Genomic DNA, 55,312 nt, shown 5'->3' with positions numbered 1-55,312 from the left:
ACGACGCGGGCGTCACGCACGGCGACGTCAAGCCCGGCAACATCGTGATGGTCGACGGCCGGCCGGTATTGATCGACTTCGCGACCGCGTGGCTCTCCGACGAGGAGCCCGCCCGCCAAGAGGCCATGGTCGGCACTCCCGGATACCTGGCGCCCGAAGCGTTGACCGAGGCATCGAAGGGTCCGGCCGCGGACGTGTTCGCCTGGGCCGCCACGGTCGCCGAAGCGGCGACCGGCCTCCCGCCGTTCGGCTCCGGGAACCCGATCGAGGTCCTTCACCGCGTACGCGACGCGGAACCCGATCTTGACGGCGTGCCCGAGCCCCTGCGCGCACTGCTGGCCCGCGCACTGGCCAAGGATCCTTCGGAACGTCCCCTTGCCCCTCAACTGGTCGAGGCCGTCGCCAGCCTGTCCGGCCAGTACGCCGAATATCGGGTGAGGGTTCCGGCCACCCCGGGCTCGGTGACCGCGGCGTTGGACGTGTCCGGCCGGTCGTCGTTCGTGGCACCGCTGTTCGTGATCGCGACCATGCTGACCCTGGCCTTCCTGCTCACCGTCGGCGGCCCGGCGCCGCCGTGGCTCATCGTGGCCGGCGTGGTGGCGTTTCTGGCGGCGTTGGCGCTCTGGCGGCCGGCTTACGTGGTCGGATGGGCACAGACGGCCCGGCTCGCCCATGCGCGGCGCGCTCTCGCCCGTGGCCGCTACGAGCGGGCAGAGGCCACGCTGCGGCGCCTCGCCGCCGCAGCGGACAGGCCGAGTCGCCGCAGCGTGATCATCCACGCCAGTCTCGCCGCCGCGCTCCGCCGCCAAGGCAGCCTCACCAAGGCGTCCGCCGCCTACCAGCGGGCCCTGGAGCTCGCCCGCGGGACTCCGGACGCCGATGCCGCGCTGGTCTCCAGACTCGAGGCCAACGACGCGAGCGTCCGGCACGGGATCGGCGCGCCCGGCACGATGTCCGTGGCGCTGCTCGATCAGGCATACGAGAAGGTCGGCACCGACCCGGAGGCGGCCACCGTCCGTTCCAATCTCGCCGTCGCGCTGCGCGATGAGGGACGGCTGCGGGAAGCCGAGAGAGAGGCGCGGGCGGCGCTCGGCCAAGGGGTGGAGGCGGGATCGCCGGACCTGCCGGTGCTCCAGGCGAACCTGGCCGCGATCCTGCGAGAAGGCGGCGATGCCTTGGCGGCCGAGCCCCTGCTCGTCGAGGCGGAAAGCGCGGCACGACGCATGCTGGGACGGCGGCACCCCGATACGTTGAGCATCCGCGCGTCGCTCGCCGCCGTCCGGCACGATCTCGGCCGCCATGCCGAGGCCGCCGCGCTGCTGGAGCAGGTGATCGCCGACCGCGCGCGGACGCTCGGACGCACGCACCCCTCGACCCTGGAGGCACGGACCAGCCTGGGATTCGTCCGGCTGGCGGCGGGCGACGACGAAGCGGCCGAACGGGAGTTCCAGGCCGTCTTCCTCGCAGGGATCGAGGCGCACGCGTCCTGGTACGACTTCTGGAGGCGCGCGGAACAGGGACAGGCCCTGATCGACGAGCGCAGGCTGGGGCGGGACGCATGAGGCGCCGCCGCCGTCCCGTGCTGTGGGGGCTCACCGCCGCCGCGACCACGACCGCCGCCGGGCTGTCGGTCAACATCCTCACCGACAACCAGGGCAGCCTTGTGGCCTGGCTGGCGGTCGCCGCCTGCACCGCGCTCGCCGGGGTCGTCCCCGGGCTGTTCGCCGCGGGCACCGCCGAGCCGGAGATCCCCCTTGAGCGCCTGCTGATCGAGTGCACGGTCGGCCCGGACGGCATCACCACCATCAACGCCCGGGCCGAAGGCGCCCAGGCGACGCAGATGCTCACCGAGTGGCTGCCGTCCCCGGCCTTGCGCGGCGGCTCCGCGAACGGCGCGCTGCCCAAGCCGCTGCCGGTCGCGCTCGTCACCCGGAGCCGGGCCACCGGCACCGCGCGGCGGCTGGCGGAGCTGGAGCGGCGGTGCGGCGGATCGAACGAACTCGACCTGCGGCTTTGCATCGACAACCGGGTCGAACCTCGGTGCGAGGCGCTGCGCGGCGCGCCCGTCCTCGTGATCGACGACCGCTGCTCCCTGGACGGCACCAGCCTGCTCGTGGGCGGCATCGACCTTGCCGCACTCGGTGAGCTGCACGCCCTGGCCGTGATCCTGTCGTGCCACGACGGCGCGGGCACCGCGCACACCGACGCGCTGCGTCGCAGCCTGCGCGGCCCGGCGGCCTTCCTCGCGTGCACGGGCTCCGTCCCGGCCGAGCATCTTGGAGTGCTGTATCCGCTCGTGCTGGAAGGGATCGGTGAACTGGCCGGTGCGCGGGCGACGCCCGAGGAGCTGCGTTCCCGCATGGACGGGGCACTGGCGCGGGCCCAGCAGAGCCGTCCCCAATTGGACTGGGGACGATGGGCCGCCACTGTCCTCACCCCGGAGGGCTGATGCGGGATTTGCCCTTGACGCGTACGTCAGGGGTTAGCGTCGCACCCCCTGTCAACGGCTTGAGCGAGGAGCGACGCCATGACCCGTACCAGCCGTGAAGTGCGGCTCGCCACACTGCCCGACGGCCTGCCCCGTCCAGAGCACTTCGACATCGTGGAAACCCCGCTGCCCGTCCCTGAACCTGGGCAGGTCCTCCTGCGCAACCGCTACTTCCAGGTGTTCCCCTCGTTGCGGACGCTCATCGGAGGTGGCGTCCCGGGCGCACCCCTGCCGCCCCTGCATCCCGGTGACACCCTGTTCGGCGCCGCGATCGGCGAGGTGGTCTCCGCCCCCGGCGACAGCGGCCTTCGCCCGGGTGACCTCGTTCACCACTGGCAGGGATGGCGCGAGTACGCGGCGGTCGACGCCGCCGCATGCACCCCTCTGGACGACTCGCTCCCAGAGCCCGTCGCGCACCTGGGCCAGGGACACACCGCCTACACGGCGCTCACGCACATCGCCGAGACGCAACCGGGTGACACCGTGTTCGTGACCGGCGCCGCCGGGGCGGTCGGCTCCATGGCCGGCCAGATCGCCCGGCTGCTGGGCGCCGCCCGCGTGATCGGCAGCACCGGCTCGCGCGCCAAGGCCGACCGCCTGACCGCCGAACTCGGGTACGACGCCGCCCTGATCCGCGGCGCCGCGCCGATCGCCGACCAACTGGCCAAGGCCGCACCCGACGGCATCGACGTCCTGGTCGACAACGTCGGTGGCGACCAGCTCCAGGCCGCGGTCGCCGCGGCCCGGACCGGAGCCCGCTTCGCCCTGGTGGGCACTCTGGCCCGGCAGCTCTCCCCCGACGGCACCGGCACGACCGCTCCCGTCGAGCTGGACACCTTCCAGCTCATCGTCAAGCAGATCACGATGCGCGGTCTCACCGGCACGTCCACCACCCGCGAGGAATGGGCCGAACGGTTCGCCGCCTGGCTGCGCGCGGGCAGCATCACCTTCCCGCACGTCCGCGTCCAGGGCATCCACCGCGCCCCGCAGGCGTTGTACGAACTGATCAGCGGACGGCACCTGGGAGCCGTCATCGTGGAGGTGTAGGAGGGTTCATGCGGATCGGCGACGCGGCCGCGGCGGCGGGCACCACACCCCGCGCGCTGCGCTTCTACGAGGAACGCGGCCTGCTCCCCCCGCCGCCCCGCACCGCCAGCGGACAGCGCCGGTACGGCCCCCGCGAGATCGCACGCGTGCGCCTCATCCGCGAGTTGCTGGGACTCGGCCTGACCATCGAGGACATCCGCCGCTGCGCCCACCGTCTCGACCTGCTGGACGGCGACACCCTCCCGCCCTATGGCAGCCCCGGATGCGACAAGGGCAGTGGCGTCGTCCAAAACCGCATCGCCGCCCTGGACCGGGAAATAGCCCAGCTGGTCACCCTGAGAAACCGCCTGGCGGCCGCGATCGGACGAGAGCCGCTCAGCCTTGCGGGCCGCTGTCGCCGGGGCGGATGAGCGGGCCGGGCGCCGCCGCCCTGCCTGTTCAGAGTTGCTCCACGCGCACTTCGCGGTGGGCGATGTCAGCGTGGGTGAACGCGAGGAGGCGTTCGCCTTCCTCGTGGAGGCCGTCCGCGGGCGGCGCGAACGTGCGGATCCTCAGGACGGCCGAGTCGCGGTCGCTCTCGATCGCCCACTCGCCGCCGGTGAAGCCGTCCACCAGCACCCAGCCGGGAACCGGGCGGCGGGTGGTGTAGTTCTGCGCCCGATGCTCCTCGGTGATCACCCGGCCGCGGTCGGCGTGCGAGAGGAGGAGGTTGTCGAAGTCGTACAGCAGCCGGGGCGGTGCGGGCACGTCCGCGCCGGGGCGTGGCGCGTCCGGCAGGTCGAACAGCTCCCGGCCGTCCTCTCCGGTGAACGTGACCAGGCGGGGGCGGAGCCCGTCCACGACCTCGCCGAGCCGGGTGAGGCCCGTCCAGGTCTGCACGTCCTTGACGGTGGCGGGCCCGAACGCGGCCAGGTAACGCAGCACCAGGTCGTCCAGGGAGGCGTCCGCCGCCAAGGGCTCGCCGAGCCAGGACTCGGCCGTGGTGTGCGCGATCGGCCCGCTCCTGCCCCAGAGGCCGCGCGGCGGCACCTGCACCAGCGCCATCATGTTGCGGGCGATGTAGGCGAGGGACGCGGGCGGCCGGTCGCCCCATCCGGCGCTCTCGCCGTGCTCGGCCAGCAGCGCGCCGAGTTCGTTGGACGTCCGGGGCGTCTCCTCCAGCAGCGGACGGGCGACGGCCACCACCTCGTCGGTGTCCAGGCCCTCGATCGGCTTGCCGTGGGTGTGGTTGGAGAAGAGCGTCCGGTCCATGACGGGCTGGATCAGCGGCCGCATCCACAGGCAGTCGCGGGCGCTGACGAGATGGATGGTCCCGCGCATCAGCGCGATCCGCACCAGTTCCCGCCTCTCCAGCAGCGCGGAGATCTGATCCGGGCGCACGTCCGCCAGGCGGGACGCGAGACCGGCGTACCAGGAGTGCGGGGTCTGGGCCTGGAGCCCGGCCAGACGCTCGACGGCCTGGACGATCGGAAGGTCGGAGCGGGCGAGCAACAACTGCCTGGCGAGCGTCGCCCGGTTCAGCTCCCGCCTCGTCATGGGCGCCATAGCCGGTCAGGCTAGCGTGGAACGGCGCACCGGCCCGTCGCTGCGCCTAGCCCATGCGGCCGGGATCGGCCTCCAGGGCGGCGCGGTCCCAGCCGCCGAGGTCGGCCGCCGCCTCGTAGGTGCTCTGAAGGAACCCCAGCAGCGCCTTTTCGGGGTCGGACGCGGTGCGCACGGCCTCGTACGGGAGCAGGAACTGCCCGAGCTGATCGTTGTAGAAGGCGTCGAACGGGCCGACGGAGCGGTCGGAGAAGCCTTCGGGTTCGGGGTAGGCGTAGGAGTAGAAGGCGCCCTCGTCGCCGCCTCCCGCCCAGAAGCCGCAGCTACTGAGCTCGTGGGAGTAACCCTGGACCATCACCTCGCGGGGACAGTTGGGGATATCGCCCGAGTACTCGGGCGCGGGCCGTCCGGAGAAGCGGGTGCAGGCGAGGTCCATGCCACCCCAGAAGAGATGGACGGGGCTGACCTTGCCGATGAAGCGTGACCTGAACTCGCCCAGGACCCGGGACGCCTGGAGCAACTGGAGCCAGAACAGCCGTACCGCATGGCCGTCGTACGAGGCGTGCCGGTGGTCCTCGGCGAAGGGGATGGCCGGTTCGACTTCGTTGGGCCTGGCGTAGATGGGCGCCTCTATCCCGAGCGCGTCCAAGGCGGCCATCGTCCGGGCGTAGAAGTCGGCGACGGCCATGGGCTCCAGCGCGAAGTCCTCGACGGCGCCGCCGCTGTCGCGGATGACGAGGCGGTGGGAGACGAAGTCGAACTCGATGTCGAACGTTCTGCCCCGGCAGGGTGCGTGGTCCCCGGGGACGGAAGCGTGAAACGGGCGGGTCAGGACGGCGGGCGGCCCGTCAGCCGCTCTATCAGGCGTTCGGCGGCGGGCCGGTCGAACCGCCCGGAGATCTGCACCTGACCGCCCGTGATGACGCCGGTGACCGTCGGGGCCGACACGACCACGTCGCCGACGACCATGGCGATCCGGTTCGCCGCGGTGCCGCTGTCCGCCGTCCTGGCGCGTATCGTCAGGTTGCCGAAGATCGCGGCGTCGGTCTGCGTCAGCGTGAGGGCGATGCCCCATTCAGGTCCCTGGGGTCCGGGCGGGACGAGCCGGATCTCCTCAAGGCGCCGCACCGTCATCCCGCCGGGTTCCAGCTTGAAGCACTCGGTTCCCGCGGTCTCCCGCAACATCCCGGCCGGGCACGGCGGGGGCTGGACCTGCGCCACCTGCTGGATGAGCAGGGGCTGGCGCAGGTCGACCGGGCCGGGGTCGCCGTCGTCCTGGAGCAACTGGAAGCCGACCACCGTGGCGCCCGCGATCAGGAGCAGCAGCATCGCCCCCGCGACCAGCGCGGTGATCCGCGGATTCCTGGGCGGAAGCGTCACCGGCGCAGGCCCCTTGACGGGCGGCGGCGGCCCGTACCCGGGTGGCGGCGTGTCGAAGGGCGACCCGGGTGACGGAGGTTTGGCCATGGCACATCCCTGCGGTGAGAAACGGGCGCCCGCGGCCGGCGGGGGCGCGAATCGCCGCTCCGATCTTAGAGCGCCGTTTCTGACTCCCGCATCCTCCTCATGGGTCAGTCCACCTCGACGGGCGCGGTTCCGAAGGCCGTGAAGCTGACGATCCAATAGGCGATATAGAAGGCCAGCAGCACGACGCCGTGCCACCGTTTCAGCTCGCCCGTGTGCAGCACGTACGCCGCGAAACCGGTGAGGACGACAAGGGCGGGCAGGTGCCAGGTGAGGACGTCGGGCGCTATCACCAGGCCGCCCGCCAGCACGATCACCCCGAGTTTCCCGGTGACGGAGAACACCACGCTTCCGATGACGTTTCCGACGCCGATTTCCGGGGCGCCTTTGCGGGCGGGTTCCACGGTGAGGAAGACGTCCTCGACGGTGAGGACGACCGTGGCGATCGTCGCGCCGAAGAGGGTGCCCTCCAGCCCGTAGGTCTCCAGGATGCCCTCGGTTCCCATGCCCGTGATCGCGGCGCCGGCGACCAGGCCCGCCAGGGCCAGCACCGCCAGGCACAGGCCCGCCCACCCCGAGTGCCTGCGCGCCTCCGCGAACGGGGCGGCCTCGGAGAAATGCCGTCCCGGATGGGTCTCCGGTGGTGTCCGCCCGGGATCCGCCGTGGCCGGGCGCGTGCCGGTGAGGGTGGCCGTCCCCCCGTCCCCTTCCCGGGACGCGCGGACGGCGACATACGCCTCGTACAGTTCGGCGTCGCGGAAGATGGGCTTGTCCCCTCTGGACTCGCGGACCGCGACGTAGGCGAGGAAGGTCCCGAACAGCCCGAGCAACGCCAGCCCCTCGACCACGTCCAAAGGCTCCAGCACCACGAACACGATCATCAGGAGCGGGGCCAGCGCGAAGACGAGCAGGTAGTCGCGCGGGATGGTCACCTTGGTGGGGGTGAGGATCGCGGCGAGCGCCAGCACGACCCCGGTCATCGAGATGGCGGTGCCCAGCACGATGCCCAACGCGACGTCCTCGACCTCTTCCAGGTTCAGCGCGACGCCCAGGAACACGTCGTCGAACTCGATGCCGGTGAAGACGATGGCGAGCAGGAAGATGGAGACCCTGAGCCCGCTCGCGACGCCCACGAGGTAGCCGATCAGCTTCTCCGCGCTGTAGATCAGCAGCACCGCGCCCGCGGCGAAGACGAGGATCGAGGTCATCGCGGCACCTCCCGGGGCAGGAGCTCACGGGGTGGCAGGGGCCGGTCGGCGTTGTTCACCGCGTCCTCCACGAGCGCGTGGTCAGGAGAGAGGTGGCAGGCGGGGTCGGTGCAGGACGCGTCGCCGGTGAGCTGGAACGCCTGGCAGCGGCAGCCGCCGAAGTCGAGCTCGCGGCGGTCGCAGCTCCGGCAGGGCTCCGGCATCCAGTCCGTCCCGCGGAACCGCCGGAAGATCGGTGACCGCTCCCAGATCCACGCCAGGCCGTGCTCGCGGACGTTCGCGCGGGGAAGCGGCAGGGTGTGCGCGGCCGGGCACGGCAGGACGTCGCCGTTGGGGATGACGGTGAGCTGCCGTCTGCCCCAGCCGCCCATGCAGGGCTTGGGGTAGCGGGTGTAGTAGTCGGGGAGGACGTAGATGACCTCCATCCGTCCCTCCAGGCGTCGGCGGGCCGCGCGCACGACGGTCTCGGCGCGGTCGAGCTGGGAGCCGCTCGGCAGAAGGGCGTCCCGGTTCCGCCAGGCCCAGCCGTAGTACTGCGTGTTGGCCAGTTCGATGCGGTCGGCGTCCAGTTCCTCGGCCAGTTCGAGGATGCGGTCGATCCGGTCGATGTTGTGCCGGTGCAGGACGACGTTCAGCGTCAGCGGCCAGCCCAGCTTCTTCACCAGGCGGGCCGCCGCGAGCTTGCGCTGGAAGGACGGCAGGCCGGCGAGCCGGTCCGACAGTTCCGGACGGTCGGCCTGGACGCTGATCTGGACGTGGTCGAGTCCCGCCGCCCGCAGCTCCTCGGCCCGCCGGGACGACAGGCCGAGCGCGCTGGTGATGAGGTTGGTGTAGAGGCCCAGGTCCCGCGCCTCCCGGACGAGGTCCACCAGGTCGCGGCGCCGCAGCGGCTCGCCGCCGGACAGGTGCAGGTGCAGGACGCCCAGGTCCCGGGCCTCGGCCATGACCCTCCGCCACTCGCCGGTCGCCAGTTCGTCCCGGTACGCGCCCAGGTCGAGCGGGTTGGAGCAGTACGAGCAGCGCAGCGGGCAGTCGTAGGTGAGCTCCGCCAGCAGACCGAACGGCCTATCCATCCCCGTCCCCCATCTCCAGCCGGCGCGCGGCGACCAGCCGGGCGAGGAACTCCCGCACCTCCCCGTCGATCACCACCTCGTAGCGTCCGCGCAGCTCGGCCACGATCCCGGCGACGGTGCGGCGCCCGTCGCACAGGCCGAGGACCGCCGCGCCCGTCGCGTTCAGGACGGTGACCGCCTCCGGGGACAACAGCATGTGACGTCCCCGCGCCGGGTCGAACTCCAGCCGCACGTGCGGCGCGAGGCGGGGACGGTCAGTGTCGCCGACGGCGCGCACGCTAACCATCCGGATAGGCCCGTTCGGTGGCGTCGAGCATGCTCCACAGCACGTCGCATTTGAACGCCAGCGCCGCCACCGCGGCCGACTGCTCGGCCGGTGTCCGGCAGTACTTCGTCACCACCTCCATGGCGTGCTCCGAATCACGGGGGGCCTGGGTGAGGCGGGCCCGGAAATAGGCGAGGCCCGCGCGGTCGATCCACGGGTAATGGCGTTCGAAGGCGGCCAGCCGTTCGGCCATCAGGCCCGGGGCGAACAGTTCGGTGAGCGAGGACGCCACCGCCTCGACCCACGGCCGGGTACGGGCGAAGGTCACGTAGGCGTCGACGGCGAACCGGACGCCGGGGACGACGTGCCGCTCGTCCAGCAGCTCGTCCCGGTCCAGGCCGAGGGCCTCGCCGAGCCGCAGCCACGCCTCGATCCCGCCCTCGCCGTCCGCCGTCCCGTCGTGGTCCAGGATGCGCTGGATCCAGCGGCGGCGGACGTCGCGGTCAGGACAGTTGGCGATGATCGCGGCGTCCTTGCGGGGCAGGTTCAGCTGGTAGTAGAAGCGGTTGGCCGCCCAGCCCTGGATCTGGCGGCGGCTCAGCGCGCCCTCGTTCATCTTGCGGTGGAAGGGATGCCGGTCGTGGTAGCGCCGGGATTGCGCGCGCAACGCGCCCACGAAGCCGTCGTTCTCCGTTGTTACCGTCACCATGGCCGCTCTCAGATCCGCAGTTCCATCCCGTCCACGGCCACCTCCATGCCGCGGCTCTCGACGGCCCGCCGTTCGGGCGAGTCCTCGATCAGGATCGGGTTGGTGTTGTTGACGTGGAGATAGATGGTGCGCCGGGCGGCGGGCGGCGAGGACAGCCGGACGAGGCTGCCGTCCGGCCCGCCGATGGGCACATGGCCCATGTCCCGTGAGGTCCTGGCGGCCAGGCCGAGCCGGATCAGCTCGTCGTCGCTCCAGCAGGTCCCGTCGACGAGCAGGCAGTCGCAGCCGTCCACCGCCTCCAGCACCCCGGGCGTCAGCTCCTGGACGCCCGGCAGGTAGACCACCGACCGGCCGTCCTCCCCGCTCAGCCGGTAGCCCACCACCCGTCCGGGCGCGTCATCGGGGCCGAACCGCGCCCGCTTGGTCGTCGGCACGTCGAAGGCCCGGTACGACAGGCCGTCGCACAACGCGACGTCGTCGCCCGGCACGACCGGATGCCAGGTGACGGGGCAGTACGCTTCCAGCGTCCGGAGCAGCGAGTTGCCGTCGCGCAGGGCCTCGTACACGGCCTCGGTGCAATGGAGCCGGAGCCCGCGTCCCTCCCGCAGCAGGAGCAGGCCCAGCGTGTGGTCCAGCTCCGCGTCGGTCAGCAGCACCGCCTCCAGCGGGACGGCCCGTCCGGCAGAGGGCCCCAAGGCCGGGGAGCGTTCGATCTGGGCGTGCACATCGGGTGAGGCGTTGAAAAGGAACCACCGCCGGTGGTCGGGGCTCACCGCGATGGACGACTGGGTACGCGGCCGTGCGGGCCTGGAGCCGGTCCGTACCGCGTCGCACGGAGGGCAGGTGCAGTTCCACTGCGGAAATCCCCCGCCGGCCGCCGACCCGAGCACGCGCACCCACAACGTCGATCACCTCTCCGCGCACCGGGCGGGCGGCGCCCGGCACCACCGCCGGACGCCTCCCGCCGCGCCTGACCCGCCCGGGGCGGGCTAGTCGTCCTCGAAGTCCAACACGCCGAAGTACGCGGTCACCTCGGCGGAGACACCGACCTCCTCGAAGGCGGGGGTCTCCCACTCGGACAGGTCGGTCCGGGGGGCGACGCTCTCGCGCTCCCTACCTTTCACCATGCGTTTCACCTCCTCCCTCGTGGTCTCGGGACCGTTCGGGCGTGGGCGTGCGGGCGCCGCTAGTCGGGCAGGGCGAACGCGAAGAGGGCGGCGCCGTGGGTCCCGGCGAGCATGCCGGGGGCGAAGCCCTCGATCCAGCCGCCCCAGCCGCTCGGCACGGCGATGTACTGCCGTCCGCCGACGCTGTAGGTGGACGGGCTGCCGTGGTGGCCGCTGCCGCACTGGAACTGCCACAGCAGCTCGCCGGTACGGGCGTTCAGCGCGTTGAACTCCCCGGTGGGCTCGCCCGCGAACACCAGGTCGCCCGCCGTGGCCAGCACCGACGCGCACATCGGCACCTCGTTGCGCCAGCGCCACACCTCCCGGCCGGTGGCCGGGTCGAAGGCGCTGATCGAACCCGCCATGCCCTCGGTGTCCACGGCGACGCCCGCGCCCCAGTACGGGATCCCCTCCTTGAACTCCCTGCGCCGCCGCGTCGCGGTCGCGCCGACGTCCTGGACCGGGACGTAGAAGAGCCCCGTCCTCGGGCTGTAGGCGTTGTGCGTCCACTCCTTGCCGCCGCCCGGACCGGGGTAGAAGTGGACCGGCACGCCCTCCTCGTCGGGGTACTTGTGGACCTCGATCTGCCCCTTGGAGTCCACCGTCCCCCAGTCGATCCGGTCGACGAACGGGAACACCCTCTCCACCTCGCCGTTGGTGCGGTCGAGAATGTAGGCGTAACCGTTCTTGTTGAAATGCCCCAGGAATCTGCGGCCGTCCATTTCGAAGAGGGTGTTCTCCGAAATGCTGTCGTAGTCCCACAGGTCGTGCGGATTGTGCTGGTAGTGCCAGACCAGTTCCCCGTTGTCGGGGTTCACCGCGATGCAGCTGTCGGTGTAGAGGTTGTCGCCCGGCCGCACCTCGCCGTCGAAGTCGGGCGCGGGGTTGCCGGTCCCGGTGTACAGCAGGTTGAGCTCAGGGTCGTAGGTGGGCGTGATCCACGGGTTGCCGCCGCCCCGCGCCCACTGCTCGCCGTCGGCCGGCCAGGTCTCGGAGCCGGGCTCGCCCGGCTTCGGGATCGTGTACGTGCGCCACCGGCGCTCGCCCGTCTCCAGGTCGAACGCGTCGAGATGGCCGCGCACCCCGAACTCGCCGCCGGCGCTGCCGACGATGACCATGTCCTTGACGACCAGGGGGGCCAGCGTGGCGCTCTCGCCCGCCCGCACGTCGCCGTTGGTGCGGTCCCACACGACCTTGCCGGTCTCCGCGTCGAGCGCGATGACATGCGCGTTCGGCGTGACCATGTAGACCTTGCCGTGCGCCACCGCGACGCCGCGGTTGACGTTGCCGCAGCACAGGGAGGTGTCGAACGGCGTGGCGTGCTTGTACCGCCACAGCTCCTTGCCGGTCACCGCGTCCAGGGCCCAGCAGTAGCCGTCCCAGCCGGTGACGTACATGACGCCGTCCACCACGATCGGGGACGCCTCGAACGCGTACGTCGACCCGCCCGCCTGCAACCCGGCGGACCCGCACTGGAACACCCAGGCGGGGGTGAGGCGCCGCACGTTGTCGACGTTGATCTGCTCCAGCGGCGAGTACCGCTTCCCGTCGTAGGCGCCGAAGTAGGTGAGCCAGTTCTGCGGCTCCGAGCGTGCGTGCAGCAGGCGCTCGTAGCCGACGTTGGTCACGGTCGGCGGCGCGCTCCCGACCACCCCGCTCAGGGACGACCAGTCGACGGCCTTCCCCGCGTCCACATATTCCGCCATCAACTGCTCCTTTCTACGGTCGTGGCTGGGCCGGCCGGTCGAGCTTGGCGTCGTCGGGGACCTCGCCCATCACGACGATGGCGCCGGTGAGGCCGCGTCCCTCGTCGTTGCCGGTGGGCGAGCCGTACCAGTAGTAGCCGGGGCCGTCGAGCCTCAGGCTCGCCGTGCCGCGCGAATGGTTCACCAGCCAGATGAACTGATGGTCGCCATTGCTCGGGAAAAGCGCGCAATGGGTGTTCTTGTCGTCGTTGTAGATCTCGATGTCGAGGTCGCCCCCATGGGGGATAACGAGCACCGAGGGGTCGTAGACAAGCTGGTCCTCCCTGATCCGGATGGTGGCCTTCATCCGGCCGTCGGGGCCCTCCTCGGCCTTGCCGATGTTGCCGGTGGCCAGCACCCGGCCCAGCGCGGCCCCGTTCTGCCTGTCCAGCCCGATCTCGCTCACCAGCGCGGATCGCTCGTCCGTGGGGGTCGCCATCACTTCACCTCCCAGTCGAAGCTGCTTCGGCTCGCCGTCCATGGCCACGCTCGTGGCCGGTAACACAGGTCGTCATCGGTCGTGGGGTCGGTCGCGGGTGCCGTCATGGGTCGGGTCCCAGGCCGCTGTCGGGCTTGAGGATGACCTTGGTGTAGCCCTCCACCCGCTGGTCGAACTTCTGGTACGCGATGGGCGCCTCCTGGAGAGGGAGTTGGTGGGAGACCACGAAGCCGGGGGCCGCCCGGCCCTCGCTGATGAGGTCGCGGAGCCGCCGGTTGTAGCGCTTGACGTTCGCCTGCCCGGTGCCGACGCGCAGGCCCTTCTCGAACAGCCGCCCGACCGCGACGGCCAGCACGCCCCGCTTGGCGGCCTCGTCCACCCCGCCCGGGTCGGACGGCACGTACAGGCCGGGCACGCCCAGCGCGCCGGTGGGGCGGACGGTGTCGACGAGCTGGTTCAGCACGGCGGCCGGGTCCTCCCGGGCCTCGCCGTCCTCCCCGCCGACCAGTGCCTGGTAGCCGACGGCGTCGATGCCCTTGTCGGTGCCCTCGCCGCCGGTCCGGTCCCTGATCTGCTCGACGGGGTCGCCCGCGGAGAAGTCGACGGGGATCGCGCCGATCTCGCGCGCCTTGGCGAGCCGTTCGGGGACACGGTCGACCACGAAGACGCGGGACGCGCCGCGCAGCAGCGCGGAGTAGGCGGCCATCAGCCCCACGGGTCCCGCCCCGTACACCGCCACCGTCTCGCCCGGCGACACGCCGGCCAGCTCACAGCCGTGGTAGCCGGTGGGGAAGATGTCGGCGAGCAGCGCGTAGTCGGTCTCGTGGTCGGTGCCGGGCGGCAGCTTCAGGCAGTTGAAGTCGGCGAACGGGACGCGCAGGTACTCGGCCTGCCCGCCGGGGTACGGGCCCATCGCGACGTAGCCGTAGGCGCCGCCGGCGAAGCCCGACGGGTTGACGGTGAGGCAGAAGCCGGTGAATCCGGCGAGGCAGTTCTTGCAGAAGCCGCAGGCCACGTTGAACGGCATCACCACCCGGTCGCCCCGTTCCAGGGTGGTGACGCCGCTGCCCACCTCGTCGATGACGCCGAGGTTCTCGTGGCCGAGCACCAGCCCCGGCTCCGCGGCGGTCCGCCCCTCGTACATGTGCAGGTCCGACCCGCAGATGCAGGCCGAGGTGATCCGGACGATCACGTCGTTGGGCTGCTCGATCCGGGGGTCGGGCACCTCTTCGACCGCCACTTCGAAGGGCTTCCGGTACACCACGGCACGCATGCCCGCAACACCCCTTTTCTTCGCTTCTGTACCGTTTTCACCCTTGGAGGGCCGTTACCTGGGAGCTAGCCTGGGCCTGAACCGGTGTGCACGGCGGCCCCGCGTCACGTGGTCGGTCCGTCCGAATGATCACGATCCTCGGACAGACCTCTCCACCACCCAAGGGAGCTGGGATGAACGGCGCGACAGACCCAACGAACGGCGGCTCCACCGCAACGAGCGGGATCGCCCTCGCGGGCGACAATCTCAAAATCACCACGGCGGCCTGGGAACGGTTCGCCGCCGGTGACGACAGCGTCCAGGGCGTCCGGCCGGAGATCCTGATGTCCTGGTACCGGTGCCGGGAGGAGTACGAGGTCGATCCCGGCCTGGAGAAGGCGCCCGCCGCGTCCGAGGACAGCTCCCACACCATCGACAACGACGTGGTGTTCGCCGAGCTCGGCGGCCTGGCCACCACCGCCGCCACCGAGGTGGACGGCCTGGACGGCATCGTCACCGTGGCCGACCCCGACGGGCGCATCCTCGCGTCCTGGGGCAGCCGGCGGATCCTGCACCTGGCCGCCGACAGCAACCTGGCGCCCTGGTCCACCTGGTCGGAGTGGGCGACCGGCACCAACGGCATGGGCACCGCCCTGGAGAGCCACCGCCCGATCATGGTGCGCGGCCCCGAGCACTGGTGCCGCGGCTTCCACCCGTGGGTGTGCGCGGGCGTCGCCGTCCGGGACGTCGTGACCCAGGACCCGCTCGCCGTCCTCAACATCTCCTGCTGGAGGACCCCGCTGTCGGACGACGTCCTGCCCTGGCTGCGCAAGGTCGCCGCCGCCACCGAGGCCAAGCTGCGGCAGCGCGCCTACGACAGCGGCGCGATGCTGGCCGCCTCCATCACCGACGCCCGCGTCCCGCCCGGCACGCCCCTCGCCGCGGTCGACCCCGCCGGGAAGGTCGTGCTCGCCAACAGCGAGGCCGCGGTCCTGCTGGGCACGCCCGCCGACACCCCCGCCTACGCGCCCGCGCACCGCTGGACGCCCCAGCTCCCCACGCTGCCCCGGCTGGCCCGCCGCGCCGTCGAGCGCGCCCGCCAGGACCCGCACTGGACGGGCGTCACCCAGGTCTTCGTGCCCTTCCTCGGCACTCCGATCTCGGTGGCCGTCCGCCCCGTCTTCGCCGCGACCCGGGTGATCGGCCTGCTGATGGCGTTCGGGTCCCCGGACGACCAGCCGCCCTTCGGAGGCTCGTCCGGCGACCCCCTGCTCGCCTCACCGCCGCCCCCGCCCCGCTCGTTCCCCGCCCGCGTGGTGGCGCTCCGGGACGACCGGTGGGTCCTGCTCGACCCGCGCGAGATCCGCTACGCCGAGGCCGACCACAACAACGTCTGGCTGACCAGCGACCAGGGCAGGCTGCTCTCCGCCACCCGCGGCCTCGACCGGCTCGAACGGCAACTGGAGGACAAGGGCTTCCTGCGCGTCCACCGCCGCTTCCTGGTCAACCTGGGACGGATACGGGAGATCGAACGCGGCTTCAAGGGCACGCTTCTCCTGTGCACGGACTCCCGCGCCCACGAAACCGTCCCCGTGGCGCGCCGCCACGCCCCGTACCTCCGCCAGGCGCTGGGCCTGTGAGGCGGTGCCACCCTATGCATCGCCCTGTCGGCCGCCCTGGCGCAGGTGGCGGCCGAGGAAGTCGATGACTCCCGTGATCGCGCGTTCCTGGACCGGGTCCACCGACGTGCCGTGCGGGAAGATGTAGCCGTGCAGGTCGTGGTCCCAGGAGACCCACTCGGCGGGTTTGCCCGCCTCGGCCAGCAGGTCGTAGCTGACCCGGAAGATGCCTTGCAGATGGTCGTCGTCCCGGCCCATCACGAGGATGGGGATCGTGATGGGCGCGATGCGCTCCAGGGCCAGCCGCTCGTTGACGCGCTTGCGCACGGCGGCCGGTGACCGCATCTGCATCTCCTCGATGTCGCGCATCGCGGTGTCGGGGTTGACGGTCACGGTGTGGTCGGTGCTCAGGTCGAGGAACTCGTGGTTGGCGGGTTCGCAGGCGACCCCGCACGCGACGGCGTCCGGGAAGGCGGACGCGAGCTTGAACAGCATCTCCCCCGCGTGGCTGACGCCGACATGGGCGATCCGGGCCGCGTCGATGTCCGGCAGGGCGCGGACGTGCTGGAGGATCGCCAGCTCGTCCTCGAACTCCAGCGGCGAGCGGTTGAACAGGTCCATGCCCTGGCGGCGGTCGCGAACGAGCGGGCCGCCCCGGTGATAGCCCAGCTCGACCTCGGCGCGGTACCGGGCCCAGGCGCACGCGTACCCCGCCTCCAGCAGCCTCTCGGTGATGTACGCGTAGTTGTGGACGCGGTCACGAAGCCACTCCAGCCCGCCCCCGCCGTTCCCGTACGCGAGGAACACGAAGGGATGCGGGCCGGGGCCTGGCGGCGTCCGGAGGGCGTACGGGGTGTAGAGGCCGTCGAGCGTCTCGGCGAGGTAGTACCGCACCGGAACCGCGGAACCCTCGACCCGCTCGACGGCGGCGGGCCGGCCCACCGGCCAGTGCGCCGGCCCGTCCGGAACGTCGGCGGTGGTCACGACCTCGCCCAGTAGTCCGGGCTGCTCTTGGTCTTCTCCTGCTCCTCGGGGGTGCGAAAGCCGGGCGCCAGCGACGCGTCGGTCCCGGCCAGGTACTGGTGGTGGTCGATGTCCAGGAGGCGCAGCCAGCTCTGCTGGCCGAAGGTCAGCGCCACGAAGCAGCCGAGCTCCACCAGTTCCGGCTCGGTGAAGTGCCGGTGCATGCGCTCCCAGAACTCGTCGTCGACGTCGAGCCGCCACGCGATCGCCTCGGTGTAGGCGAGCGCGGCCTTCTGCCGCTCGTCGTAGCGGTCGGACGACTCGAAGTTGAGGAGGTCGTCGTACTGCTGCTCCAGAAGACCCTGCGTGCTGGCCTGGATCGAGCGCTGGTTGCCGCAGAACTCACATTTGACCGTGCGGGAGACGTAGACGCGGCAGAGCTCCTTGATGGCGTGGTCCACCACCCCCTTGCGGAAGATCGCCTCCCATGAGTCCGTGAACGCCCAGAACGCGTTGGGCGCGTGCGCCCGGACGGCGGAGCTCTCCGGACGCGGCGTGCCCTCCCGCGCACACCGGCGCATCTCCTCCTGCATCCGCTCGTCCATCGCCTCCAGCGGGACGTAACCGATCCGTGGCATGACTCACCTCTTCTGGAGCTCGTCCAGGCCCCTCAATGGATCCGATACTCACTATGAACCGCTGAAAGGCGCTCGTCCAGCAGCAATTTTGGCCGACTTGCAGCGAGCAACTCCGAAAATGGATCCATCTTCCAGGGATCAGGGGGCCGTGGCGTGCGTTCCGTGCGTGCCGTGCGTGCCGTTCGTGGCGGGCGTGCCCTGCGTGGCGGCGGTGAAGCGGCGTCCCCAGTCATGGACGTGGTCGAGCAGTTCGGGCGGGGACACCACCTGGAAGCCGGCGCCGACCACGCCGAGGGCGTAGGCGACCCAGTCCAGCGAGTCGGTGGCCAGCCGCACGCGGCAGCGCCCGGCGCCGGCCTCCTCGACCGTGACCCACCGCCCGATCCGCGCGCTCACCGTCTCGGCGGGCGCGTCCACCAGCACCTCGACATCGTGAACCGACCACAGGTCCTCGATGCGGGCGCGGACGAACGCGGCGGCGTCCGGCGCGGGCAGCTCACGCGGCCGGAACCGGGCGCCGGTGCCGCGCGGCGACGAGAGCCGGTCGAGCCGGAAGCTGCGCCAGTCGTGCCGGTCCAGGTCGTAGCAGACCAGATACCAGCGGCGGCCGAGGGACACCACACGATGCGGTTCGACGTCCCGCTCGGTCTCGTGGCCGTCCGCGGCGGTGTAGGAGAAGCGGAGCCGTTCGGAGTCCCGGCAGGCGAGGGCCACGCCGGTGAGGACGGACGGATCCACGTTCATCGGCGCCCCCGCGTCCCAGGCGGCCGGGACGGTCATCGCGGCCAGCGCCTCCACCCTGCGGCGCAGCCGGGACGGCATCACCTGCACCACCTTCGCCAGCGCCCGCACCGAGGCGTCCCCGAGTCCCCCGACCGTGCCCTGCGCAGCCGTCTGCAACCCGACGGCCAGGGCGACCGCCTCGTCGTCGTCCACCAGCAGCGGCGGCAGCGCCGCCCCCGCCGCCAGTTCGTAGCCGCCCTCCACGCCACGCCGCGCCTGCACGGGATACCCCAGCTCGCGCAGCCGGTCGATGTCCCGGCGCAGGGTGCGCTGCGAGACCCCGAGGCGTTCGGCCAGTTCGGGGCCCGGCCAGTAGCGCCGCTTCTGCAGCAACGCCAGCAACCGCAAGGTCCGCGTGCCCGTGCTCGCCATGCCCCGAAGTCTGCCGCATATTGAGGCCGGAAACTGACCGCTATCGCTCTCAGCGTGGTCTCGACAACGAGCCGACCCGCAACGAAGGGCACATCCCATGACCCTCGACCCAGGCCCCGTCCCTGACCGGTGAGCGCGCCGACCTGCCGGCGACGCTGGAGAAGCACCGCCACTTCCTGCGCTTCACCGCCCACGGCCTGGACGACGAACAGGGCGGCCGCCGCACCACCGTCAGCGAGCTGTGCCTGGGCGGCCTGATCAAGCACGTGGCGAAGGGCGAGGAGCACTGGGCGAACCGCGCCGCCCAGTTCCAGCACCTCATCGCGGAGACCGCCCAGCACGCCGGGCACGCCGACATCCTCCGCGAGTCCCTGGACGGCGCCAGATCCATGGGCTGAGGTCCCGCCCCGGTGTTGTCAGAGGACTCCGCCGGCGTCGATGACCTGGGTGGTCCCGGTGATGTACTTCGCCTCGTCGGACACCAGGAAGAGGACCAGGTCGGACACGTCCTCCGGCTCCAGCGCGGCGATCGGGAGGCGGTTGAGGGTACGGGCCGCCTCCTCGAAGTCGGCGCGGGTCGGGTCGTCCAGGTCGGGACGGAACAGGCGGAACGTGGCCTCGTTCAGGACCATGCCCGTGGCGACCGTCGTCGGGTGGACGGTGTTGACCCTGATGCTGTGCGGAGCCAGCTCCTTGGCGAGGACCTTCATCAGCATGACCAGCCCGGCCTTGGCGGCCGAGTAGTGCGCGGTGTTCTCGTGGGCGTGGATCGCGGCGATCGAGCTGGTGATGACGACCGAGCCGCCGCGCCCGCCGGCGACGATGTGCCGGACGGACGCCTTGAGGGTCTTCCACACCCCGGTCAGATTGATGTCGATCATGTCCTGCCAGGTGTCGTCGCTCATCAGCAACGTCGGCGCCGGACTGGAGATACCGGCGTTGGCCAGCACGATGTCGAGCCGCCCGAACAGGTCGACGCCCTCCTTGACGGCGGCGGCCAGGGCGTGCGAGTCACGGACGTCGGCGTCGCGGGCCACGATCCGGCCGCCCGCGTCCTCGACCAGCCGGACGGTCTCGGCCAGGTCCTCGGCCGTGGCGAGCGGATAGGGGACGGACTCGACCTTCGCCGTGGTGTCGGTCGCGATGATGGCGGCGCCCTCCCGCGCGAGCCGTACCGCGTGGCTGCGGCCCTGGCCCCGCGCCGCCCCGGTGATGAACGCGACCTTCCCGTCCAGCTTGCCCATGACCGCCTTCTCCTTTTCGCCGCGGAACCGCCCTGAACGGAGGTTATGGCGGCGGCATCGGCCGCGCACGCCCCCTTTCCGTACTTCTGCGCCTGTGCTTCTGTGTCCGTGCTCCTGTGCCCGTGTTCCTGTGCCCGTGTTCCTGTGTCAGCCTCCTATTCCGGTGAGGGCCACCATCAGGGGCAGGCCCAGGATGATGAGGAGCGCGCCGATGATGTCGAACGTGAACCCGGACCGGATCATCGTCGTGATGGGGACGACGCCGGACCCGTAGGCGATCGCGTTCTGCGGCGTGGACACCGGCAGCATGAAGCCGAACGAGGCGGCGAACGTGGCGGCCAGGGCCGGGACGAACGGATCGACCTGGGCCGCGGCGGCGATCGGAATGATGATCGGCACCACCACCGCGGCCGACGCGGTGTTGCTGGTCGTCTCCGAGATCAGGATGGCCAGCACTGCGGCGAACGCGGTGATGAAGAACAGGCTGGACAGCCCGAGCGCGTCGGAGGCCGAATCACCGATCGTCTTCGCCAGCCCGGTGTCGGCCAGCAGCGAGCCGAAGATGATGCCCGTCCCGAACAGCAGGATCGTGCCCCAGTCGATCCGGGCGGCGTCGCTCCAGTTGAGCGCGGTCTCGCGGCGCCTCCAGTCGGTGGGCAGCAGGAACAGCAGCGACGCGCCCAGCACCGCGACGATCCCCTCGTCCAGCCGGTCGCCGACCGTCTCGTACACGGAGGAGTCGGTGCCGGCCACCAGCGCCACCACGCCGGGGAAGATCCACAGGGCGACGGTGATCCCGAACGCGGCCAGCGTGGTGACCTCCGCCCGGCTCATCGGCCCGAGCTGGGCGCGCTCCTGCCGCACGTACTCCTGGACGCCCTCGATCCGGCGGATCTCCGGCCGGTTGAGCAGCAGCAGGACGACGGCCAGGACGACGAACATCGCCGCGCACAGCGGCAGGGCGGTCAGCGTCCACTGCGCGAAGGAGATCCGCTCGCCGGTGGCCTCCTCGATCAGCCCGCGCCCGATCAGGTTGGGCGGGCTGCCCACGGGCGTGAGCAGGCCGCCGACGCTGGCGCCGTACGCGAGCATCAGCACCAGCGCGGCGCCGACGCGGAGACGCGCGGGGTCGAAGCCGGGGGCGACCATGCCGCGGTCCTGGAGCATCTTGGCGATGACGGTGAGCAGGCCGAGCGCGGTGGGCAGCAGCATCGCGACGGTCGCGGTGTTGGACACGAACGCCGACAGCAGGCAGGTGATCACGCCGAACGCGACGATCAGCCGGAACGTGGACCGGCCGACCCCCGGCAGCGACAGCATGAAGAACGCGAACCGCCGCGCCACGCCGTGCTTCAGCATCGCCTGGGCGAGGATGAACGCGCCGATGAACGTGAAGATGGTGGGCGAGCCGAACGGCGAGAGCGCGTCGTCCGGCGGCACCACGCCGAACACCACGATCGCCGCGACGCCGATGAGCCCGCCGACCGGGATCGGCACCGGCTCGGTCACCCACAGGACGATCACGCCGAGCAGGATCCCCGCGAGGGTCTGCTGGGACGGCGCCATGTCCAGCGGCAGGGCGAGGAAGACGGCGGCCACCAGCGGCGCCAGCCACAGCCCCGTGGTGCGGCGCGCCCGTTCGAAGCGTTCCTCGGCGGGCGAGAGCCGCTGCTCGCCGAGGCTGCGGTAGGTGGCCTGGCCCATGAGGGCCTTGGTGACGTCCGTCCGCCCGGAGGCGTCGACCAGGGTGGACGGGCCGGACGGGCCTGAGACACCCCCGGCCGGGCCAGAGGCGGCACCGGCTGAACCCGGGGCGGGCTTGGAGGGGCCTGGGGCGGGACCGGACGGGGCGGCGGAGGGACCGGACGGGCCCGCGGCCCAGCCGGCGGAGGGACGGTTGGATGGGTTGGCGGCGGTGGGGGCTACGCCGGGCTGTCGCGGCTCGGTCTCGTCGGATTTCATGGGAGCACTCCTCGGAGCCTGAACCCGCCTTCTGGCGGCGTCCTTCAGTTGTGACGGACCCCCCGTGTCCCAGGTCACATTCAAGGTGGAATGCCCTGACCGAATCCAAGACGCGTCGGCTACAGGACTCATAGGCGATGCCTATAGGTGTGGGTCCCCCGGGGTACGGAGGTTCACATGGACGTGCGGCAGTTGGAGTACTTCCTTGCGGTTGTGGACAACGGGGGGTTCAACAGGGCCGCCGGGGCGTTGTTCATGGCGCAGCCGTCGCTGTCGCAGGCGATCCGGACCTTGGAGAAGGATCTCGGGACGTCGCTGTTCCACCGGACGGGGCGCCGGGTCGTGCTCACGGAGGCGGGGAAGGCGCTGATCGGGCCGGCGCGGCAGGCCGTCCGCAGCCTGGAGGTGGCGCGGGAGAGCGTCAACGCCGCGCAGGGCCTGCGCACGGGACGGATCACCATCGCCTCGATGCCGTCGCCCGCGATCGAGCCGCTCAGCACCATGATCCAGAACTTCGCGCGCCGTCATCCCGGGGTGGACGTCGTGCTGCGGGACGCGCCCGTGCCCGGCGCCGTCATCGAGATGGTGCGGAACGGCGTGACCGAGCTGGGCCTGCTGTCGGACTGGGAGAGGCCGACCGCGCCTGAGGTCGATCTGCATCACGTCGAGCGGCAGAAGCTGGTGGTGGTCGCGCCGGCCGACGGGCCGTTCGCCCCGGGGCCGCCGCTGCCGCGGGAACGGCTCGCCGGGCAGCGGCTCATCGCCGGTGAGCGCGGCACCGGCATGCGGCGGCTGGTCGAGGAGATCCGCGCGTCCGGTGTGGACGTGCCGATAGCGGTGGAGACCGACCACCGGGTGGCGATCCTGTCGCTCGTCCTCAAGGGGGTGGGCGTCGCGATCCTCGCGGAGGCGTGGGTGCCGCTGGCCCTGCGCGCGGGCGCGGTGGTACGCGACCTCGACCCTCCCGCGACGCTGGACCTAGCCCTGGTCAGCCGCAAGGGCTGGCTGAGCCCCGTCGCCGAGGAGTTCCTGACGATGGCGAAGACCTCCGCCGCCGAAAGGCCCCGCCGCTAGGACGATCCGAGAACGATAGGCGCGGCGTATAAGCCGCATCGGTCACGCGTCTTGGACGCGCCCGCGCACCCGTTGATCCAATCGTCGTCATGACGAGCGCACATCACCGCATCGCGCTGATCCCCGGCGACGGCATCGGCCGGGAGGTCGTCCCGGCGGCACGGCGGGTCCTGGACGCCGTGTGCGAGCGGCACGGCGTCACCCTCGCCTACACCGAGTTCGACTGGTCGTGCGAGCGGTACCTGAGCGAGGGCGCCATGATGCCCGAGGACGGCCTGGACCGGCTCCGCGAGCACGACGCGATCCTGCTGGGCGCGGTCGGCTGCCCCGGCGTGCCCGACCACGTCTCGCTGTGGGGGCTGCTGATCCCGATCCGGCGCCGCTTCCACCAGTACGTCAACCTGCGTCCCATCCGCGTGTTCGAGGGCGTGCCGAGCCCGCTGCGCGGCGCCCGCCCGGCAGGCGAGGACGGCGGCGTGGACTTCGTGGTGGTCCGGGAGAACGTGGAGGGCGAGTACAGCGAGATCGGCGGGCGGATCTACCGCGGCACCCCCGAGGAGACCGTCGTCCAGGAGTCGGTGTTCACGCGCGCCGGGGTCACCCGCATCCTCGACTACGCCTTCGACCTGGCCGGACGGCGGGGCGGGCGGCTGACGTCGGCGACCAAGTCCAACGGGATCGTGCACACCATGCCGTTCTGGGACGAGCTGGTCGCCGAGCGCGCCGCCGCCCATCCCGGCGTGACCTGGGACCAGGAGCACATCGACGCCCTGGCCGCCAAGTTCGTGCTGCGACCCGAGCGGTTCGACGTGGTCGTCGCGTCCAACCTGTTCGGTGACATCCTCAGCGACCTGGCGGCGGCGGTCGCGGGCGGCATCGGCATCGCGCCGTCGGCCAACCTCAACCCCGAGCGCCGGTTCCCGTCCATGTTCGAGCCGGTGCACGGCTCGGCGCCGGACATCGCGGGACGCGGCGTCGCCAACCCGCTCGGGACGATCTGGTCGGCCGCCATGATGCTCGACCACCTGGGCCACCCGGAGGCCGCGGACGCCGTCACCGGCGCGATCACGACGGTCCTGGCCAAGAGCGACGTCCGCACCCCCGACCTGGGCGGCACGGCCACCACCGCCGAGTTCACCGACCGGCTGGTCGAGGCCCTGTGAGCGCCGGGCCGGTCAGGCGGTGAACAGCACGAGGTTCACATAGCGCGGATGCGGGCGCACCGCCCGGCTCACCAGGCCCCGCGTGGCCTGCGCCGCGGTCTCCCTCTGGCGGGCGATCAGGTCGTCGATGTCGAGAGGCGTCCACCGCCCGTCGATGAGCACCCGGCCCTTGTACCCCCAGCCCTCCAGCAGCCCGACGACGGGCCTGACGGGCCGACGGCGCTCCTCCAGCTCGACGAGGATCGCCGGCCGGTCCCGCTCGATCGTCGCCCGCGCGCCGCGCAGGGCGGACAGCTCGTGGCCCTCGATGTCCATCTTGATGAAACGGACGTCGCGCAGCCCCAGGCTGTCGATGGTCACCTTCGGGACCCGGACGGGACGGCCGACGCGCCGTTCCACCGAGGCGACGCCCACCAGCACCGACGACGGGATCCACAGCTCCGTCTGCCCGCACTCGTCCGACGCGGCGGCATGGACGATCTCGCAGCGGGGGAAGGCGCGCCGCAGCAGCCGCGCCAGTTCCGGGGCGGCCTCCAGCGTCACCACCCGGTCGGCCGAACGCGCGAGCCTGGCGGTCCAGGGCCCGAACCATCCGCCCACGTCGACGGCCGTCCCGCCGGGGCTGACGAACTCCTCGACCCGCGCCAGCTCCGGCTCGACCCGCGGGTAGAGGGCCCGGACCGCGACGCCGACCATCCGCGGCGGGACGGCGCGCGCCACACGATGCAGGACGCGAGGGGGAGGGCCGCTCCTGGGCGCGGATTCCTGGGCCTGCACCGTCCTCGGCCTCCGTACCGGCTCGAATGAAACACCAAACCGCCGACGTCGGAGGCAGGAAGGGAGCGGATGCCTTCGATAGATGGCCTCATGCCCATACGTCGCTGAATGACCCGGAGGGTAGCCAGGCCCGGGCCCGGCGGCAATATCACCCGGCACAACGAATGCGTCACGGTAACGCCTCGCCCGCACCGGGCGACGGCTCCCGTCGCCCCTCACAGCCGCCGTCGGCGTTCTCCGCCCGGTACCGCGCGGCCTGGTGCCGCGACCCGTACAGGCCCTGCTCCTCCCCCGCCACCGCGGTGAAGACGAGGGTGGCGTCGGGACGGCGGGAGGCCATCACCCGGGCGACCTCCATGACCACGGCCACTCCGGACGCGTCGTCGTTGGCGCCCGGCGCGTCCGCGGTGGCGTTCATGACGTCGCTGACCCGCGAGTCGTAATGACCGGACACCACGTGGATCCGGTCGGGCGTGACCGATCCGCGCAGCGTCGCGACGACGTTGGTGATGCGGGTCGGGACCGGGATCCGGGACGCGGGGTTCCTGGACGTAGGACTGGAGCCGACGGTCATCCGGCCGCCCGACTTCGCCGCGTACCGGCTCAGCTCGGCGTGGACCCAGTCGCGGGCGGCGCCGATGCCGCGGTCCGGGTCGTCCTGGCTGGACAGGGTGTGCCGGGTGCCGAAGCCCACCAGCTTGCGGACGATCGCCTCGATGTTGTCCTCATCGATCTCGCGCAGCAGGGCGCGCAGCTCGGCGTCCGGCGGCTGCCGGGTGATGGGCCTGCCGGGTCCGTCCGGCCAGCCCCGGTGCCCGGCGGGTCCGGCGGCGGGCGCGGCGGTCAGCGCGACGCCCGCCCCGGCCGTGGCGGTGACGGCGGCGGCCGCCGTCGACAGCGACAGGAACGCCCTGCGGCTCGCCGTGGTGGGATGCTCTTCGGTCGCCTCACGCGGAGGCTCCGCGGGGTACGTGTTGGGCGGTCACGCACTTGATCATGAACGACTGGGCGTCCCTGTCCAGGGGACAAGACGCCAGTCACGACGCCCCGCGAATGGCGACAATTGCGCGGCGGCCCGTTCAGCAGGTGCCGAGCATCGAGGTGAGCGCGCTCTTCTCCGCGCTGTCGACGGTGAGGCCGTAGAACCACTTCACCTGGATCCAGGCGCGGGCGTAGGTGCATCGGAACGAGGCGCGCGGCGGCTGCCACTGCGCCGGGTCCTGGTCGCCCTTGGACTGGTTGACATTGTCGGTCACCGCCCACAGCTCGGGGCCGCCCAGGTCGTTGGCGTACGACTCGCGGCGCGCGGTCGTCCAGCTCCACGCGCCGGACGCCCACGCCTCCGACAGCGGCACCATGTGGTCGATGTCCACGTCGGACGCCGCCGACCAGGTGGCGCCGTCGTACGGGGAGAACCAGGACCCGGACGTGGCCGCGCAGGAGGAGTCGGTGACCACGTTCGTGCCGTCCCGCTTGAGCACCTCCTCACGCGTGTTGCACGCGCCGGACACGGTGCTCCAGTGCGGGAACAGGTCGCGGTCGTAGGAGTCGCCGTGCGACTCGGCGGCGACGGTCAACTGGGCCAGGCGGGACGCCGCGGTCGCGGCGGACGGGATGTTCGGCGGGGTGGCGGACGCGGGCGCCGGCACGGCGCCGATCAGCACGGCGCTGATCACCATGCTGATCACCGTGCTGATCGAGACGGCGCCCAGGGCGGGGGCGAACGGGAGCGGTCGTCGCATCGGGGAGTGCCCTTCTGCGGCCGTGCCCGGCCAGGGGGCGGATCCCCCGGTGGGAGCGGGCCCGGCGGCACTGCGACGGTGACATTTCGGTCAATTTCCATAAATATCACCACTTGCCCAAACGACTCCGCGCGCTTGGTCGGACACTGCCGGGCGCCGCCCGTGCCCGGCCCGGGGAGACGCGGGTCAGCCGATGACGCCGCCGTCATGGCGGCCGCCGCCGTCCTCGCCGGACAGGTGGCGGGTGAACGCCTCCATGACGTCGTCCGGGTGGACGGTCAGCCAGTCCGCCTGCACGAACACGTGCGCCCCGAACCGCTCCGTGAGCCGTCCGGCCGCGCGCCCCGAGGGCGCGTCCACCCCGGGGGCCAGCGTGATGCCGTAGAGGAGGCGGCCGCCGGCCGGCAACGGGTCGACGGACTCCACGTCGTCCCAGGCGACGCGGATCCGGTTGCCTGGTGCCCAGAGGTCGAGCCGGTCGGAGGTCATGGCCAGGTGGCACCGGAGCGTCAGGCGCCGTACGGCGAGCACCGCCATCGGCGCCATCACCAGGCTCCACACGCCCATCGCGAAGGCGAACCCGGACTTGCCGGCGGCCAGGCCCAGCACGACGCCCAGCAGGCCGCCGAGCGTCACCAGGAGCGTGAAGGCGGCCTGGGCGGCGAACCGCCACCGCGCGAACGGGATCACCAGGGCGCGGACCGGCCCGTCGCCGAGCTCGATCTTCCGCTCCTCGGGCTTAGCGTTCCAGCGCGGCGGGGCCGCCAGCGGCGCGAACACCAGCAGCGCCGCCCCGAACAGGGCGAACGGCACCGGCCCGTAGAGCGGGCCACCGGCCAGCGCGAGCGCGCAGGCCCCGGCGATGGACACCAGCCCCACCAGGGCCGTGACCACGGCCTGCACGGACGAGCCGGACCGGTTCACAGGGACACCTCTCATGGATCGGGCGATCCTCTCGAAGCGGTCATCCTGCCATGGCCGCCAACGTTCCCGCCGACCGGCGGGCACCGGGAGAATGGCGGTCATGCTCGACGCGCAGCGCGCGGCCATCGCCGACGAACTGGAGATGCGCGGGTCACCGCTGTGCGACTGCGCCGGCCACGGCCCGGCGGTCGGCCGGGCGACCGGGGCCGCGGTCGCCCATCACTGCTGGTGCGCCGCGGTGCGCGCGTCCGCCCTGGCGCGCCGGGCGGCGTCCGCCACCCGGCACGCCCGGGAGTGCGGCTGCTCGGACGCCGACCGGGAGGCCGCGCTGTTCTGGGAGGGCGAGTTCCAGGCCCGCCGCCCCGGCGGCCGGGCCCCCGGCCCCGGCGCCTGCTGACCTCAGTCGCCGGGCGGCAGATGCTCCTCGGCCCAGGACGAGATCTGCTCCAGGGCGGGCATGAGGGCCGCGCCGCGATCGGTGAGCGCGTAGGAGACGCCGACCGGCGGCCCCTCGGCGACGGTCCGCTCGATGAGGCCCGCCTTGCACAGGTCGGCGAGCCGGTCGGACAGCACGGAGTCGGAGATCCCGCCGATCGCCCGTGACAGCTCGCGGAAGCCCGCCGGCCCCTCCCGCAGGGAGCCGAGGACGACGGCGTTCCAGCGCTTCCCCAGGAACTCGAAGGCGCGGGCGAGCGCGGCGTCGGCGCGGACGCAGGCGTGGGCCACCGAGCCGCGCGCGGTGGCCGTGGCGTTGGCGGTGGTCCGTTTCACAGTCCTTGCCATGCCTCCAGACTAGCGCGCACGATGTCACTAGGAATTTCGAAGCGACTAGTAATGTTGCAGGGTCTACGGATCTGAGCGAAGGGAATAGAGGAGAGATGTCCGACTACGGGCACGAGCTGGAGTTCGGGGCCTTCATCACCCCGTCCAACGCGGCGCCGCAGCAGGTCGTGGAGCTGGTAGGCACCGCCGAGGCCGCGGGCCTCGACCTGGCGACCTTCCAGGACCACCCCTACCAGCCGCGTTTCCTGGACACCTGGACGCTGCTGTCGTACGTGGCCGCGCGCACGGACAGGATCCACCTGTCCGGCAACGTGCTGAACCTCCCGCTGCGCCCACCGGCGGTGCTGGCGCGGGCGGCGGCCAGCCTGGACCTGCTCAGCGGGGGCCGGTTCGAGCTCGGGTTGGGAGCCGGCGGGTTCTGGGACGCCATCGAGGCCATGGGCGGGCGGCGGCTCACCCCCGGGCAGGGCGTCGACGCGCTCAGCGAGGCGATCGACGTGATCCGGGGCGTGTGGGACGTCGGCAACAAGGCGCGCTTCCGTCTGGACGGCGAGTACTACCAGGTGGACGGGGCCAAGCGCGGCCCGGCACCGGCACACGACATCGGGATCTGGCTGGGCGCGTACAAGCCGCGCATGCTGCGGCTGACCGGCGCCAAGGCCGACGGCTGGCTGCCCAGCCTCGCCTACGTCCAGGGGCTGGACGAGCTGGCCGCCGACAACCGGATCATCGACGAGGCCGCCGAGGAGGCCGGGCGGTCACCGGCGGCGGTGCGGCGGCTGATCAACGTCGGAGGCCGCTTCGGGAACGCCCGCGACGACCGGCTGCTGTCCGGACCCCCCAGGCAGTGGGCCGAGCAGCTCGCGGCGCTGACGCTGGAGTACGGGTTCGGCACCTACATCCTGGCCGGCGACGACCCCACCGCGCTCCAGATCTTCGGCCGCGAGGTCGCCCCCGCGGTGCGCGAGCTGGTCGCGGCCGAAAGGAAATGATCATGGACTACGGGCACCCCCTGCGGTTCGGGACGTTCCTGACCCCGGCGAGCGACGACCCGGGGGCACCGGTCGAGCTGGCCGCGCTGAGCGAGGAGCTGGCTTTCGACCTGGTCACCTTCCAGGACCACCCCTACCAGCCGCGTTTCCTGGACACCTGGACGCTGCTGTCCTACGTGGCCGCGCGCACCGAACGCATCCACCTGGCCGCCAACGTCCTGAACGTGCCGCTGCGCCCCGCCCCGGTGCTGGCACGCGCGGCGGCCAACCTCGACCTGCTGTCCGGCGGGCGCGTCGAGCTGGGCCTGGGCGCCGGGGCCGCCCCGTACCGGGACGCCGCGCGGGCCATGGGCGCCGAGCCGCTGACGCCCGCCGAGGCGGTGGACGCGCTGGAGGAGGCGATCGAGGTCATCCGGGGCCTGTGGGCGGGCGCCGACCGTTCCCCGCTGCGCTACTCCGGCGACCACTACCGGCTGGACGGGGCCGAGCGCGGACCGGCGCCCGCGCACACCGTCCCGATCTGGATCGGCGCGCTGAGGCCGCGGATGCTGCGGCTCATCGGGCGGGCGGGCGACGGCTGGCTGCCGACCCTGCGGTTCCTGCCGCCCGGCGGGCTCGCCGACGGGAACGCGATCATCGACTCCGCCGCCGAGGAGGCGGGCCGCGATCCGCGCGAGATCCGACGGCTGCTGAACATCGACCCGTTCGACGGGCCGGGCGACCAGTGGGCCGCGCGGCTGCTCCCGCTCGCCGTGGACCACGGCGTCGGCACGTTCATCCTCATGTCGGACGACCCGGCGACGATGACGCGGTTCGCCCGCGAGGTCGTCCCGGCGCTGCGCGAGGCGGTGGACGCCGAACGCTCCGCCCGCGGCGTCCGCACCGGCACCGTCCCCAGCCTCTTCGTCCGCGAGCGGCGGCATCGCGGCATCGACTACGACGCCGTCCCCGCGTCCCTCAAGGACCTGGCGGTCGAGCCGGGGGACGCCGCGTACGCGAGCGTCCGCTCGAACTACCTGCGGGGCGGCTCACCCGGGCTCGTCCTGCGGCCCCGCACGCCGGCGGAGGTCGCCGACGCCCTCGCGTACGCGCGCACGCAGCCGGTGAAGCTGTCGATCCGCAGCGGCGGGCACGGCATCAGCGGACGGTCCACCAACCATGGCGGCATCATCATCGACGTGGGCGCGCTCAACGCCGTCGAGGTCCTCGACAAGGACACCCGGCGCGTCCGCATCGGGCCGGGCGCGCGCTGGCGGGACGTCGCGGCGGCGCTCGCACCCCACGGCTGGGCGCTCACCTCGGGCGACTACGGCGGCGTCGGCGTCGGCGGGCTCGCCACGGCCGGCGGGATCGGCTGGCTCGTCCGCGAGCACGGCCTCACCCTCGACCACCTGCGCGCCGCCGAGCTCGTGCTGGCGGACGGGTCCCACGTGCGGGCGAGCGAGACCGAGAACCCCGACCTGTTCTGGGCGGTGCGCGGCGCCGGCGCCAACTTCGGCATCGTCACCTCCTTCGAGTTCGAGGTGGACGAGGTCGGTGACGTGGCCTTCGGGCAGTTCGTGTTCGACGCGTCCGACACCGCCGGCTTCCTGCGCAGGTGGGGCGCCGCGATGGAGGCCGCGCCGCGCGACACGACCACCTCGGTCATCATGGGGGCGCCGCGTCCCGGGATGCCGCCCATCGCCCAGGTGATGGGGGTGGTCGACAGCGACGACCCGGAGACGGTGGTCCAACGCCTCAAGCCCATCGCCGAGACGGCGCCGCTGCTGGACTACTCCATCGAGATCAAGCCGTACGCGGCGGTGATGGACGCGCCGCCGTCCACCCACGAGGCGCAGGGCGAACCGGTCACCCGCGCCGGGCTGGCCGACCATCTCACGCCCGAGCTGGCGGAGGCGGCCGCGGCGCTGGTGCGCGGCGGGCAGGTGTACTTCTTCCAGATCCGTTCCATGGGAGGCGCCTCCGCCGACGTGCCGGCCGACGCCACCGCGTTCGCCGGACGGTCCGCCAACTTCCAGATGAGCGCCTTCGGCGCGAACCGGCAACGGCTGAACCGCGCGTGGGAGGCGCTGAGCCCCCACCTCTCCGGGACGTACCTCAACTTCGAGACCGACACCCGTCCGGAACGGCTGCTCGAGGCGTGGCCCCCGGAGACGTTGCGGCGGCTGCGCGAGCTCAAGCGCCGCTACGACCCGGACAACGTCTTCCGGGACAACTTCAACATCCGCCCCGGCGACGGCGACTGAGCCGTCCCGGGACCGCCGTCGACCCGCCCGGCCGCCGGGGGACGATCAGTCGCCCTCGTCCTTCAGCCGGGCGGCGAGACGGTGGTCGATGCGGATGTCGCGGTAGACGGCGCCCGGTTCCGTGCTGCCGGGCAGGTTGGTCCGCTCGGTACGGATCTCGGAGTCGCCGTCCGGGGACGTGTGGGTGGTCTCCTCGATCTCCGGCTTCTCATGGACGACCAGCTCGTCGGCCTTCGCCGAGGCGCTGATCTCCACATCGGGTTCCCGTTCGGGCATGGCGCGTTCCTTCCGCCTCAGGAGATCCGCCGCATCGCTTCCGCGATACGGCCCGCCGCGTCCCATCCCGCCTGGACCGACTTCTTGGCCAGCGCACCGGCCAGCTCGCCCGCCGGAAGGTCCGTGGTGTCCTGCGGCTCCTGCCGGCCGCCGCCCTCGCCCTCCGCGGCGCCCTTGGCCGTGTCCGCGGCGCCCTTGGCCGTGTCGGTGACGCCCTTGGCCGCCTCACCCGCGCCCTTGGTGGCCTCGCCTGCACCGGAGCCGACATCCTTGGCGGCTTCCCCCGCCCCGGAACCGACGTCCTTGGCGGTCTCCCCCGCGCCCGCCCCGACGTCCTTGGTGGCCTCACCGGCCCCCGCCCCGACGTCCTTGGTGGCCTGCCCGGCGCCCTCTCCGACGTCCTTCGCCGCTTCTCCCGCGCCGGAGCCGACCTCCTTGGTGGCCTCGCCGGCGCCGCCGCCCACGTCCTGGACGGCGCCTCCCGCGCCCTTGCCCACGTCCTCAACGGCCCCTTGGGCGCCCTTGCCCACGTCGCTGACCGCTCCACCGGCGCCCTTGCCGACCTCGCCCACGGCGCGGCCGGCGCCGCGGGTGAGGTTGGTGAGGATCTCGGGGTTGTGGTCGATCGTCTCCAGCACCCGCCTGAGGATGTGCTCGACGTTGTCCAGGCGGACCTTGAGCAGCGCCTGCGCCTCCACGCCCTTGATCGTCAGCTTGACGCGGCCCAGGGCGACGTCCGCGCCGACGTCCAGGGTCAGCAGGTCGAGCACGCTCGCCTGCAGCGCCACCCGGGCGCGCAGGTTCTCCACCTCCAGGTCGATCTCGTCGACCTTGACGACCGGGACGTCCAGCAGGACGTCGGGATCGGGATGCGGCCGGTCGCCGTCGGGACTCGGCCGTTCGCGGCTTGCGGTGGCGGCGGGACGCGCGGGTTCGGGGCGTCCGGCGCCGGGTGGACGTTCGTGTCCGGCGGGCGGCTGCTGCATATGTCGTCCATACCGGGGAGGGTCCGGTACGAATCACGCTCGCGGGAACTCTTGCGCAGACATGGACGGTCGTTGATCAGCTCTAGAACTCGGCCGCCGTGCGTGAAGACCGGGTCAGGAGGCGCTCCAGCCAAGGAGGCGGGCCGGGTTGCCGACGAGGATACGGCGCACCAGATCGGCACCGCCCGCCTCCTCCACGCGCGGCACGAAGCGGCGCGGCAGGTACTCCAGGCCCGGCATCCCTCCGTACGCGCGGTAGCGGGTGCGGCGGGCGACGTCCCCGCCGAGCAGCAGCCGGTCGGCGCCGCCGCGCTCGGCGGTGCGCAGCAGGCAGTCCAGGACGGCCGAGTCGGGCCGGTTCCGGTGCCGGGCCATCCCGTCGTAACCGAGGTAGGCGCCGGCCGCGCACAGCTCGGCGTGCAGGCCCGGGTCGGGGTTGCGGTCGGCGTGGGCCAGCACGACCCGGTGGGACGCGACGCCCAGCGCGTTCAGCTCCTCCAGGACCTCGAACGCGGCGCTGCCGTACTCCAGGTGCACCATGACCGGTGCGCCGGTGGCGCGGTGCGCCTCGGCCACCCCTTCGAGGACGCGGCGCTCGAACGGGCCGATGCGCCAGTAGCCGATCCCCGCCTTGAGCAGCCCGGCGGCGGGCGCGTCCGGACGCGGCGTGCCCAGGTCGCCGTCCGCGCGGACGCCCTCGGTCAGCTCGGCGATGAACAGCCGGGCGAGCGCGACGGTGTCCATGCGCAGCAGCGGATGGTCGGCGGCGTAGTGCTCGACGCGGTGCGCGCCCGTCGTCAGCACGATGTTCAGGCCGGTGGACGCGGCGATGCGGGCGACGGCCCGCGCGTCCCGGCTGAGTCCGCACGGCGTGGCCTCGACCATCGCCTCGATCCCCGCCGCGCGCAGGTGCCCGGCCTCGGCGCCGCTGCGTTCCTCGTCGTCGAGCTCGTCCCCGGGGAGCAGCGGGCTCACCTGGAACAGATGCTCGTGGTAGTCGGTGCGGCCGAGCCGGTCGTCCGCGATGTCGCCCAGCGCCGTGCGGATCATCGGACCTCGGCGGCGATCCGCGACAGCTCGTCCACGACCTCGGGTCCCATCGGCAGGTCGAACACCTCCGCGATCACCTGCGACCAGCCGTGGATGAAGTACCGCCAGCCGTCCACCACCGTGAGCCCGGCCGCCTCGCGCTGCGCCCGCGCGGCGTGCAGGAAGTCCAGCTCGCCACGGTAGTTGAGCTCCCAGACGAGCGCGCCGCGCGGGAAGGCCGCGTCCGGGCCGAGGGGCGATCCGGGTCGGTCCTTGCCCAGCCCGCTGGCGTTCACCACCAGGCTGCCGGGGGGCAGGCCGTCGAGGACGTGGTCGGCCCTGCCCTTCACCAGGTGCGTGGTGAGCTTCGTCCCGGTGCCGCTCCGGGCGAGGAGGTCCTCCAGCGCGCGCAGCCGTTGCTCGTCCACATCCGTGCAGATGATCTCCTCGGGCGCGTCCGGGCGCCGCGCGAGGTACCAGGCGATCGCCGTCCCCGCGCCGCCCGCGCCCAGGCACAGCACCCGGCCGCCGGTCCGCGCGAAATGGCGGGGATCCAGGAACTCCTCCAGGGCGAGCCCGGCCGTGATCGGGTCCTTGGCGTGCCCGACGAGGCGGTCGCCGCGCTTGGAGATCGAGGAGATCTCCCCGGCCAGCGTCCCGAAGTCGTCGATCTCGTCGAACAGGTCGGCCGCCGCCCGATGGATCGCGATCTTGTGGGTGGTCACCAGGGCGCCGCGCCGCCGCGGGTCGTCCCGCATCGCGGCGACCAGCTCGCGGTAGGCGCGCGGCGGGGCGTCCAGCGGCACGTCGTGCCCGACCAGCCGCGCCCCGGGCAGCCCCAGCGCCCGCGCCCACGCGGGGAACACCTTCATGATCGAGGATCCTGCCGTGCTGACCCCCACGAACTCCATGATCTGGTCGTCTCGGCCGCTCGCCTCCGGGGCGCCTTCAGGCACCGCCTTCCCCCCTTGCTCCACTCGCTCGTTCCTCGCTCGTCCCGCTCAGCGGGGTGCGGCATGGTGCCCCTCGGCCCGGCCGCCTGACCCGGAGAGCCCTGACCCGGAGAGCCCCAACGCGGAGAGCACGGCGTCCGTGGCACCCTGGCCCATCCGGTCCACGGCCTCGACCGTGTGCGCGCCGATGTGCGGCGTGACCAGGACCCGGTCGGCGAGGTCGGGCGCCAGCAGCCCGCCGGGCCGCTCGTCCGCCAGGACGTCGGTGGCGTAGGCGCGCAGCCGGCCGCCCCGGAGCGCCGCCGCCACGGCGGGCTCGTCGACCAGATCGGCGCGGGCCGTGTTGACCAGGATCGACCCGGGTTTGGCACGTGCCAGCCAGGCGGCGTCGACCAGCGTGGTCCCGCCGGGCGCGTGCAGGGTGACGGCGTCGCAGCTCCCGGCCAGCGTCTTCATGGACACAAGCGGGACGTCCGCCTGCTCCACGTACGGGTCGTGGGCGAGCACGCGCGCGCCGAACCCCGCGAGGCGGCGCGCCACGCCGCGCCCGATCCGCCCGAACCCGGCGATGCCCACGGTCAGCGCGCCCAGCTCCCGGCCGCGGCGCGGTCGCCACGTCCCCTGCCGCACGTCCCGTCCGGCGGGGACGATCTCGCGCAGCGCGGCGAGCAGCAGCGCGACGGCCAGGTCGGCGACCGCCTCGCTGTTGGCGCCCGGCGTGTTCGTCACCGTGACGCCGTGGCCGGCGGCGGCGTCCAGGTCCACGTTGTCGACGCCGACGCCGTACCGGGCGATGACGCGCAGCCTCGGGGCCGCCGCCAGGTGGTCGCGGGTGATGGGTGCGGTCCCGGCGATCCAGGCGACCGTCTCGGCCAGCACCGGGCGCAGCTCGTCCAGGTCGTGCGCGGTGGAGCCGCGCACCACGGTGAGCCCCGCGCCGGTCAGCCGGTCCTCGCAGCGCACCGTCCCGCCGCCGAACGAGCGGGACGTGACCAGCACGGTGCCGCCCGTCATGGGTTCTCCCGCTCGAACCACGGTTCGAGGCGCCGGTAGGCGTCCAGGAAGGAGGCGTGCCGCTCCCGGTACGCGGCGTGCCTGGCCGGGTCCGGCGCGAACTCGGCCGTGACCTCCGACAGGTCACGGGCCACCTCGAACCCGGGCACCAGGCCCGCGCCCACGGCACCGGTGATGGCCGCGCCCAGGCTGTTGGCCTCCTCCTCGACCGTGCGGCGGCGGACGGTCGCGCCCCACGCGTCGGCGAGGATCTGCAACCACAGGTCGCTGGCGGCCCCGCCGCCGATCGCGTCCACCCGGTCCACCGGATGCCCGGCCTCGCGGAACGCCAGCACGCAGGTGAGCAGGTTGAACGCGACGCCCTCCAGGACGGCGCGGGCCATCTCCGCCCGGCCGTGGTGGCGGGCCAGGCCGAGGAACACCCCGCGCGCGGCGGCGTTCCAGTACGGCGACCGCTCGCCGAGGAGGTGCGGCAGGAAGTACAGCCCGGCGGTGTCGGCGTCGGCGGCCTCGGCCGTCAGCTCCTCGAACCGCCGCTCCCCCGCCTCGGGACGCAGCACGTCCGCGGCCCATTCCAGGGACGCGCCGCCCGCCTGCATCGTCGCGGTCGGCACGTACCGTCCGGGGACGACATGGTCGAACGTCATCGTCCGCATCGCCGGGTCGTGCAGCGGCTCGGCCGCCGACAGCGAGATCCACGAGGACGAGCCCAGGTAGGCGTACGCGCCGTCGGACGGATCGATGATGCCCGCGCCCAGCGCGGCGAGGGGCCCGTCCCCGCCGCCGAGCACGACGGGCGTGCCGGGACGCAGCCCGGTCTCGGCGGCGCGTTCCGCCGACAGTTCCCCCGCCACGGTGGTGGCGGGGACGATCTCGGGGAAGAGCGCGGGGTCGAGGTCCGCGGCCGACAGGACACGATCGGACCACGTCCCGGCCCGCTGGTCGTAGGCGTTGGTGCTGGACGCGTCCGAAGGGTCGGTGACCAGCCGCCCGGTCAGCCAGTGGACGGCGTAGTCCTTGGCCAGGCACACGTGGGCGACGCGCGCGAACACGTCCGGCTCGTGGTCGCGCACCCACAGGATCTTCGCCAGCGAGTAGGTGGGGTGGACGCGGTGCCCGAGCAGCCGGTACGCGTCCCCGGCCCCCAGCGCCTCGTTCAGCCGGTCGGCCTGGCGCGTGCTGCGGTGGTCGGCCCAGATCAGCGCGGGCCGGACGGGACGGAAGGCGGCGTCGAGCAGCACCGCGCCCATCATCTGGCCGCTGAACGAGACGGCCCGTACCGCGTCCGGCGCGGTGCCGGTCTCGGCGAGCAGCCGCCGGGTGGCCGCGGCGACCGCCCGCACCCAGTCCGCCGGGTCCTGCTCGGCCACGCCCCCGGCGGCGAACCGGGTGCCGTACCGTTCGGTGACCGCCGCGACCAGCCGGCCGCCGTCCTCGTGCAGCGACGCCTTGTCGCCCGTCGTCCCGAGATCGTGCGCGATGATCATGCCGGTGCCGTGCCGTCCGTGGGGGCGGGCCGCCTCGCGATCCGCAGGTTCCGCAGGTGCTCGGTGGCGACCGCGGCCAGGATCAGCGCGCCGGTGAAGATCTGCAACCAGAACGGGTCGATGCCCAGCAGCGTCCCGCCGTTGTCCAGCAGGCCCACGACCAGCGCGCCGACCAGGGCGCCCAGCGCGGTGCCGCGCGCCCCGAACAGGCTGGCGCCGCCGATCACGCAGGCCGCGATCGCCTGGAGTTCGTACCCGGTGCCCGCGGTGGGCACGCCGTTGCCGAGCCTGGACGCCAGCAGCAGCCCGGCCAGCGCCGCCAGCGTCCCGCACAGCGTGTACGCGGTGATCTGGACGGCGCGCACCGGGACGCCGGTGAGCCGCGCCGACTCGGCGTTCGAGCCGACCGCGTACAGGTACCGGCCCCAGACGGTGCGGCGCAGGAACAGCGCCACCACCACGGTGATGATGACCATCAGCCAGGTCAGGTTGGCGATGCCGAGCACGGTGCCGCCCGCCAGCGTGGAGAACCCGTCCGGCAGGGGCTGGATGGTGCGGCCGTCGGTGAGCAGCAGCGTCACGCCGCGCGCGATGCCCATCATGCCGAGCGTCACGATGAACGGCGGCAGCTTGACGACGGCGACCAGCACGCCGTTGACCAGCCCGGCGAGGGCGCCGGCGCCCAGCGCCAGCACGGCCGCCCACACGATGCTGCCGGTGCCGGTGGTCTCGTACACCGTCTGCGCCGCGATCACCCCGGACAGCCCGACCACCGAGCCCACCGACAGGTCGATCCCCGCGGTGAGGATCACCAGGAGCTGCGCGACCCCGAGGATGGCGTAGATCGACACCTGCCGGCCCAGGTTGTCCAGGTTGGTACCGGTCAGGAAGACGTCGGTGGACAGCGTCAGCGCGAAGCCCAGCACGAGCAGGATCGAGATGCCGCCGAAGCCGCTGCCGAACAGTTGGCCCAGGCCCAGGATCTCGGCGTCCTCGGGCTCGCGGCGGGGCGCGCGGCGGCCGCGCCCCTTGGCCCTGGTGTCCGGCGCGGGTGTCGTCGTTTCCGTCATGAGATCTCCTCGGCGATGCCGTTCCCGGCGCCGTTCTCGACCGGGTCGCGTCCGGCGGCGTGCGCGGCGGCGGCGCCCCGCGGGCTGGCCAGCGCGAGCACCCGCTCCTCCGTCGCCTCGGCGGCGTCCAGCTCGGCCACCAGCCGCCGCTCCCTGATCACCACCACCCGGTGGCAGAGCCCGAGCAGCTCGGGCAGATAGGACGACACGACCACGATGGCGAGCCCGGACGCCGCCAGCTCGGTGACGATCCGGTAGATGTCGGCCTTGGCGCCCACGTCCACGCCCTTGGTCGGCTCGTCCAGCAGCAGCACCCGCGCGCCCAGCGCGCGCCAGCGGGCGATCAGCACCTTCTGCTGGTTGCCGCCCGACAGCGACGACACCGGGTCGGTCCAGTCGCCGAAGCGCAGCCGCAGCCCCTCGGTGGACGCCTCCACATGGCGCCGCAGCCGCGAGCGCTGGACCAGGCCGCGGCGCCCGGCCGTGCGCCAGGACGCGATGGCGATGTTCTCCTCGATGCTCAGCTCCGGCAGCAGCCCGGACTCCTTGCGGTCCTCGGTGAGCAGCCCGATCCCGCGCCGCGCCGCCGCCCTGGTGGACCCGCGCGGCACGGGACGCCCGTCCAGCAGCACCCGACCGCCGGCGACGGGGTCGGCACCGAAGATCGCGCGAAGCAGCCGGCTGCGTCCCGAGCCGAGCAGCCCGGCGATCCCGACGATCTCCCCCGCGCGGACCGACAGGTCCACGGGGCGCGGGAAGATCGCCGGATGCAGGCTGCGGACCTCCAGGCGGGGCGTTTCCTCGTCGCGGGCTCGCGCCTCGTCCCGTCCGGGGTAGAGGTCGGTGATGGTGCGGCCGACCATCGCGGCGATGAGCGAGTCCTCGTCGAAGTCGGCCATGGGGCCGCCGGTCACGCGGACGCCGTCGCGCAGCACCGTGACCGTGTCCCCGATCTCGAACATCTCCTCCAGGCGGTGCGTGATGTAGAGGACCGCCACGCCGTCCTCCCGCAGCGCCTTGATGCGGCGCAGCAGCGCCCCGGCCTCCTCGGCGGACAGCGCGGTGGTGGGCTCGTCGAAGATGACGACCCGCGTCCCGCGCGACAGGACGCGGGCGATCTCGACGAGCTGGCGGGTGGCGGTGGGCAGCTCGGCCACGGTGCGTCCCGGATCCAGGCCGTCGAGGCCGACGCCGTCCAGCATCGCCCGTACCGCCGCCCGCTGGCCGCGCCGGTCGACCACCCCGGCGCGGGACGGGAACGCGCCCATCACCAGGTTGTCCGCGACGGTCAGATCGGTGAGCAGGCTCAGCTCCTGGTAGACGACCCCGACGCCGGACTCGCGCGCCTCGGCGGGCGTCACCGTGCGGCGCATGGCGCGTCCGCCGATGGTGTAGTCCCCGGAGTCGCGCTGCACCGCGCCCGTCAGGATCTTGATGAGCGTGGACTTCCCGGCGCCGTTCTCGCCCGCCAGGCAGTGCACGGTCCCCGGGTACAGGTCCAGGTCGATGCCGCTGAGGGCCTGGACCTGGCCGTAGCTCTTGCTGACCCCGCGCAGCGTCAGGACCGGCCTCTCCGGCGCGCCTGTCCCGGTCATCCGCCCTCGCCCTTGGTCTTCGGCGGGTTGAGCAGCGCGGCGAACTCGGGACGCCCGACGTTCGTGCGGTCGATCAGCACCGCGCCCGGGTCGAGGTTGACCGGCGGCAGCGTGCCGCGCACCGCCATCGCCGCCTCGACCACGCCCTGGTAGCCGAAGAAGAACGGGTTCTGCACGACGATCGCGCTGAGCGTCCCGCTGCGCACCGCGCCGACCTCGGCGGGGTCGGAGTCGAAGGCGACCGACACCACCCGGTCCGCCGCGTTCTTCTCCTGGATCGCGCGGGCCGCGCCGGTGCCCGAGGTGTTGTTGTCGGCGAAGATCCCCACGACGTCGGGGCGGCTGGTCAGCACGTCGCCGACCTGCCCGACGGCCTTGTTCAGGTCGTTGTCGTTCACGAGGGTCTGGACGACCTCCGCGTCCGGGCAGTCCTTGGCCAGGCCCTCCTTGAAGCCGGTGAACCGGTCGATGAGCACCTGCACGCCCGACACCGAGCTCTCATGGACGATCTTGCCGTCCGGGTCGCCGCGGTCGGTCATCAGCTTGCACAGCCGCTCGCCCGCCTGCTGCCCCGCCTTGATGTTGTCGGTGCCGATGAACCCCTCGGTCTGGGTGGTGATCCGGTTGTCCACGGTGATCACCTTGATGCCCTGCTTGCGGGCGCGGTCCACGACGCCGTTCAGCGCGGTGGACGAGTTGGCCGCCAGCACGATCGCGTCGGCGCCCCGGGAGATCGAGTTCTCCACCAGCTTGACCTGGCCGTCGATGTCGGTCTCGGAGGTGGGGCCGAACAGGCCGAGGTCCACGCCCTGGTCGGCGCCGGCCTTCTTCGCTCCGGCCAGCATCACCTGCCAGAACTCCGAGTCCGTGGCCTTGGTGATCACATCGATCTTGGTTCCGGCGACCCGGCTCTCGCCCGCGCCGCCGCCGGCGTCCGTGCCGCCGAACGCGACCTTGCCGGCCGCCAGCCCGGCCGCGATCGCGACGACGGCGAGCACCGCCGCGACGCCGGGAGAGACATAGCGGATTCGCGTCATTTCGGCTCCTGAGGGGCTCCTGGAAGGGGGTGGGTGGGGTGGCCTCCGTCAGCCCGCGTGGGCGAAGGGGCGCAGGTCGGGACCGTCCGCGCCGCGCATGACCCGGTAGCCCATGCCGTGCTCGCGGACCCACTCGTAGTCGTGTCCCGCGTCCCCCGGGTAGACGGCGAGGAAGCGGTACGGCTCGTCGCCGACGTTGACGCTGCGGTGCGCCCAGTCGGGCGGGATGTAGCCGATCGTCCCGGGCTCCATCGGGATCCACTCCGGCCGCTCCCCGTCGAAGAGCAGCAGCCCGCCCCGCCCGGAGAGGCCCAGGTAGATCTCGCCGCGCGGGCGGGGGTGGATGTGGCCCTTGGTCATGTGGAACTCGCCGCCCACCGTCCCGGGGTAGATGGTGGTGATGGACTGGGGCAGCTCGCCCTCCTCCTCGGGGACCGGGGACGAGGCGACCTCGTACACGACGGCGTCCTCGCGCAGGCCCTCCCGCCAGGCGGCGGTGTCGGCGAACAGTCCCTCAAGGTCGGACATCCGGCGGGTGAGCAGCGGCCCGGCGGGGGTCACCCGCCCGTCCCGCGGGTCGAAGGTGACGCGCGTCGGGTACGTCGGCAGCGTCGCGAACGAGGGCAATGCGATCTCTCCTCCGGTGTGATGGGGTAGGGCTACTGTCGTCCTGTAATGACAGGATGTCAAGTATTGCCCGGAGGGAAGATCGACGAGATGGCGGCGCCCTGGTCGGAGGCAGGGGCGCCGGGGCCAGGGCCGGGGTCAGGTGTCGTCGCGGAGGAGCATGTTGGGCGCCCCGGCCTCGCGGGTGTGGTGGCGGCGCAGGTTCACCTGGAACCTGCTGCGGTCACCGCGGTGGTAGGCGAGGAAGAACTCGACCGGGCGTCCCCCGGCGTCCCAGGCGGTGCTGTGCAGGAGCAGGACGGGATCGTGCGGCTGGAGCCCGAGCGCATCCGCGATCGCGGGCGCCGCGGGGACGGCCTCCACGAGCCGCCGTCCATGGTCCAGCTCGACGCCGTACTTGCCCTCCAGCACGCCGTAGAGGGACTGCTCGGAGAAGTCCTCCTCCAGCAGTCCCGGCGCGATGTCCACGGGGAGGTAGGTGTGGGTGAGCACCCAGGGCTCGCCGCCGACGAAGCGCAGCCGCTCCAGGTGCACGACGTCGTCCCCCTCGCGCAGCTCCAAGGCGTCCGCGACCTCGGCGGGCGCCGGGACGACCGAGAAGGCCAGGACGCGGCTGCGCAGGATCTCGCCGCGCGCCCGCACGTCCTCGTACAGCCCGGTCAGCGACTGGAACAGCCGCTCGTCGGTCTTGCGCGCGGCGGCGAACGTGCCCTGGCCCTTCCGGCGGACGACGCGGCCCTCGGCCTCCAGCTCGTCCAGCGCCTGCCTGACCACCGTCCGGGAGACGCCGTACTCCTCGCAGAGCGCCATCTCGCCGGGCAGCCGCTCCCCCGCGGCAATCTCCGCTTCGAGCCGTTTCATCAGGAGCTGCTTGAGCTGCGCGTAGTACGGCAGCGGCGATCGCCTGTCGATACGGCCCCCAACCATGGCGGCCAGTATCGCACGAATCTGTCATGTCAGGATGACAACGGTCTTGATCCGCAGTCAGGCGTCCTGGGGCGGGCGCATCCGTTCTCACGCGGACTTCGGCGAACGTCGTCGATGTCCCGTTCGTCTCACCGGGAAAGGCGATCAGCGACATCGGCGAGAGGGAGTGCCCGTGACCACCACCGAGCCGCGCCCGGCGACGACCGACACGGCCCGCATCGTACCCGTGGCCGACGCCACGGCCCCGCGCCCGTCCCGGCTCCGGCTCCTCCGCAAGGCCGGGGTCGCGATCGCGGGAATCGCGCTGATCGTCGCGGGACTGGCGATGATGGTGCTTCCCGGGCCGGGCATCGTGGCTCTGCTCGCCGGCCTGGGCCTGCTCGGGACCGAGTTCCCCGCGGCGCGCAGGCTCAGCGACCGCCTGAACGCCTACGCCCGCGCCGCCTGGCGCAAGGTCAGGCGTCCCAAGGCATCCTGAGGCACGGCCCGGGGATGGGCCGGGGCGGGCCGGGGGCGCGGGCCGCGCTAGTCGCAGCCCTCGAACTGGGGGACCTGCACGATCGAGGTGTCCAGCCCGGTGCCGCTGAACCATTTGGACACGAACCTGCGCGCGGTGCCGTCCTGGTACATCTGCGTGATGGCCCGGTTGAGCGCGACGCAGCCGTCCGGGTCGCCCTGGCGGATCCCGATCCCGGTGTTCTGCTCGCTGATCCGCACGTTCACCAGCCGGGTGATCCGGTTGTGCCTGCGGACCAGGCCCGCCAGGATCACGTCGTTGGTGGTGATCGCGTCCACCGCCTTGGACCTGATCAGGCTCATGCACTGGTCGTAGTCCCTGGCCGGGACGAGCTGCGCGCTCATCCCGTGCAGCGCCAGCAGCCGCCGCGTCGGGTCGGCGCCCTCGACCGCGCAGAACCTGCGCCCCCGCAGGTCGCGCACCTCCTTCACGTCGGTCTCCTCGGCCCGCACCATGACGTCCTGGTAGGAGGTGTAGTACGGGCCCGCGAAGGCGATCTGAGTCTTGCGCTCCTGCGTCACCGACAGGGTGGCCAGGACGAGGTCGGCCTTCCGGTCACGGAGGAAGGGAATGCGGTCGGCGGCGAGGACGGGGACGAACCTGACGTCCTTCCCGAGCCTGCCCGCGACGTAGCGGGCGACGTCGATGTCGAAGCCCTCGAACGTCCCGTCCGGGCGCCGCAGGCCGAGCGACGGCAGGTCCGGCCGCACGCCGACGACCAGGGTGTCCTTGTCCAGGATCGATTCCCCGGCGGGGTCCCCGCAGGCGGCGGTCAGCAGCCCCGCCGCAAGGACGACCGCCATGAGCAGACGCATGCCGCCTCCAGCAAGACCACCCGAACCGAACCCACCCGCGGCATCCGCGCGGCCTCCGGATTATCCGGCGCCACGGCCTCCGCCACAAGCCCGTCAGAGTTGGCGGCGCCTGCGGAGCAGCACGATCGTAGCCCCCGCGGCGGCGACCAGCAGCGCGGCTCCCCCGCCCGCGGCCATCATCGTCGTGTCGCTCGTCCCGGCCACGTTCCGCGTCCGGGCCTGCCCGGGTGCGGTCCCGGCCTGCGGAGCGTCCCGCGTGGCGGGCGCCGTCCGGGACGCGCTCGGCTTTGCACTCGCCTTGGGGACGGGCTTCGCCTTGCTCCTGGGCTCGGCGAACACCACATCGGAGCAGGAGTAGTAGGTGTCGGGCGTATCGGAGGTCTGCCAGATCGTGTAAATGAGATGCCGGCCCGACTTGCCCTTGGGAAGCCGTCCCGTGAACACGTACGAGCCTCCACGGCGCGGCGGGTCCTGCACCGTGAGGAAGGGCTTGGGCTCCAGCGCCGACCAGGTCAGCTTCCGCGTGGGACGGTAGCCGTCACGCGTGACGTACATCCGCAGGCCGCCGTGATGCGGAATGGTCACCCGGTAGCGGAAGGCGTGCCGGGCGCCGCTGGTCAGCCTGGTGGCGGGCCAGTCCGACCGCGGCAGGTCCAGTCCGCGGAAGCGCGCGATGCCCGCGCTGCACAGCTCGCCGTCCGGAATCAGTTTCCGGTCGCGCCCGCGCACGTTGGGGACCCGTACGTTGTCGAAGTCGGCCAGCGCCGCAGCCCCGCTCACCGACGCCGCCGCCCGGCACGCCCTCGACCGTGCCTTCGCGCCGCCCTCCGGCGAGCAGGCCGCCGATCGGCTCGGCGGGCTCGACATCGCCCCATGCGTCCCCGCCACCGCCGTCGCCGCCGGGGCGGCGGCCACCACGACCAGCACGAGCCCGGCCACGACGGCCGGCAGGCGAACGGTCACGCGAAGCTCCCTCATATCGCAGGCCCCACACCGGTACGCACCACGCGCCCACGGGGTTCACCAAGCCCTCACCGGCCCCGTAGGCTGCGGGGACTGGTTCACAGGGAGGTGGGTACACATGAGCGGCGAGGCGATGAGCCGGCTGCGGGACATCTGCCTGTCCCTGCCGGAGGCGACCGAGAAGCCCTTCGGCGGCCACACGGCCCCGTCCTTCCGCGTGCGCGACAAGCTCTTCGTGATGACCAGCGAGGACGGCTCGTACATGACGTTCAAGGCGGGCCCCGGCGTGCAGGAGGCGCTGGTGGCGGAGGACCCCGACCGCTTCTTCGTCCCCGCGTACGTGGGCGGCAAGGGCTGGGTGGGCGCCCGCCTCGACGTGGACCACGACTGGGACGAGCTCGCCGAGCTCATCGAGGACAGCTACCGCCTGATCGCCCCCAAACGCCTCTCCGCACGGCTCGACGAGAGGAAATGACCGGCCCCGGCTTTCCCGAAGGCGAGTGGATGATCACGCTTTTCGGCTCGCGATGACGGGCCGCGCACTAGGGTGATCACACGTGGGCTTCGATACGAGCTTTCATCCCGTCGACCTGGAGTTGATCGAGAGCCGGGTGCTGCCGTACCTCGCCGGGCACGGGGAGGACGACGCGATCGATGATCTCGTCGGGCGGGCGGTGTCGCTGCGGAAGACGCGTTTCCGCGCCAAGGCGTGGGCGCTGGGCGTGCTCGAACACAAGCCGGACGGCTTCGACTCCGAGCTGCACCTGTGGGGACGGCCGTTCTTCATCGTCGGGTCCGACCGGATCGCCGAGGACGTCCAGCGCTATCTCGCGGCAGCGGACGGCGGAGTGGACGCGCTCGCCCGCGAGATGATCGCGCGCCTCGACCCGGCCCTGGTCGGGCGCATCGAGCCCGACCAGAGCGGGACGCTGCCCGGCGACGACGCGCTCGCCCAGAGCCTCGGCTCGGCGCTGCGAATCCTGCGCGCCGCCGCCGTCGCCCTGAGGGCCGGGGAACGGACGGTCCGCGTCCCGGACGGGAGGGAGTTCGACGCGGCCGAGCTGCTCACCCGGGAAGCGGCCTATAACGTGCTGGACTTCGCCGCCGCGCTGCTGCCGGGGTGGATGTCGCGCGGCTACACCTGGCCCACCCGGCTGTACTCCGACGCCGGCGTCCGCGATGAGGGCTTCACGGCGCCGACGGCGTTGACGGGGCTTCTGCGTGAGGAGTTCCCCGGGCTGGACTGGCCGGTGCCGTCCGGCACCATCGTCCAGAACTACATGGTCGGCGGGCTGGTCCGCGCGGCGGACGTCCCTGAGGCCCGCGCCCACCTGGGTCGTCACCGGGAACGGCTGGACTGCGAGGCGGTCGACCTGCAGAAGATCGACGAGGCGATGGGCGTGGCCGAGCAACTGGGCGTCGCCTTCTGCGAGGCCACCGAGATCTACAGCGGCTTCGAGGGCAACCTGAACTGATCAGCGGACGAGCGTCCGGCCCTTCCAGGTGGTGCGTCCGGTGTGGTGGCGGAGGGCGGAGTCGACCGTCATGGCCGTGTACAGGAGCGCCACCAAGGGAAGGGCCGGGGCTCGCAGGGCCGAGAGGCCGTAGAAGCGGAGCATCGGCGTGTAGGTCAGGCTCATCAGCGCCCAGGCCGTCGCTCCTGCGGCAAGCGTCCCGGTCGCGGCGTTCCCTTGCGCCAGCGCCCCGATCACGGTGGCCAGTGGCGGGACCGCGTACACGAGGAGCAGGCCGAGCACCGTGCCCGCCAGCAGGACGGGCGAGTAGCGGAGCTGGTCGTAGGCGCTGCGAGCGACCATGTCCCACAGGTCGGCGAAGCGCGGGTAGGGGCGGCGCGACACCACGTCGCGGCTCAGGTCCAGGCGGCACCGCCCACCGCCGCGCCGCTTGATCAGGCGTCCCATCGCCACGTCGTCGATGACGGCGCCGCGGATGGCGTCGAGGCCACCGGCGCGTTCCAGGACGCTTCTCCGTACGAGCATGCAGCCCCCGGCCGCGGCGGCGGTCCGGCCGTCCTCGACCAGGCGGAACGGGTAGAGCTGCGCGAAGAAGTAGACGAACGCGGGGATGAGCAGGCGTTCCCAGGCCGTGCCCGTGTTGAGCGTGGCCATCTGCGACACCAGGTCGCGTCCTTCGGAGGCGGCGCGCACCAGCGCGGTGAGGGTTCCGGGGGCGTAGGCGATGTCGGCGTCGGTGAAGAGGATGAACTCGGGTGCGCCCGCGGCCCGGACGCCCTCGGACATCGCCCAGACCTTCCCCGCCCAGCCCTCGGGACGCTCCCGCGCCCGGACGACCTGGACGTTTCCCTGGCCCAGGTCGCGGGCGACATCCCCCGTCCCATCGGTGCTGCGGTCGTCGACCAGGACGACGCGGAACCGTCCCGGATAGTCCTGGGCCAGCAGCGTCGGCAACGTCTCCGGCAGCACCTCCGCCTCGTCGCGCGCCGGTACGACCGCGACGACGGACGGCCAGAAGGCGGGTTCAACCCCGGAGGGAAGCCGCTTCCCGGTATGCCAGAAGCCGCCGTGACCGAACGCCAGCACCACCCAAACCGCCAAGGCCACCAGCGCAAGGCCAGCCAGAATCCACACGATCGGCAGCCTTCCACCAACGGTCGCGCCCGCCTATCACCCCGGTGCCCATCGGCGTGGGGTTCGGCGGCGATGTCGGAGGCCGACCGTATCGTTCGGCGCATCCGCGACCTGATAGGGGTACGTGCTCATGAAGGAACCGGTCGCCCGGTTCGACCAGCGGTTCAGCGATCCGGGGGCGCGAGAGACGCCGTGGGCCGTCACCCGCGAGACCTTGGAGTCGGCGCAGCTCTTCTGGATCACCACCGTCCGCGCCGACGGGCGGCCACACGTCACGCCGGTGGTGGCGGTGTGGCTGGACGACGCACTCCACTTCTGCACCGGCCCCGACGAGCAGAAGGCCCTCAACCTCGCCGCGAACCCCAACGCCGTCCTCACCACCGGCTGCAACCAGTGGAAGCAGGGGCTGGACGTGATGGTCGAAGGCGAGGCCCAGCGGGTCACCGACCGTCCCACCCTCGACCGGCTCGCCGCCGCCTGGGCCGCGAAGTGGGAAGGGCAGTGGCGCTTCCGCCCGAACGACGTGGGCTTCACCCATGACACCGGAGGCGCGCCGGACGAAGGAGAGTCCGTCGCCCACGTGTTCGCGGTGAAGCCGTCGAAGATCCTGGCCTTCGGGAAGGGCGGCTTCAGCCAGACCACCTACCTGCCGGCCTCATAAAGGACGGGCCGTCGCCGATGTCAAGTTACGACTCCCGCCTGCGAGTGGCGTTTTTCGGCCAGGGCGTTTCCACGAATGCACAATCGACGACCTCGGCATACGACATACTGAATGCACCGGCCCGCTCTCGATCAGTTTTCCGGTTGACTTTCCCGATGCCGTCGGATCATTCTCGAACGTAGTGCCGGAAAGCTTGGACATCTCGCGCCCCGATTACCCCCGCCTCACTCGGGCGAGGCCGGTGATCCCGGCCGAGCGACTGTGACAGGAGAGTGGAATGCCTCCACCGGAGTCGGCGGCGCTTGACGGCCCCGAGAGTTCGGAAGGCACCCGGGAAACGGACCCGGCGGCATCCGCTGAATCGACGGCACCGACCGAATCCAGCACCCCGGCCGAACCGATCACCCGCACCGAACCCGCGCCCGCGCAGCCCACGGACCTCGCACAGGCCGCGCCACCGGACCGACCTGCGGAAGCCACCGAAGCCGCAGCGCCCACAAAGCCCGAAGAGCCCACACAACCACCGGAACCCGAAACGGTCACCGACCTCGCGGCGCCCGCCGACCTCGCACAAGACGGACCACCGGCCGAACCCACGAAACCACCGGAATCCTCCGAACCCGAAACGGTCACCGACCTCGCGGAGCCCGCGGACCTCGCGCAAGACGCGACACCAGCCCAACCTGCGGAAGCCACCGAAGCCACAGAACCTGCACAGCCCGGAGAGTCCGCAGAATCACCGGAGCCCACGGAACCCGAAACGGTCGCTGACCTCGCGGCGCCCTCCGACCTCGCGCAAGACGGACCACCGGCCGAACCCACGAAACCACCGGAATCCTCCGAACCCGAAACGGTCACCGACCTCGCGGAGCCCGCGGACCTCGCGCAAGACGCGACACCAGCCCAACCTGCGGAAGCCACCGAAGCCACAGAGCCTGCACAGCCCGGAGAGTCCGCAGAGCCGCCGGAATCCTCGGGGGCTGGGACGGTTGCCGGCCTCGCGGCACCGGTGGAGGTTGCGCAAGACGCGGCACCGGCCGAGCCTGCGAAGTCCTCGGGATCCGTTGTGTCCTCGGCGGCTGCTTCTACGGAACCGGGTTCGGTCGAATCTGGTACGGCCGTTATCGCGGGTGTGCGGCGCTCGCGGATGCCGCGTATTCAGAGACCGGCCATCCCTGAAGGTTTCCGTCTTCTGGAGCGGTGGCGGAAGGTGGCGGTGCTCGCCTGCGTGGCCGTCAGCGCGATCACGGCGCTGGTGGTGGTCGCGGTGCCGGTGACGGTGGCGGCGCGGCAGCTCGGGTCGCATCGCTATCTCGGGCCGCTCTCGGGGCTGGAGGGCCCGGTGTCGGCGGTGGCGTTCAGCCAGGACGGCGAGACGCTGGCCACGGCGACCACCACGGGCAAGATCCAGCTCTGGGACGCCACGTCCGGGGAATCGCTGAGCGCCTCCGACCCGGACGTCCCCTCCCGGTTCGACGGTGGCGGTCAGGTCTCCTCGCTGGCGTTCAGCCCGGACGGCGAGAGCCTCGTCGCCGGGGTCGGCGGCACGGGCGGCCCGGTACGGGTGTGGACGGTGGAGACCGGCGAGACCCGCACCTTGGGCAACACTGCGGCGAGCGCCGCCACGGGGCCGTCGGCGGCCTTCGTCGGCACCGGCGGCGACCGGCTGGCCGTGGCCACCACCGACGGCGTCCGGATCCTGGAGGTCGCCGGCGGGCGCGAGGTCGGGCGGCTGGCCAGCCCGGACGCGGAGGTGGTCGGCCTGGCGGTCAGCCGGGACGGCTCGGTCCTGGCGGCGGGACGCGGCAACGGCACGATCCAGTTGTGGAACGTGCGCTCGGGACGGCCCACGGCCACCCTGCGGGGCCACATCGACACGGTGCCCGCCGTGGCGTTCAGCCCGGACGGGCGCACCCTGGCCAGCGGCGGCGCGGACGGCACGACCCGGCTGTGGAGCCTGCCGGCCGGGACGCAGGCCGCGATGCTGACCGGCCACAACCAGCAGGTGCGGTCCCTGGCCTTCAGCCCGGACGGTGCCACGCTGGCCAGCGCCGGACCCGACTCGCCGATCCGGCTGTGGGACGTCGGCGGGCGGCGCGCCCTGGCCGTGCTGAGCGGGCACCGCGCCGGCGCCGCCGCGGTCGCCTTCAGCCCCGACGGGCGGACGCTGGCGTCCGGCGGGGTCGACGCGACCACCTGGCTGTCGGACGTCTCCGAACTCCCCTCCTGACCGGTCACGAAGCCGGCTCCCTTCATGACAGGAGCACGCATGACACCCCGGACCCTCCTCACCCGGCGCCGGCGCTCCCGGTCCGTGGTCGTTTCCACGGCGGGGACGTTCACGCTGACGCTCGCGCTGACGTCCTGCGCGGTGGACAGCGGGCCGGGCGGGCTGAAGCTCACCGACGTCAGCCGCGAGTCGTCCGCCCAGTCCTACGCCCGCGCTCTGACCTCGTCGGCGACGTCGCTCACCACCGCGCTCGCGGCGATCGAGGGCGCCACCCGGTACACCGACGTGTCGCAGCGGCTGTCGGCGGCGCGGCGTGCCGCCGACCAGGCCAAGACCTCGCTCAACCTGATCACTCCGCCGCGTGAGGCGGCGGGCGCGCACAGCAGGCTCGTCCTGGCCCTGTTCCAGTTCAGCCGCGATATGGCGGCCACCGACAGGGCCGTACAGGACCAGAGGCTGTGCACCATGCCCGCCGTCCGGTACCAGGTCGGGTCGTCCGATGGGGCCAGGCGGTTGCGGGAGGCCGTCGCGCAGTTGCGGGCCGCTCAGGGCGGGTACTCCTTCCCCGCCACGATCGCCGACCCCGGTGAGCTGACCGAACGCCGCGAGCCCAACGGCCGTTTCCTCAAGTCGGGCCGGCGCGGCGGCCGCGGGAACCTCACCATCGACAACAACGGGGACCGGGACGCCGTCGTCAGCCTGACCCGGAACGACAAGGCCGTCTTCGTCGTCTACGTCCGCAGCAAGTCCAAGGCCACGATCCGCCAGGTGCCGGACGGCACGTACACGTTGTTCTACACGACGGGCGTCGACTGGGACAGCGGCGCCAAGCGGTTCTCCCGGGACTGCGCGACCCGGGAGAACCTGTCCGACACCGTCTTCGAGACAACGGTCGGCGGCGGCTTCATCCGCTGGCGCAACTGGACCTACATCATCGCCCCCGACGGCGGCGGCAACTCACCGTCCGCGCCCGTCGAACCGGACGACTTCCCCGCCGACTGACATCCCGCGAGACAGAGGGTGGGTCACCGCTTCTCGTCCTCGGCGCGCATCCCATAGGCGTCGTAGCTCAGCTCGCCCGCCAGCCAGCGGTCGCGCAGCCCGGCCTCCTTCTCCAGCCGCGCCCGGACGGCCTCAAGGGTCTTGTCCACGGCGCCTGCCGGGACGGCCATCGCGCCGTCGTCGTCCAGGACGACCAGGTCGCCGGGCGCGATCGTGGTTCCGCCGATGGTCACGGGAACGTCGATGGAGCCACGGTGGTCCTTGGTCGCGCCGCGGACACGGCGCCACCGCGTCCACACGGGCAGGCCCAGTTCGCGCAGCTCGGCCACGTCCCGGACGGAGGCGTTCACCAGCACCCCGGCGGCGCCGCCGACCTTCGCCTGTGTGGCGAGGAGGTCGCCGAGCAGGGCGACGGGCCGCGGCTCCGGCATGGTTAAGACGAGCACGTCCCCTGGCCGCAGGTGCGCCATGACCTCGTGGACGGCACGGTTGTCGTCCTGCCCGCACAGTGCGATGCGCGCCGGACCGGCGACCTTCGCGCCCGGCAGGACCGGCTCGAAGTCCTCGTCGAGCAGCCCGACCCTGCCGCCCGCCTCGTAGACGGTGGCGACCCCGGCCGCGGCGAGTTCGGCGGCGGCGTCCACGGCGCTCACAGGGTCCCCACCACGTTCGGCAGGAGGCGCTGGAACGCCTCGGCATGGCGGATGGCGCTGTTGCCGGTGACCTTGCGCGCGTGGTTGCCGCGCTGCTCGGCCCGCTGCTTGTAGTACTCCTGAAGGTAGACCTGCGCGGCCATCGCCGACATCGCCTCGACCTTGTGCTCGAACACCGGGGTGATGTCGACGTACACGGTCGGCACGAAGCCGCACAGCTCGGGCTGGTGCGGTTCGAACACCAGGAACTCCGAGGGCGGCGCCGTCTTGAACCCGCTGGCGACGACGGCGCCGGACGTCATGAGCCGTGCCCGCTGCACCGCCGCGTGCGCCACGGGATGGTCCGGGTTGAACGGATCGCGCTCGGGGTGGGTGAGCACCACGTGCGGCGCGAAGTCGCGCATGAGGTCGGTCAGCCGCTGGAGCCCCTCGGCTCCCACCTCCAGCGGGTAGTCGCCCAGGTCGAACGCCTCCAGCCGGGCGCCGACCGCCGTGGCGGCCTGCTCCGCCTCCGCGTGCCGGATCTTCTTCACGTTCTCCTCGGTCTGGCCCGGCTGCTTCCACAGCTCACCGGACTCGCCGCGCTCCCCGTACGACAGCGCGACCACGATCGCCTCGCCGCCCGCGGCGGTGTGGCAGGCGATCGCCCCCGCCGCCCGCCACACGAAGTCGGCGCTGTGCGCCCCCACCACCAGCAGCCGCCGCCGCTCGCTCATCCGCTCTTCCCTTCTGTCGCGCCCTCTTGGGCGGCCTCGCCTCGGTGCCGTTCCTGGTCCGCACCGGCGAGCCACCGGCTGTTGTGGACGGCCATGACCCGAATCTCCTCGTCGGTGAACCCCTCGGCGAGCAGCCGGTCGGCCAGCAGCGCCAGCCCGTCCTCGACCGGCGGGTTGAACGGCTGGCCGAGGTCGCTGGAGAGCACCGAGTGCTCGGGACCCACGGCGCGGATGTTCTCCAGCCACAGCTCCCAGGTCACCTTGCCGGTGTAGGGGGTGGTGAAGCACCGTTCGAGAAGGGCGCCCTTCGCCGCGAGCGCGCGCTGGCGGTCCACCGCGATCCGCTGCGAGGTGAACTCGGGATGGGTGATCACGATCCTGCGCACGCCCTCGTCCACGGCGGCGTCGACGACCGCGTCTATCTCCGCCGCGCTGAGATGGCCGGTGGCCAGCGTCAGGTCATGCTTGGCGATCACCCGCAGGACCTGCCGGGTGACGTCCAGCACCGTGCCGTCGGGACCGACCACGTCCACGGGGTCGGCGGCCATGCCCTCCTCGCGCAGTTCACCTTGGAGCCGCGCCCACATCGGCGGACGCGCGCCCTCGGGGTCCTGGGCCGTGCACTCGCGCTGGTTGGCGCTGTCGACCGTCGGCAGCCACACCATCTGGGCCCCGCCGCGCGCGGCCACCTCGACGGCGATAGGGTTCATGCCGCCGACCGAGCCGTTGAGCGTGACGGCGCCGACCGCCCCGAACCCGGGCACGGCGGCGCGCACGACGGCGGCGCGTTCGGTGGTCGGGACGTAGTGGGACTTCAGGACGAACCCCGCGAGCCCCACCTCGGCGAACCTGGGCGCGAGGGCGAGATCGTCGATCCGCCTGTTCATCACGTCGGGCGCGACGTGGATGTGCACGTCGTAGGCGCCGGCGACGAGTTCGCGCGCCCGCCCTGACGGCACCGGATGCTCCGCCATCCCCACCCCTCACTTTGTCGCCATACCGGTGACAAAGATTGTTAACAATCTGGGCGACATCGTCAAGTGCCCGGGTGGAGCGGGAGGCGCGGGATGCGACCGAACGCCTCACCGGCCGCGAGGCCCGCACCGCGACGGCCTGACCCGCCTTGTCACGGCCGCACGGGCTTTAGGCCGGTCCTTTTGTCTACCAAGGCATCGGCAAATGCGAAGGTTCGGCTCGGTGGTGACGCGCCTCGCTTCGTAGCGTGCAAGGGTTCACCACACGACTCATGTGTTCCACATGCTGCGATATCACCGGACGCGGATTAGGGATTTCTCCATGTCTCACCATCTCGACACGCCGCTGGCCGCCCAGAACGGTCAGCTCTACCTCGACGACCTGTACGTGTTCCAGAGCGATGGCAGCACGGTGCTCATCATGGACGCCAACTCCAGCATCACCGGCGTCCATGCCGAACCGGGCTTTCACCCCGAGGCCCGCTACGAGTTCAAGGTGCACTTCGACGGCGACGACTTCGAGGACCTCACCTACCGGGTGTCCTTCGGTGAAGCGGACTCGAGCGGGCAGCAGCCCCTGCTGCTGCATGTCCTCACCGGCGCGGACGCGCGCGAGGACTCGGCGACCGGCGAACTGCTGCTGGAAGGCCGGACGGGCGAACCGGCCGAGGGGGACGACACGCGGATCTGGGCGGGCCGCATCAAGGACCCGTTCTACATCGATCTGTCCCTCCTGGCGATCGTCAATGGGGCGGTGGCCAAGGGGACCGCGGTGGACCTGTCGGCATGGCGTCCCGAAACCGCGCAGAACAGCTTCAACGGCACATCCGTCCAGTCGATCGTGCTGGAAGTCTCGCACCGGCATCCGCGGCTGCGGCCCGGTGCCCGCACCGGCATCTGGTGCGCCACCAAGCTCGCCACGGACGCCGGTGGCTGGCGGCAGATCAACCGTGCCGGGCATCCCATGATGTGGCCGATCTTCTGGCCGGGCGACACCGATTTCTCCAACCCCGCCAACGTCCGGCACCCTTCCGAGGACTACGCCGCCGACGGTGACCACATCGCCGGCCTCGTCGCCGCCGTCGTGGCCGCCACCGGCACCTCCGACGACCCCGGCGCCTACGGCAAAACCGTGGCGCACGAACTGTTCCCCGACGTCCTGCCCTACGTAATAGGCACACCGGCGGTCTACGGCATCGCGACCCGCAATGGCCGCACCACGGCGGACAACGCTCCTGAAGCGATGCTGTCCCTGGTCACCGGCATGGCCGTGCCTTCAGGGCTCAAGCCGCCCGTTACCAAGAGCCTGCGGAACGGCAACTTCCCCCACGTGGTGCCGGAATGACCACAGGCGCCTCCGCCCGCTAGGACTGCACTGAATAACTGCGGTTGTCCCGGTCGAGCTAACGCTCGACTGGGATACTGGTGTGGTGCAGGGTGTGAGCAAGGGCGAGCCAGAGTTGCTGGACGCGGCGGCGCTGGTGGGGCATC

Annotated in this window: 56 protein-coding genes and 1 pseudogene (1 of these 57 cut by a window edge); 18 read left to right on the top strand and 39 right to left on the bottom strand. The window is 72.3% G+C overall.

Annotated elements, in window-relative coordinates:
* The 4 genes from QSK21_RS26590 to QSK21_RS26575 form a co-directional block, all read left to right on the top strand.
* Positions 1–1,562, top strand: partial view of a protein kinase domain-containing protein gene (locus QSK21_RS26590; RefSeq protein WP_285699809.1) — the 3' portion only. The gene continues 454 nt to the left of window position 1, outside the view; the window shows 1,562 of its 2,016 coding nt (coding positions 455–2,016); its start codon lies off the left edge, out of view; its stop codon occupies positions 1,560–1,562.
* Complete coding sequence (locus QSK21_RS26585; protein WP_285699807.1) at positions 1,559–2,449, top strand: hypothetical protein; 891 nt, start codon at positions 1,559–1,561, stop codon at positions 2,447–2,449. The genes QSK21_RS26590 and QSK21_RS26585 overlap by 4 nt, the downstream gene beginning before the upstream one ends.
* 78 nt (positions 2,450–2,527) lie before the next feature.
* Entirely contained in the window at positions 2,528–3,535 is a 1,008-nt protein-coding gene (locus QSK21_RS26580; protein WP_285699805.1) for an MDR family NADP-dependent oxidoreductase, read from the top strand.
* A gap of 8 nt (positions 3,536–3,543) precedes the next feature.
* Positions 3,544–3,945 (top strand): MerR family transcriptional regulator, encoded by a 402-nt coding sequence (locus QSK21_RS26575; RefSeq protein WP_285699803.1) that lies wholly within the window; start codon positions 3,544–3,546, stop codon positions 3,943–3,945.
* A gap of 28 nt (positions 3,946–3,973) precedes the next feature.
* On the opposite strand, the gene QSK21_RS26570 is transcribed toward QSK21_RS26575, so the two are convergent.
* From QSK21_RS26570 to QSK21_RS26515, 12 genes are all read right to left on the bottom strand, one after another.
* On the bottom strand, positions 3,974–5,080 hold the full coding sequence (locus QSK21_RS26570; RefSeq protein WP_285699802.1) for a winged helix DNA-binding domain-containing protein: 1,107 nt from the start codon (positions 5,078–5,080) through the stop codon (positions 3,974–3,976).
* A 46-nt stretch (positions 5,081–5,126) separates the two neighbouring features.
* Entirely contained in the window at positions 5,127–5,909 is a 783-nt protein-coding gene (locus QSK21_RS26565; protein ID WP_285699980.1) for a DUF5996 family protein, read from the bottom strand.
* Entirely contained in the window at positions 5,906–6,544 is a 639-nt protein-coding gene (locus tag QSK21_RS26560; protein WP_285699801.1) for a SecDF P1 head subdomain-containing protein, read from the bottom strand. Before QSK21_RS26560 ends, QSK21_RS26565 begins: the two co-directional genes overlap by 4 nt.
* Before the next feature lie 104 nt (positions 6,545–6,648).
* Positions 6,649–7,749, bottom strand: a complete 1,101-nt coding sequence (locus QSK21_RS26555; RefSeq protein WP_285699799.1) for a sodium:calcium antiporter — start codon at positions 7,747–7,749, stop codon at positions 6,649–6,651.
* Positions 7,746–8,822 carry a pyrroloquinoline quinone biosynthesis protein PqqE gene (gene pqqE / locus QSK21_RS26550; RefSeq protein ID WP_285699798.1) on the bottom strand — a complete coding sequence of 359 codons (1,077 nt, stop codon included), beginning with the start codon at positions 8,820–8,822 and terminating at the stop codon, positions 7,746–7,748. The genes QSK21_RS26555 and pqqE overlap by 4 nt, the downstream gene beginning before the upstream one ends.
* Positions 8,815–9,099, bottom strand: coding sequence for a pyrroloquinoline quinone biosynthesis peptide chaperone PqqD (pqqD, locus tag QSK21_RS26545; RefSeq protein ID WP_285699796.1), 285 nt, complete (start codon positions 9,097–9,099; stop codon positions 8,815–8,817). Before pqqD ends, pqqE begins: the two co-directional genes overlap by 8 nt.
* 1 nt (position 9,100) lies before the next feature.
* The gene (pqqC, locus tag QSK21_RS26540) at positions 9,101–9,796 is read right to left on the bottom strand and encodes a pyrroloquinoline-quinone synthase PqqC (protein ID WP_285699795.1); all 696 of its coding nucleotides are present in this window, start codon (positions 9,794–9,796) and stop codon (positions 9,101–9,103) included.
* Between the two features lie 8 nt (positions 9,797–9,804).
* Positions 9,805–10,692, bottom strand: coding sequence for a pyrroloquinoline quinone biosynthesis protein PqqB (pqqB, locus tag QSK21_RS26535; RefSeq protein ID WP_285699979.1), 888 nt, complete (start codon positions 10,690–10,692; stop codon positions 9,805–9,807).
* A 93-nt stretch (positions 10,693–10,785) separates the two neighbouring features.
* A complete protein-coding gene (gene pqqA, locus QSK21_RS26530) occupies positions 10,786–10,923 on the bottom strand; it encodes a pyrroloquinoline quinone precursor peptide PqqA (protein ID WP_285699794.1) in 138 nt (45 codons plus the stop codon).
* A 59-nt stretch (positions 10,924–10,982) separates the two neighbouring features.
* A complete protein-coding gene (locus tag QSK21_RS26525; RefSeq protein WP_285699793.1) occupies positions 10,983–12,668 on the bottom strand; it encodes a PQQ-dependent dehydrogenase, methanol/ethanol family in 1,686 nt (561 codons plus the stop codon).
* A 13-nt stretch (positions 12,669–12,681) separates the two neighbouring features.
* On the bottom strand, positions 12,682–13,146 hold the full coding sequence (locus QSK21_RS26520) for an MSMEG_3727 family PQQ-associated protein (protein ID WP_285699792.1): 465 nt from the start codon (positions 13,144–13,146) through the stop codon (positions 12,682–12,684).
* A gap of 103 nt (positions 13,147–13,249) precedes the next feature.
* The gene (locus QSK21_RS26515; RefSeq protein WP_285699791.1) at positions 13,250–14,419 is read right to left on the bottom strand and encodes a glutathione-independent formaldehyde dehydrogenase; all 1,170 of its coding nucleotides are present in this window, start codon (positions 14,417–14,419) and stop codon (positions 13,250–13,252) included.
* 173 nt (positions 14,420–14,592) lie between these two features.
* Between QSK21_RS26515 and QSK21_RS26510 the strand changes: the two genes are divergently transcribed.
* Positions 14,593–16,038: a DNA-binding protein gene (locus tag QSK21_RS26510; RefSeq protein ID WP_285699790.1), complete on the top strand. Its 1,446-nt coding sequence runs from the start codon at positions 14,593–14,595 to the stop codon at positions 16,036–16,038.
* Between the two features lie 12 nt (positions 16,039–16,050).
* On the opposite strand, the gene QSK21_RS26505 is transcribed toward QSK21_RS26510, so the two are convergent.
* The 3 genes from QSK21_RS26505 to QSK21_RS26495 all read right to left on the bottom strand — a co-directional run bounded on the left by QSK21_RS26505 (position 16,051) and on the right by QSK21_RS26495 (position 18,773).
* Complete coding sequence (locus tag QSK21_RS26505; protein WP_285699789.1) at positions 16,051–17,001, bottom strand: alpha/beta hydrolase family protein; 951 nt, start codon at positions 16,999–17,001, stop codon at positions 16,051–16,053.
* Positions 16,998–17,618 carry a carboxymuconolactone decarboxylase family protein gene (locus QSK21_RS26500; protein ID WP_285699788.1) on the bottom strand — a complete coding sequence of 207 codons (621 nt, stop codon included), beginning with the start codon at positions 17,616–17,618 and terminating at the stop codon, positions 16,998–17,000. The genes QSK21_RS26505 and QSK21_RS26500 overlap by 4 nt, the downstream gene beginning before the upstream one ends.
* Before the next feature lie 138 nt (positions 17,619–17,756).
* Positions 17,757–18,773, bottom strand: a complete 1,017-nt coding sequence (locus tag QSK21_RS26495) for a helix-turn-helix transcriptional regulator (RefSeq protein ID WP_285699787.1) — start codon at positions 18,771–18,773, stop codon at positions 17,757–17,759.
* A gap of 122 nt (positions 18,774–18,895) precedes the next feature.
* Here QSK21_RS26495 and QSK21_RS26490 point away from each other — a divergent pair, with 122 nt between their 5' ends.
* Complete coding sequence (locus tag QSK21_RS26490; protein ID WP_352231325.1) at positions 18,896–19,171, top strand: mycothiol transferase; 276 nt, start codon at positions 18,896–18,898, stop codon at positions 19,169–19,171.
* Between the two features lie 18 nt (positions 19,172–19,189).
* Here QSK21_RS26490 and QSK21_RS26485 read toward each other — a convergent pair whose 3' ends face one another.
* Both QSK21_RS26485 and QSK21_RS26480 read right to left on the bottom strand, forming a co-directional pair.
* On the bottom strand, positions 19,190–20,017 hold the full coding sequence (locus QSK21_RS26485) for a mycofactocin-coupled SDR family oxidoreductase (RefSeq protein ID WP_285699786.1): 828 nt from the start codon (positions 20,015–20,017) through the stop codon (positions 19,190–19,192).
* A 147-nt stretch (positions 20,018–20,164) separates the two neighbouring features.
* On the bottom strand, positions 20,165–21,979 hold the full coding sequence (locus QSK21_RS26480; RefSeq protein WP_285699785.1) for an SLC13 family permease: 1,815 nt from the start codon (positions 21,977–21,979) through the stop codon (positions 20,165–20,167).
* Between the two features lie 177 nt (positions 21,980–22,156).
* Here QSK21_RS26480 and QSK21_RS26475 point away from each other — a divergent pair, with 177 nt between their 5' ends.
* Together QSK21_RS26475 and QSK21_RS26470 are read left to right on the top strand one after the other, a co-directional pair.
* Positions 22,157–23,053 (top strand): LysR family transcriptional regulator, encoded by an 897-nt coding sequence (locus QSK21_RS26475; RefSeq protein WP_285699784.1) that lies wholly within the window; start codon positions 22,157–22,159, stop codon positions 23,051–23,053.
* An 89-nt stretch (positions 23,054–23,142) separates the two neighbouring features.
* Positions 23,143–24,216, top strand: a complete 1,074-nt coding sequence (locus QSK21_RS26470; RefSeq protein ID WP_285699783.1) for a tartrate dehydrogenase — start codon at positions 23,143–23,145, stop codon at positions 24,214–24,216.
* Between the two features lie 12 nt (positions 24,217–24,228).
* On the opposite strand, the gene QSK21_RS26465 is transcribed toward QSK21_RS26470, so the two are convergent.
* From QSK21_RS26465 to QSK21_RS26450, 4 genes are all read right to left on the bottom strand, one after another.
* Positions 24,229–24,993, bottom strand: coding sequence for an FkbM family methyltransferase (locus QSK21_RS26465; RefSeq protein WP_285699782.1), 765 nt, complete (start codon positions 24,991–24,993; stop codon positions 24,229–24,231).
* Positions 24,994–25,162: 169 nt separating this feature from the next.
* Positions 25,163–25,687, bottom strand: coding sequence for a M28 family peptidase (locus QSK21_RS26460; protein ID WP_285699780.1), 525 nt, complete (start codon positions 25,685–25,687; stop codon positions 25,163–25,165).
* A 385-nt stretch (positions 25,688–26,072) separates the two neighbouring features.
* On the bottom strand, positions 26,073–26,735 hold the full coding sequence (locus tag QSK21_RS26455; RefSeq protein ID WP_285699779.1) for an HNH endonuclease family protein: 663 nt from the start codon (positions 26,733–26,735) through the stop codon (positions 26,073–26,075).
* Positions 26,736–26,921: 186 nt separating this feature from the next.
* Complete coding sequence (locus tag QSK21_RS26450; protein ID WP_285699778.1) at positions 26,922–27,674, bottom strand: hypothetical protein; 753 nt, start codon at positions 27,672–27,674, stop codon at positions 26,922–26,924.
* A gap of 85 nt (positions 27,675–27,759) precedes the next feature.
* Between QSK21_RS26450 and QSK21_RS26445 the strand changes: the two genes are divergently transcribed.
* Positions 27,760–28,056, top strand: coding sequence for a hypothetical protein (locus tag QSK21_RS26445; protein ID WP_285699777.1), 297 nt, complete (start codon positions 27,760–27,762; stop codon positions 28,054–28,056).
* A gap of 2 nt (positions 28,057–28,058) precedes the next feature.
* On the opposite strand, the gene QSK21_RS26440 is transcribed toward QSK21_RS26445, so the two are convergent.
* Complete coding sequence (locus QSK21_RS26440; protein ID WP_285699776.1) at positions 28,059–28,442, bottom strand: winged helix-turn-helix transcriptional regulator; 384 nt, start codon at positions 28,440–28,442, stop codon at positions 28,059–28,061.
* 95 nt (positions 28,443–28,537) lie between these two features.
* On the opposite strand from QSK21_RS26440, the pseudogene QSK21_RS26435 reads away from it, so the two are divergent.
* Together QSK21_RS26435 and QSK21_RS26430 are read left to right on the top strand one after the other, a co-directional pair.
* A pseudogene (locus QSK21_RS26435) lies at positions 28,538–29,428 on the top strand (LLM class flavin-dependent oxidoreductase); the annotation flags it as partial.
* Positions 29,429–29,430: 2 nt separating this feature from the next.
* On the top strand, positions 29,431–31,680 hold the full coding sequence (locus tag QSK21_RS26430) for an LLM class flavin-dependent oxidoreductase (protein ID WP_502871601.1): 2,250 nt from the start codon (positions 29,431–29,433) through the stop codon (positions 31,678–31,680).
* 45 nt (positions 31,681–31,725) lie between these two features.
* On the opposite strand, the gene QSK21_RS26425 is transcribed toward QSK21_RS26430, so the two are convergent.
* From QSK21_RS26425 to QSK21_RS26375, 11 genes are all read right to left on the bottom strand, one after another.
* Positions 31,726–31,956 (bottom strand): hypothetical protein, encoded by a 231-nt coding sequence (locus QSK21_RS26425; protein ID WP_285699773.1) that lies wholly within the window; start codon positions 31,954–31,956, stop codon positions 31,726–31,728.
* A 17-nt stretch (positions 31,957–31,973) separates the two neighbouring features.
* Positions 31,974–32,942, bottom strand: a complete 969-nt coding sequence (locus tag QSK21_RS26420; protein WP_285699772.1) for a TrbL/VirB6 family protein — start codon at positions 32,940–32,942, stop codon at positions 31,974–31,976.
* Between the two features lie 114 nt (positions 32,943–33,056).
* Complete coding sequence (locus QSK21_RS26415; RefSeq protein ID WP_285699770.1) at positions 33,057–33,992, bottom strand: phosphotriesterase family protein; 936 nt, start codon at positions 33,990–33,992, stop codon at positions 33,057–33,059.
* Complete coding sequence (locus QSK21_RS26410) at positions 33,989–34,927, bottom strand: hypothetical protein (protein ID WP_285699769.1); 939 nt, start codon at positions 34,925–34,927, stop codon at positions 33,989–33,991. The genes QSK21_RS26415 and QSK21_RS26410 overlap by 4 nt, the downstream gene beginning before the upstream one ends.
* 45 nt (positions 34,928–34,972) lie before the next feature.
* Positions 34,973–35,938 (bottom strand): NAD(P)-dependent oxidoreductase, encoded by a 966-nt coding sequence (locus tag QSK21_RS26405; RefSeq protein ID WP_285699768.1) that lies wholly within the window; start codon positions 35,936–35,938, stop codon positions 34,973–34,975.
* Positions 35,935–37,425, bottom strand: a complete 1,491-nt coding sequence (xylB, locus tag QSK21_RS26400; protein WP_285699767.1) for a xylulokinase — start codon at positions 37,423–37,425, stop codon at positions 35,935–35,937. Before xylB ends, QSK21_RS26405 begins: the two co-directional genes overlap by 4 nt.
* Positions 37,422–38,495, bottom strand: coding sequence for an ABC transporter permease (locus QSK21_RS26395; RefSeq protein WP_285699766.1), 1,074 nt, complete (start codon positions 38,493–38,495; stop codon positions 37,422–37,424). The genes xylB and QSK21_RS26395 overlap by 4 nt, the downstream gene beginning before the upstream one ends.
* Positions 38,492–40,090: a sugar ABC transporter ATP-binding protein gene (locus QSK21_RS26390; RefSeq protein ID WP_285699765.1), complete on the bottom strand. Its 1,599-nt coding sequence runs from the start codon at positions 40,088–40,090 to the stop codon at positions 38,492–38,494. The genes QSK21_RS26395 and QSK21_RS26390 overlap by 4 nt, the downstream gene beginning before the upstream one ends.
* Positions 40,087–41,127, bottom strand: a complete 1,041-nt coding sequence (locus tag QSK21_RS26385; protein WP_285699764.1) for an ABC transporter substrate-binding protein — start codon at positions 41,125–41,127, stop codon at positions 40,087–40,089. Before QSK21_RS26385 ends, QSK21_RS26390 begins: the two co-directional genes overlap by 4 nt.
* 48 nt (positions 41,128–41,175) lie before the next feature.
* Positions 41,176–41,754, bottom strand: a complete 579-nt coding sequence (locus QSK21_RS26380; RefSeq protein WP_285699763.1) for a glucose-6-phosphate isomerase family protein — start codon at positions 41,752–41,754, stop codon at positions 41,176–41,178.
* Positions 41,755–41,892: 138 nt separating this feature from the next.
* Positions 41,893–42,681 (bottom strand): GntR family transcriptional regulator, encoded by a 789-nt coding sequence (locus QSK21_RS26375; RefSeq protein WP_285699762.1) that lies wholly within the window; start codon positions 42,679–42,681, stop codon positions 41,893–41,895.
* 172 nt (positions 42,682–42,853) lie between these two features.
* Between QSK21_RS26375 and QSK21_RS26370 the strand changes: the two genes are divergently transcribed.
* The gene (locus QSK21_RS26370; RefSeq protein ID WP_285699760.1) at positions 42,854–43,159 is read left to right on the top strand and encodes a PGPGW domain-containing protein; all 306 of its coding nucleotides are present in this window, start codon (positions 42,854–42,856) and stop codon (positions 43,157–43,159) included.
* 47 nt (positions 43,160–43,206) lie between these two features.
* Here QSK21_RS26370 and QSK21_RS26365 read toward each other — a convergent pair whose 3' ends face one another.
* Together QSK21_RS26365 and QSK21_RS26360 are read right to left on the bottom strand one after the other, a co-directional pair.
* Positions 43,207–44,013, bottom strand: coding sequence for a transporter substrate-binding domain-containing protein (locus QSK21_RS26365; RefSeq protein WP_285699759.1), 807 nt, complete (start codon positions 44,011–44,013; stop codon positions 43,207–43,209).
* Positions 44,014–44,106: 93 nt separating this feature from the next.
* Complete coding sequence (locus QSK21_RS26360) at positions 44,107–44,976, bottom strand: lytic polysaccharide monooxygenase auxiliary activity family 9 protein (protein WP_285699758.1); 870 nt, start codon at positions 44,974–44,976, stop codon at positions 44,107–44,109.
* Between the two features lie 118 nt (positions 44,977–45,094).
* Here QSK21_RS26360 and QSK21_RS26355 point away from each other — a divergent pair, with 118 nt between their 5' ends.
* Both QSK21_RS26355 and QSK21_RS26350 read left to right on the top strand, forming a co-directional pair.
* Positions 45,095–45,451 carry an MmcQ/YjbR family DNA-binding protein gene (locus QSK21_RS26355; RefSeq protein ID WP_285699757.1) on the top strand — a complete coding sequence of 119 codons (357 nt, stop codon included), beginning with the start codon at positions 45,095–45,097 and terminating at the stop codon, positions 45,449–45,451.
* 82 nt (positions 45,452–45,533) lie between these two features.
* Positions 45,534–46,451, top strand: a complete 918-nt coding sequence (locus QSK21_RS26350) for a hypothetical protein (RefSeq protein ID WP_285699756.1) — start codon at positions 45,534–45,536, stop codon at positions 46,449–46,451.
* On the opposite strand, the gene QSK21_RS26345 is transcribed toward QSK21_RS26350, so the two are convergent.
* Positions 46,452–47,585 carry a glycosyltransferase gene (locus QSK21_RS26345; protein ID WP_285699755.1) on the bottom strand — a complete coding sequence of 378 codons (1,134 nt, stop codon included), beginning with the start codon at positions 47,583–47,585 and terminating at the stop codon, positions 46,452–46,454.
* A gap of 130 nt (positions 47,586–47,715) precedes the next feature.
* Between QSK21_RS26345 and QSK21_RS26340 the strand changes: the two genes are divergently transcribed.
* The 3 genes from QSK21_RS26340 (at position 47,716) to QSK21_RS26330 (ending at position 51,478) form a co-directional block, all read left to right on the top strand.
* Positions 47,716–48,246 carry a pyridoxamine 5'-phosphate oxidase family protein gene (locus QSK21_RS26340; RefSeq protein ID WP_285699754.1) on the top strand — a complete coding sequence of 177 codons (531 nt, stop codon included), beginning with the start codon at positions 47,716–47,718 and terminating at the stop codon, positions 48,244–48,246.
* A gap of 1,210 nt (positions 48,247–49,456) precedes the next feature.
* Entirely contained in the window at positions 49,457–50,476 is a 1,020-nt protein-coding gene (locus tag QSK21_RS26335) for a WD40 repeat domain-containing protein (RefSeq protein WP_285699752.1), read from the top strand.
* 39 nt (positions 50,477–50,515) lie between these two features.
* Positions 50,516–51,478, top strand: coding sequence for a hypothetical protein (locus QSK21_RS26330; RefSeq protein ID WP_285699751.1), 963 nt, complete (start codon positions 50,516–50,518; stop codon positions 51,476–51,478).
* Between the two features lie 23 nt (positions 51,479–51,501).
* Here QSK21_RS26330 and QSK21_RS26325 read toward each other — a convergent pair whose 3' ends face one another.
* The 3 genes from QSK21_RS26325 to QSK21_RS26315 are packed head-to-tail and all read right to left on the bottom strand — an operon-like array spanning position 51,502 to position 53,821.
* Positions 51,502–52,131, bottom strand: a complete 630-nt coding sequence (locus QSK21_RS26325) for an RraA family protein (RefSeq protein WP_285699750.1) — start codon at positions 52,129–52,131, stop codon at positions 51,502–51,504.
* A complete protein-coding gene (locus tag QSK21_RS26320; protein ID WP_285699749.1) occupies positions 52,128–52,847 on the bottom strand; it encodes a PIG-L deacetylase family protein in 720 nt (239 codons plus the stop codon). Before QSK21_RS26320 ends, QSK21_RS26325 begins: the two co-directional genes overlap by 4 nt.
* Positions 52,844–53,821, bottom strand: coding sequence for a DUF6282 family protein (locus QSK21_RS26315; protein ID WP_285699748.1), 978 nt, complete (start codon positions 53,819–53,821; stop codon positions 52,844–52,846). Before QSK21_RS26315 ends, QSK21_RS26320 begins: the two co-directional genes overlap by 4 nt.
* Before the next feature lie 322 nt (positions 53,822–54,143).
* Between QSK21_RS26315 and QSK21_RS26310 the strand changes: the two genes are divergently transcribed.
* Positions 54,144–55,166, top strand: coding sequence for a DUF4331 family protein (locus QSK21_RS26310; RefSeq protein WP_285699747.1), 1,023 nt, complete (start codon positions 54,144–54,146; stop codon positions 55,164–55,166).
* Positions 55,167–55,312 lie beyond the last annotated feature (146 nt).

It is taken from the genome of Actinomadura sp. NBRC 104412 (genome assembly GCF_030269515.1).
Taxonomy (GTDB): Bacteria; Actinomycetota; Actinomycetes; order Streptosporangiales; family Streptosporangiaceae; genus Spirillospora.
This window is presented reverse-complemented; position numbering and strand designations above follow the sequence as displayed.

What these genes read in the sequence shown, in the direction of transcription:
- QSK21_RS26585 (WP_285699807.1), top strand. Translation starts at nt 1,559, where the DNA reads ATGAGGCGCCGCCGCCGTCCCGTGCTGTGGGGGCTCACCGCCGCCGCG.
- QSK21_RS26580 (WP_285699805.1), top strand. Translation starts at nt 2,528, where the DNA reads ATGACCCGTACCAGCCGTGAAGTGCGGCTCGCCACACTGCCCGACGGC.
- QSK21_RS26575 (WP_285699803.1), top strand. Translation starts at nt 3,544, where the DNA reads ATGCGGATCGGCGACGCGGCCGCGGCGGCGGGCACCACACCCCGCGCG.
- QSK21_RS26570 (WP_285699802.1), bottom strand. Translation starts at nt 5,080, where the DNA reads ATGGCGCCCATGACGAGGCGGGAGCTGAACCGGGCGACGCTCGCCAGG.
- QSK21_RS26560 (WP_285699801.1), bottom strand. Translation starts at nt 6,544, where the DNA reads ATGGCCAAACCTCCGTCACCCGGGTCGCCCTTCGACACGCCGCCACCC.
- QSK21_RS26555 (WP_285699799.1), bottom strand. Translation starts at nt 7,749, where the DNA reads ATGACCTCGATCCTCGTCTTCGCCGCGGGCGCGGTGCTGCTGATCTAC.
- pqqE (WP_285699798.1), bottom strand. Translation starts at nt 8,822, where the DNA reads ATGGATAGGCCGTTCGGTCTGCTGGCGGAGCTCACCTACGACTGCCCG.
- pqqC (WP_285699795.1), bottom strand. Translation starts at nt 9,796, where the DNA reads ATGGTGACGGTAACAACGGAGAACGACGGCTTCGTGGGCGCGTTGCGC.
- pqqA (WP_285699794.1), bottom strand. Translation starts at nt 10,923, where the DNA reads ATGGTGAAAGGTAGGGAGCGCGAGAGCGTCGCCCCCCGGACCGACCTG.
- QSK21_RS26525 (WP_285699793.1), bottom strand. Translation starts at nt 12,668, where the DNA reads ATGGCGGAATATGTGGACGCGGGGAAGGCCGTCGACTGGTCGTCCCTG.
- QSK21_RS26520 (WP_285699792.1), bottom strand. Translation starts at nt 13,146, where the DNA reads ATGGCGACCCCCACGGACGAGCGATCCGCGCTGGTGAGCGAGATCGGG.
- QSK21_RS26515 (WP_285699791.1), bottom strand. Translation starts at nt 14,419, where the DNA reads ATGCGTGCCGTGGTGTACCGGAAGCCCTTCGAAGTGGCGGTCGAAGAG.
- QSK21_RS26510 (WP_285699790.1), top strand. Translation starts at nt 14,593, where the DNA reads ATGAACGGCGCGACAGACCCAACGAACGGCGGCTCCACCGCAACGAGC.
- QSK21_RS26500 (WP_285699788.1), bottom strand. Translation starts at nt 17,618, where the DNA reads ATGCCACGGATCGGTTACGTCCCGCTGGAGGCGATGGACGAGCGGATG.
- QSK21_RS26495 (WP_285699787.1), bottom strand. Translation starts at nt 18,773, where the DNA reads ATGGCGAGCACGGGCACGCGGACCTTGCGGTTGCTGGCGTTGCTGCAG.
- QSK21_RS26485 (WP_285699786.1), bottom strand. Translation starts at nt 20,017, where the DNA reads ATGGGCAAGCTGGACGGGAAGGTCGCGTTCATCACCGGGGCGGCGCGG.
- QSK21_RS26480 (WP_285699785.1), bottom strand. Translation starts at nt 21,979, where the DNA reads ATGAAATCCGACGAGACCGAGCCGCGACAGCCCGGCGTAGCCCCCACC.
- QSK21_RS26475 (WP_285699784.1), top strand. Translation starts at nt 22,157, where the DNA reads ATGGACGTGCGGCAGTTGGAGTACTTCCTTGCGGTTGTGGACAACGGG.
- QSK21_RS26470 (WP_285699783.1), top strand. Translation starts at nt 23,143, where the DNA reads ATGACGAGCGCACATCACCGCATCGCGCTGATCCCCGGCGACGGCATC.
- QSK21_RS26455 (WP_285699779.1), bottom strand. Translation starts at nt 26,735, where the DNA reads ATGCGACGACCGCTCCCGTTCGCCCCCGCCCTGGGCGCCGTCTCGATC.
- QSK21_RS26450 (WP_285699778.1), bottom strand. Translation starts at nt 27,674, where the DNA reads ATGAGAGGTGTCCCTGTGAACCGGTCCGGCTCGTCCGTGCAGGCCGTG.
- QSK21_RS26445 (WP_285699777.1), top strand. Translation starts at nt 27,760, where the DNA reads ATGCTCGACGCGCAGCGCGCGGCCATCGCCGACGAACTGGAGATGCGC.
- QSK21_RS26440 (WP_285699776.1), bottom strand. Translation starts at nt 28,442, where the DNA reads ATGGCAAGGACTGTGAAACGGACCACCGCCAACGCCACGGCCACCGCG.
- QSK21_RS26430 (WP_502871601.1), top strand. Translation starts at nt 29,431, where the DNA reads ATGATCATGGACTACGGGCACCCCCTGCGGTTCGGGACGTTCCTGACC.
- QSK21_RS26425 (WP_285699773.1), bottom strand. Translation starts at nt 31,956, where the DNA reads ATGCCCGAACGGGAACCCGATGTGGAGATCAGCGCCTCGGCGAAGGCC.
- QSK21_RS26420 (WP_285699772.1), bottom strand. Translation starts at nt 32,942, where the DNA reads ATGCAGCAGCCGCCCGCCGGACACGAACGTCCACCCGGCGCCGGACGC.
- QSK21_RS26415 (WP_285699770.1), bottom strand. Translation starts at nt 33,992, where the DNA reads ATGATCCGCACGGCGCTGGGCGACATCGCGGACGACCGGCTCGGCCGC.
- QSK21_RS26405 (WP_285699768.1), bottom strand. Translation starts at nt 35,938, where the DNA reads ATGACGGGCGGCACCGTGCTGGTCACGTCCCGCTCGTTCGGCGGCGGG.
- xylB (WP_285699767.1), bottom strand. Translation starts at nt 37,425, where the DNA reads ATGATCATCGCGCACGATCTCGGGACGACGGGCGACAAGGCGTCGCTG.
- QSK21_RS26395 (WP_285699766.1), bottom strand. Translation starts at nt 38,495, where the DNA reads ATGACGGAAACGACGACACCCGCGCCGGACACCAGGGCCAAGGGGCGC.
- QSK21_RS26390 (WP_285699765.1), bottom strand. Translation starts at nt 40,090, where the DNA reads ATGACCGGGACAGGCGCGCCGGAGAGGCCGGTCCTGACGCTGCGCGGG.
- QSK21_RS26385 (WP_285699764.1), bottom strand. Translation starts at nt 41,127, where the DNA reads ATGACGCGAATCCGCTATGTCTCTCCCGGCGTCGCGGCGGTGCTCGCC.
- QSK21_RS26375 (WP_285699762.1), bottom strand. Translation starts at nt 42,681, where the DNA reads ATGGTTGGGGGCCGTATCGACAGGCGATCGCCGCTGCCGTACTACGCG.
- QSK21_RS26365 (WP_285699759.1), bottom strand. Translation starts at nt 44,013, where the DNA reads ATGCGTCTGCTCATGGCGGTCGTCCTTGCGGCGGGGCTGCTGACCGCC.
- QSK21_RS26355 (WP_285699757.1), top strand. Translation starts at nt 45,095, where the DNA reads ATGAGCGGCGAGGCGATGAGCCGGCTGCGGGACATCTGCCTGTCCCTG.
- QSK21_RS26340 (WP_285699754.1), top strand. Translation starts at nt 47,716, where the DNA reads ATGAAGGAACCGGTCGCCCGGTTCGACCAGCGGTTCAGCGATCCGGGG.
- QSK21_RS26330 (WP_285699751.1), top strand. Translation starts at nt 50,516, where the DNA reads ATGACACCCCGGACCCTCCTCACCCGGCGCCGGCGCTCCCGGTCCGTG.
- QSK21_RS26320 (WP_285699749.1), bottom strand. Translation starts at nt 52,847, where the DNA reads ATGAGCGAGCGGCGGCGGCTGCTGGTGGTGGGGGCGCACAGCGCCGAC.
- QSK21_RS26315 (WP_285699748.1), bottom strand. Translation starts at nt 53,821, where the DNA reads ATGGCGGAGCATCCGGTGCCGTCAGGGCGGGCGCGCGAACTCGTCGCC.
- QSK21_RS26310 (WP_285699747.1), top strand. Translation starts at nt 54,144, where the DNA reads ATGTCTCACCATCTCGACACGCCGCTGGCCGCCCAGAACGGTCAGCTC.